The organism is Streptomyces sp. NPDC060028 (assembly GCF_042736725.1).
In the GTDB taxonomy this organism is placed as follows: Bacteria; Actinomycetota; Actinomycetes; order Streptomycetales; family Streptomycetaceae; genus Streptomyces.
On sequence record NZ_JBHWVJ010000024.1, the window covers coordinates 1 to 57,215 of the forward strand.

The following is a 57,215-nucleotide window of genomic DNA, read 5'->3' on the forward strand; positions in this document are numbered from 1 at the left end:
GCCCTGGACATCCAGGGCGCGGGCCTTCGTACGTACGGGGTGGGGGCGCCGGCTCTAGCCGAGCGGGTGCATCCAGCCGTGGGTGTCGGGGGTGTGGCCGGTCTGGAGGTCCAGCAGCGCCTTGCGCAGCTTCATGGTGACCTCGCCGGGCTCGCCGTTGCCCTGGGTCCAGTTGGCGCGCTCGGACTTGACGGAGCCGACCGGGGTGATCACGGCGGCGGTGCCGCAGGCGAACACCTCGGTGAGGGTGCCGTTCTCGTTGTCGCGCTTCCAGTCCTCGGTGGTGATGCGGCCCTCCTCGGCGGTGTAGCCGAGGTCGCGGGCGATGGTGAGGAGGGAGTCGCGGGTGATGCCCGGGAGGAGCGAGCCGGTGAGCTCGGGGGTGACGATGCGGTCGCCGTACACGAAGTACAGGTTCATTCCGCCCATCTCCTCGATCCAGCGGTGCTCGACGGCGTCGAGCCAGACCACCTGGTCGCAGCCGTGCGAGGCGGCCTGGGCCTGCGCGACGAGGGAGGCCGCGTAGTTGCCGCCGGTCTTGGCCGCACCGGTACCGCCCTTGACGGCGCGCACGTACTCCTCGGAGAGCCAGACGGAGACGGGCTTGACCCCACCGGGGAAGTACGCGCCGGCGGGCGAGGCGATGACCATGAACAGGAACTCGTTGGCCGGGCGGACGCCCAGGCCCACCTCGGACGCGAACATGAACGGGCGCAGGTACAGCGAGGCCTCGCCGGAGTCCGGCACCCATGCGCGGTCCTGCTGGATCAGCGCGTCGCAGGCGGCGATGAACAGCTCGGTGGGCAGCTCCGGCATCGCCATGCGGCGGGCGGAGGCCTGGAAGCGCTCGGCGTTGGCCTGCGGGCGGAAGGTGGCCACCGTGCCGTCGGGCTGCTTGTACGCCTTCAGACCTTCGAAGATCGTCTGCGCGTAGTGCAGGGTCATGTTGGCCGGGTCGATCGACAGCGGCGCGTACGGGACCAGCTCGGCGTCGTGCCAGCCGCGGCCCTCGGTCCACTTGACCGTCACCATGTGGTCGGTGAAGTGGCGGCCGAAGCCGGGGCTGGCCAGGATCGCCTCGCGCTCCGCGTCGGACAGCGGGTTCGAGGAGGGCTTGAGCTCGATCGTGGGCGTCGTCATGAGTGCTTGTCCTTCACCGTTGTGTATGGCGGACCGCGCTCATGCGTACCAGGACGTCCGAGCTTCCCCGTTTTCCGCGGCCTCGCGTTCGATTATCGCGCGCGAGGGGGCAACGGAGAAACGGGGTGATTGCGGCCCAGGGGAGATGGTGGCACCCGGGGCCGCACAGGAAAAGCCGCCGGGTCCGATGATCGTGACCCGGCGGCTTCCCTGAGGTGGAGCTGCCGGGTCAGCCGGCTACTCGTGCGGCGAGGGCGTCGCCGATGGCATCGGTGGAGCGGAACGTGCCGTCGCGCTCGGCGAGGTCGGCGGTGACGGCTTCCTCGATGCGGACGGCCTGGGCCTCGTGGCCGAGGTGGCGCAGCAGGAGCGCGACCGAGAGGATCGTCGCGGTCGGGTCCGCCTTGCCGGTGCCGGCGATGTCCGGGGCCGAGCCGTGGACGGGCTCGAACATGGACGGGAAGGCGCCGGTCGGGTTGATGTTCCCGGAGGCGGCCAGGCCGATTCCGCCGGTCACGGCGGCGGCCAGGTCGGTGAGGATGTCACCGAAGAGGTTGTCCGTGACGATGACGTCGAAGCGCTCGGGCTGGGTGACGAAGAAGATCGTCGCGGCGTCGACGTGCAGGTAGTCCGTGGTGACCTCGGGGTACTCCTGGCCGACCTTGTCGAAGATGTTCTTCCACATGTGGCCCGCGTACACGAGGACGTTGTTCTTGTGGACCAGCGTCAGCTTCTTGCGCGGACGGGCGTTGGCGCGCTCGTACGCGTCACGCACGACGCGCTCGACGCCGTACGCGGTGTTGATGCTGACCTCGGTGGCCACCTCGGCGGGGGTCCCGGTGCGCAGGCTGCCGCCGTTGCCGGTGTACGGGCCCTCGGTGCCCTCGCGGACCACGACGAAGTCGATCTCCGGACGGCCGGCGAGCGGGGTGGCCGTGTTGGGGAAGAGCTTCGACGGGCGCAGGTTGATGTAGTGGTCGAAGGCGAAGCGGAGCTTCAGCAGCAGACCGCGCTCCAGCACGCCGGACGGGACCGAAGGGTCGCCGATGGCGCCCAGCAGGATCGCGTCGTGGTGCTTGAGGGATTCGAGCTCCGCGTCCGGGAGGGTCTCACCGGTGCGGTGCCAGCGCTGGGCGCCGAGGTCGTATTCCCTGGTCTCCAGCTTCACGTCCTGGGGCAGGACCGCGGTAAGGACCTTGAGGCCCTGAGCCACGACTTCCTGGCCGATGCCATCACCGGGGATCACTGCGAGATTGATGCTGGTCGACATGGTGGAACCGTACTCCTTGTCCATCCCTCAGACATATCGCGTCCACGATGTGGACCGTGCGGATCACGTGGACGCGACGCGCCTGCGGGCGTTCAGTGCCCGGTCGAGCCGCCGTTGTCGCGGCGGTCGAGGGCGCGCTGGAGGGCGGCGGCGGCGTTCTTGCGGTCGGCGTCGGCGCCGGAGGAGTGGCGGACGCGGCGGGGGGCGGTGGTGGGCGTCATGGTGATCGACTCCTTGAGATCACGGCGTGGCGGGGCCACGGATGAGGGGTTCCTTCAAGGCGCCGGAAGAGGCGGGGAGCGGTGCGCCGCAGGGGTTGCCTGCCAAAGGGCGCGCGCTCTCGACCGCCATTCGCCGGATCAGCGAGACGTTCGGCTCTTACAAAGCTAGGACAGGTTCCGCTGTCTGTCTCCGCAATTACTCGGACTTCCTACTATCTGAGACGCGCAACCGCCCGGAAGGGCCTGTGCGGCGCCTCCGTTTCAGACCTCTGTCGAGCGGAGTTCCCTGATCAGAGCCCTTACGGCGAGGGTCGATGCAGCTTCCGGTGTGGTGACGTATCCCACCCGTCTCACCGGTCGCCCGGGCCCCAGATCGGTGATCTCCACCGCATCACCGGCCTCGCGGAGCGAGAGCTCGGGCAGGATCGCCATGCCGAGCCCCCGGCCGACCATGGTGAGCACCATGCCGTCGTCCTCCGCCTTGACGGTGGCCGAGGGGATCCAGTCCTGGGCCCGCCACCAGTCGCGGGTGTACGAGCCGCAGTTCTCGTCCCAGTCCAGCAGCGGCAGCGCCTTGGGATCCGGGTGCCCGACCGGGTGGACCAGCGCGTACGCCTCTTCCGCCAGGACCCCGGTCAGCAGGCCGGGCGCCGCGCCGTCCGCCGAGCCGTCCGCCGAGCCCAGGGTGGCGACGCCCAGGTCGGCGCGGCCGGCGGCCACCTCCCCGGCGGCGCCGGCGCCGAGCTCGCGCACCACCCGGACCTCGGGGCGGATGCCGGGGTGGCGGGCGGTGAGCCGCTCCAGGGCGGGCGGCAGCAGGTGCAGTGCCGCACTGCGGAACGCGGCGATGCGCAGGACCCCCTCCACCGTGCCGCGCCCGGCGCCGCGGGCCTCCGCGACGAGGACCTCGTACAGGCGCAGGATCCGGCGGGCGTGGCCGACGGCCCGCTCCCCCGCCGGGGTGGGCCGGGCGCCGGACCTGCCCCGATCGAAGAGGACCGCCCCGATCTTGGCCTCGCTGCCGCGGACCGCGTGCGATACGGCCGACTGGGTGATTCCGAGGGCCGCGCCCGCGGCGGAGAAGCCGCCGTACTCGGCGACGGCCACCAGGATGCGCAATTCCTGCGGAGCGAGTTCGGTCACGGTGGCCCCCACCTGCTTCTATGAACGGCATTCATGGATCTGCGGCTTCCATGAACCCAACCCCCTGCCCGGCCCGGTGATTCCTTCCTACTGTCGCCGCCATGACCACGCAGACCGGCCACGCCGTCCACCAGATCGCCCGCCCGACCGGCTTCCCCGCCGCCACCGACTTCGCCTACGTCGAGACCCCCGTCCCCTCCCCCGCCCCCGGCACCGCCCTTGTGGAGAACCTCCTGCTGTCGGTGGACCCGTACCACCGCGGATTGATGGACGGCGGCGAAGGCGGCTTCGAGCTGAACACCCCGCTGGAGGGCCGTTCGGTGGGCCGGGTGCTCGCCTCCCGCGACCCGGGACTCGCGGAGGGCGACCTCGTCTTCCACCGCGCCGGGTGGCGCACGCACGCGCTGGTCACCCTCGGCGTGGACGGCGCCCGCAAGCTGAAGGGGTACGAGGGCGTCCCGCTGGAGGCGTACCTCTCGATCCTCGGCGGCACCGGCCTGACCGCGTACGCCGCCCTGACCCGGACGGCGGCGCTGCGCGAGGGCGAGGACCTGTTCGTGTCCGCCGCCGCGGGCGGGGTCGGCACGGCGACCGGCCACATCGCCCGGCTGCTCGGCGCCCGCCGGATCATCGGCAGCGCGGGCTCGGCCGCGAAGGTCCGCCGGCTCACCGAGCGGCTCGGCTTCGACGCGGCCTTCGACTATCACGACGGGCCGGTGGGCGAGCAGCTCGCGAAGGCGGCCCCGGAGGGCATCGACGTCTACGTGGACAACGTCGGCGGCGACCACCTGGAGGGCGCGATCGACGTGCTGCGCGAGTACGGGCGGATCGCCTGGGTCGGCGGGATCTCGATGTACAACGGGGACCGGTCCCCGGCCGCGCCCCGCAACCTCTTCGAGGTCGTACACAAGTCGCTGCGCCTGGAAGGGGTATTGGTTCGAAATCACACCAATCTGCAGGACGAGCTGGAGGACTTCCTCGTCCCCCACCTGCGCAGTGGCCGGATCGGCACCGACACCACCGTTGTACAGGGATTCGATCACACCGTGGAGGCATTCCAGGGGGTGCTCCGCGGGGACAATCTGGGCAAGATGCTCGTCCGCGTCGGCAGCTGAATCCAGCCACCCGGAAGTTCACCGAACTCTTACCGCACGGATGTAGACCTTTGGCGGCCGTCCCGCCACTCTTGCCGTCAATGTGCCAGCGGGGCACTTGAGTTGGAGGCGAGTAGCCAGTGACACCGATCAGCCGCAGGGGTTTCGTGGGTATCGGCGCCGGACTGGTGGCGGGGGCGGCCCTGCCCGGGATCGCACCGTCGACGGCGGCCGCGGCGGCCGCGACCGGCACGATCACCGATGTGAAGCACGTGGTGATCCTGATGCAGGAGAACCGCAGCTTCGACCACTACTTCGGCAGGCTCAAGGGTGTCCGCGGCTTCGGCGACCGCGCCGCCGGCAACATCCCCGGCGGCTGGGGCATGTTCAACCAGCCGAACTGGGGCGGCCGCCAGTACCCCTGGAAGCTGAGCGCCACCCCGCCCGCGGGCGGGGTGGACGGCGAGACCCTCGCCCAGTGCAACGGCGACCTCCCGCACAGCTGGACCTCGCAGCACGCCGCCTGGAACAAGGGCCGGATGGACAACTTCGTCACCGGCGTCGGCAACACCCGCACCCTCGGCTACCTGGACCGGGGAGACATCCCCTTCCACTACGGCCTCGCCGACAACTACACGGTCTGCGACGCGTACTTCTGCTCCACGCTGAGCGCGACCGGCCCGAACCGCACCTTCCTGTGGAGCGGCAAGGTCGACGCCGGGAGCAAGGACGGCGGCGACGAGTCCGGGCTGACCTGGGAGGCGTACGCGGAGGCCCTCCAGCGGGCCGGCATGACCTGGAAGGTCTACCAGAACGCCCAGGACAACTACGGCGACAACGGTCTGGCCTATTTCAAGAAGTTCACGGACGCCGCCCCCGGCAACCCGCTGTGGGACCGGGGCATGAGCTCCGTCCCCAAGGTCACCGGCTCCACCCCGGACGACATCGCGGCCGCCATCCGGGCGGACGTGGTCGCCGGGACCCTCCCGCAGGTCTCCTGGGTCGTGGCGAACGAGGCCTTCTCCGAGCACCCGTACGCCCCGCCCGGCGACGGCGCGCACTTCGTGGACCTGGTCTACCGGGCGCTCGCCGCGAACCCGGAGGTCTTCGACTCCACCGTGCTCTTCCTCAACTACGACGAGAACGACGGCTTCTTCGACCACGTCCCGCCGCCCGTCGCCCCGCCCGGCACGCCCGGCGAGTACATCGACGGCGTCCCGATCGGCCTCGGCTTCCGTGTCCCGATGATCGTGATGTCCCCCTGGACGCGCGGCGGCTGGGTGAGCTCGGAGGTCTTCGACCACACCTCGGTCCTGCGGTTCATGGAGACGTGGACGGCCGCCCTCGGCAGCCCCGCCACCTGTCCGAACATCAGCGTCTGGCGCCGCAAGGTGGTCGGCGACCTGACCGGCGTCTTCGACTTCGGGCACCCGGTGTACGGGGTCCCCGCGGGCCTGCCGTCCACCGCGAAGGTCATCGGCCAGTCGACCTGCGGCCCGCTGCCCAACCCGGCGCCGCAGGACAACGCGCTCCCGGCCCAGGAGCCCGGCACGCGGCCGGCGCGAGCCCTTCCGTACCAGGTGAACGGCAACCTGGACCGCTTCGAGTTCGGGGCGGCCGGCAAGATCCTGGCCTGGTTCTCGATGACCAACCAGGGGGCGCAGGCCAAGCAGGCCGCGCACTTCTCGATCCACCCGCACCAGTACCGGGACACGGCCGCCTGGCAGTACACGGTCGACCCGAACAGCACCTCGACGGACTACTTCAACATCGGCCTGGGCTCCGGCTCCGGGAAGTACGACATCTCGATGTACGGCCCGAACCGCTTCCTGCGGCGCTTCCTCGGCGACGCCACGAAGGCGGGCAAGAACCTGGAGGTGGCGGCCCGCTTCGCGGTGGAGCCGGGCACCGGCAAGACGGCGGTCTACTTCAAGATGACCAACTCGTCCGCCGCGCCGGTCACCTTCACGATCCGCTCCAACGCCTACCGCACGGACGGCCCGTGGACCTACACGGTCCCGGCGAACTCCTCGCGGGAGGACTACTTCAACGCGGTGGCGTACAGCAACGGCTGGTACGACTTCACGGTCCTGACCGACGCCGACGGCACCTGGTCGCGCCGCTACACGGGCCACATCGAGTCGGGCGCGCCCAGCATCTCCGGCTGACGGGGCTACAGTACGTCCCCGTCGCGCCAGTCGAAGTCCAGCCGCCCGGCGGGGTCCGGAAGGGCCCCGCCGGGCGGAACCCACAGGTAGGTGCTGCCCTCCTCCTCGGGGAGCCGCTCGGGCCCCCGCGGCCCGAGCACCCCGATCGGCCCGCCCCACACCGTCCACCCCCGGCCCTCGTACAACGCGGCTCCGGCCCTGGACGCCGAGAGCGCGCCGAGCACGTAGGCCCGCGCGATGACCTCCTCCAGCGCGGCCATCGCGACCCCGCCGATCCCCCGCCGCCGGTGGTCCGCCCGTACGGCCACGGCCTCGACGTACCCGACGCGCAGGGCCCTGCCCCGGTGCACGGCCCGCCGCTGCACCACGCTCCCGTGCCCGACCAGCTCACCGCCCTCGTGGATCAGCGCGTGCATCCCGCCGAGCCCGTGCTCGAAGTCCTCGTCGGAGAACTGCCCCTCGAACGCTCCGTCGAGCAGGGCCCGGATCTCCTCCAGCGCGCCGGGGCCCAACTGCGAGGTGTGGGCGAGGTGTGTCCGTGTATCGGTCATGGAACCAGTGTCCCCCGGCCACCAATCGGCCTGCACGTTCCTGGCCGTCTCCCGGGCCGCCCCGGCACACTCGCCTCATGTCGCCCGATACCCAGCAATGGACCCCTGCCCACGGCGAGCCGTACCGCCCCGTCGCCTACCGGCCGCAGCGGATGCCCGGCCCGGAATCCCTCGCCCGTGCCGCCGAGTTGCGGGCCCGGATGGACGAGCGGCGCACGGTACGCCACTTCTCCGCGGACCCCGTGCCCGAGCAGGTCGTCCGGGACGCCGTCGCCTGCGCCGCGACCGCGCCGTCCGGGGCGCACCAGCAGCCGTGGACGTTCGTCCTGGTCAAGGACCCGTCCGTGCGGCAGCAGATCCGCGCCGCCGCCGAGCAGGAGGAGCAGCTGTCCTACGACGGCCGGCTCGGCGACGAGTGGCTCGCCGCGCTGCGGCCCATCGGCACGGACGCCGTGAAGACCCACCTCACGGACGCCCCGGCCCTGGTCGTGGTCTTCCAGCAGCGGCACTGGCTCGGCCCGGACGGTACGAAGCGCAAGCACTACTACGTCGACGAGTCGGTGGGCATCGCGGTGGGCATGCTGCTGTCCGCGCTCCACCTGTCCGGGCTCGCGGCCCTGATCCACACCCCGAGCCCGATGCGCTTCCTCTCCCACGTCCTGAACCGTCCGGCGAACGAGAAGGCCTTCGCGGTCATCCCGATCGGCTACCCGGCGGACGACTGCGAGGTCCCGGACCTGCTCCGCAAGTCCCTCGCCCAGGTCATGGTCGAGGTCTAGTGCTGTGACCGGAACGGTTCACCGCGTCGCGGCGCCCGGCACGGCAACCCTTTCCGGCCACAGCACTAGCCGCCGCCGTCGGGCGCGGCGGGCTCCTCGGCCGCCCGCCCGCCGAGCGCCCCGGCCAGCCGCATCCCGATCCGCACCCGGTCCTCCGGGGAGCACGCCTCCATGGCGGCCCGCACCTGCCGCAGGATGAGCCAGTCCCGCACCACTTTGGCCACCCCGAGCACGGCCGCCGTCACGCACGCCGCGGTCAGCACGGGACCCGCTCCGCGCAGGGTCCGCGCCGTACGGTGAGGGAGGCGCCGTCCAGCGAGATCCGTCCCGGGGGATCCGCCCGGCCGTCGGCCTCCGAGGCGGTGCCGGGCGACGGTGCGGCGAGCCCGCTGCGGCGCAGCCGGTCCTCCATCTCCGGGGCGCCGACCGCGCAGCACCATTCGATGACCAGGCTCCGACGACCGTGGTGATAGGTGTTGGCCCAGCCGTGCGCCGTACCGGCCGCGTTGACGAGCAGGGGCCGTCGCAGGACACGGCTCAGCAGCCGGCCGCACGTCTCGGCGCCCCCGCCCTCCGAGCCCCAGCGGCGCACCTCGGCCGCCTCCGCCGGGTGCACGCCGCGCCGGTGGCTGCGCCACAGTTGCGTCAGCCCGTCCCCGTGGTCGGGGAGCCGTGGAACCCAGTCCGCCCGCGGGTGCACGAGGCGGACGAGCGCCTCGCCCCCGACACGGGTGAGCGCCCATTCCCCGCCCTGCGGGCTCAGCCGCAGGCCGGGCACGCCCCGCAGACCGCCGTAGCGCTCGTCGAACCTCGGCACCACCGCGGCCAGTACCGCGTCGGCCGTCGCCGGGTGCAGGCCGAGCACCAGGCCGGACCGGCTGGGCCGGGCATGGGTGAAACCGAGTACAGCTCCGTCCACCTGCTCGTGGCGCAGCCGGTCGGCGAGTTCGAGTACGAGCTGCGACTCGAAGGCCCGCTGCTCCGCGCCGGCGGCATCGGGCACCGGCTGCCGCCGGGTGATCAGCCCGGCCGCGGCCCACTTCAGGCAGGTGTGGTGCGCGAGGCCCGTGGCCTCGCGGCAGAGGGTCGCCACACGGTGGCGGTTGTCTGTACGCCTGGACATACGTCTCCCCGGGCGCCGTCCCGGTACGGGCGCGTAGAGGTGTCGTATCGCCTGGCCGTGCCCACCCCGTACGGGAACTCGCTAGAGCCCTCAGCTCCCTCGGGTTGCCGGGCCCGAGTGCGTGGAGCGTGTCGCCGTACACGACAACTCCCTTCAGGCTAGCAGGAGTCGAGCACCCCGGGAACTGGAACCGCCCCCGCTCCGGACTTGGGGGTACCGGAGCGGGGGCGGGGCTTTGCGGGGCCGGGAGGTCAGCCCATGTGGGGGTACGGGTAGTCCGTCGGCGCGACCAGGGTCTCCTTGATGGAGCGGGTCGAGGTCCAGCGCTGCAGGTTCGTCGCGGCGCCCGCCTTGTCGTTCGTACCCGAGGCGCGGCCGCCGCCGAAGGGCTGCTGGCCGACCACGGCGCCGGTCGACTTGTCGTTGATGTAGAAGTTGCCCGCCGCGAAGCGGAGCTTCTCCATCGCGTCCGCGGCCGCGTACCGGTCCCCGGCGATGATCGAGCCGGTCAGGGCGTACGCCGAGACGGACTCCATCTGCGCGAGCATCGCGTCGAAGGCGGCGTCCTCGTAGACGTGCACGGCGAGGATCGGGCCGAAGTACTCGGTCGTGAAGACCTCGTTCTCGGGGTCGGTGCACGCGATGACGGTCGGGCGCACGAAGTAGCCCTCCGAGTCGTCGTACGTGCCGCCCGCGACGATCTCGCAGGTCGGGTCGGCGATGGCGCGGTCGATCGCGGCCTTGTTCTTGGCGAACGAGCGCTCGTCGATGACGGCGCCGATGAAGTTCGTCAGGTCGCGGACGTCACCCATGGCGATGCCGTCGACCTCGGCCGCGAAGGCCTCCTTGAAGCCGTCGTTCCAGATCGAGGCCGGGACGTAGGCGCGCGAGGACGCCGAGCACTTCTGGCCCTGGAACTCGAAGGAGCCGCGGGTCAGCGCGGTCTTCAGGACGGCGCGGTCCGCGGACGGGTGCGCGACGACGAAGTCCTTGCCGCCGGTCTCGCCGACCAGGCGCGGGTAGGACTTGTACTTCTCGATGTTGTTGCCGACCGTCTTCCACAGGTACTGGAAGGTCTTGGTCGAGCCCGTGAAGTGGATGCCGGCGAGCTCCGGGTGCTCCAGGGCCACCTCGGAGACGGCGATGCCGTCGCCCGTCACCAGGTTGATGACGCCCTTCGGCAGGCCGGCCTCCTCCAGCAGCTCCATCAGGAGGACGGCGGAGTGGGTCTGCGTCGGGGACGGCTTCCACACGACCACGTTGCCCATCAGGGCGGGGGCGGTCGGCAGGTTGCCCGCGATGGCCGTGAAGTTGAACGGGGTGATCGCGTACACGAAGCCCTCGAGCGGGCGGTGGTCGCTGCGGTTCCACACGCCGGCGGAGTTCGCGCCCGGCTGCTCGGCCAGGATCTGGCGGGCGAAGTGGACGTTGAAGCGCCAGAAGTCGACGAGCTCGCACGGGGTGTCGATCTCGGCCTGCTGCGCGGTCTTGGACTGGCCCAGCATGGTGGATGCGGCCAGCTTCTCGCGCCACGGGCCGGAGAGCAGCTCGGCGGCGCGCAGGATGATCGCGGCGCGGTCGTCGAAGGACATCGAGCGCCAGGCCGGGGCGGCGGCGAGGGCGGCGTCGACGGCCTCCTGCGCGTCGGCCTGGGTGGCGTTGGCGTAGGTGCCGAGGACCGACTTGTGGTCGTGCGGCTGCACCACGTCGAAGCGCTCGCCGGCGCCCATCCGCTTGACGCCGTTGATCGTCATCGGGAGGTCGATCGGGTTCTCGGACAGCTGCTTGAGCTGCACTTCGAGGCGTGCGCGCTCCGGGGTGCCGGGGGCGTACGAGTGGACCGGCTCGTTGACCGGAGCGGGGACCTGGGTCACAGCGTCCATGAGTAGATAACTCCTTGACCTAGTTCTTGGTGATCATCGAGCGGAGGAAGAAGAGCAGGTTGGCCGGCTTCTCCGCGAGGCGGCGCATGAAGTAGCCGTACCAGTCCGTCCCGTACGCGGTGTAGACGCGCATCCGGTGTCCTTCGGCGGCCAGGCGCAGGTGCTCCTCGCTGCGGATGCCGTACAGCATCTGGAACTCGTACTCGTCCAGCTTGCGCCCGGCGGTGCGGGCGAGCTCCTGGCCGATGGCGATCAGGCGCGGGTCGTGCGACCCGATCATCGGGTAGCCGTCGCCCTCCATCAGGACCTTCAGGATGCGGACGTACGCCTTGTCGATCTCCGCCTTGTCCTGGTACGCGACCTCGGCGGGCTCCTTGTAGGCGCCCTTCACGATCCGGACGCGGCTGCCGGCGGCGGCCAGGCGGCGGGCGTCGGCCTCGGTGCGGAAGAGGTAGGCCTGGATCACGCAGCCGGTCTGCGGGAAGTCCCGGCGCAGCTCCTCGTGGATGGCGAACATCGAGTCGAGGGTGGTGTGGTCCTCGGCGTCCAAGGTGACGGTGGTGCCGATGGCCGCGGCGGCCTCGACGACCGGGCGGACGTTGGCGAGCGCGAGCTCGTGCCCGCCCTCCAGCGCCTGGCCGAACATCGACAGCTTGACCGACATCTCGACCGTCTCGCCGAGGCCCAGGACGCTCAGGCGGTCGATCAGCTCCAGGTAGGCGTCGCGGGCGGCGTGCGACTGCTCCACCGTGGTGATGTCCTCGCCGACGACGTCGAGGGTGACCTCCAGCCCGTTGCTCGTGAGCTCCTCGACGATCGGGATGACCTGGTCGACCGTCTCACCGGGGATGAACCGGTTCACCACGGGCTTGGTCACCGGGGCGGCAGAGACGATTCGGCGCAGCTTGTCGCTGCGCGAGGCGGCGAGGATCGCGGGACCCAGCACGGGGCACCTCCAACGGGTGGCAGAAGCGGACATACGGCCATCACCGGTGCGGCGGCGACCACAAGGAAAACGCAAGTGAAACCACCGTGAAACCTATGGATCTCCACGATCCTCTGCCATCGACAGCTGTCACGCATCCGTGTCCCGGATCTCATACATCTGTCTGAAGACCGGGTGCGGCAGTGCGAGAATGGCCGGGTGAAGGGCGATTACCAGGACCTGGTGGACGAGATCTCGGGGCTGCTCGGCGCCCCGGCGACGCTGGAGAACCGGGACTTCCGCCTCATCGCCTTCGGCGCCCACGACAGCGACGACGACCTCGCCATGGACCCGGTCCGCACCCGCTCGATCCTCACCCGGCAGTCCACGGCCGCCGTGCGCGCCTGGTTCGAGGCCTACGGCATCGCGCGCGCCACCGGGCCGGTACGGATCCCGGCGGCCCCGGACGCGGGGGTCTTCCGGGGGCGGCTCTGCCTGCCGGTGCGCTACCGCGGGATCGTGCAGGGGTACGTGTGGCTGCTGGACCAGGAGTCCGGCCCCGGCCCGGCGCACGGCGCGGGACCGGGCCCGGCGGCTCTGGACGCGGCGATGGAGGTGGCCCAGCGGATCGGGGTCCTGCTCGCGGAGGAGGCCCGGGCGGGCGCCGACCTCTCGCGGGAGTTCCGCGCGGTGCTCACCGCCGGGCGGGGCTGGCAGCGGGACATGGCGGTGGCCGCGCTGCGGGTGGCGCTGGGGCCGGGGGCCGACGGACTGCACGCGGCGGTCTGCGTGGCCCCGTGGACCGGGGAGACCCCGTCGTCGGTACCGGGCGCGGCCGCGGTGTGCGTCGTACCGAAGCCGGGCGGCGGGTCGGGCGACGGATCCGGGGACGGATCCGGGGACGCGTCCGGGTCCGGGTCCGGGCAAGCCCCCGGCGGGCAGGCGCTGGCGGTGCTGGTGCGGCTGCGCTCCGCGGACGCGCTGGCTCCGGCGCTGACGGCGGTGTCCCGGCTGCTGCCTCGGGCGGCGGGGGGACCGGGCGCGGCAGCGGCCGGGGTGTCCGACCTGGTGCGGGCCCTGGCGGAACTGCCCGCCGCCTGGCAGCAGGCCGTGGCCGCGGCGCGGGCGGGGGCGGCGCAGCCGCGGTTCGGCCCGGTCGCGCAGTGGTCGCTGATCGGCCCGTACCGGATGCTGACGGCCATCGCCGCGGACCCGGTGGACGACCCGGCGACGCGGACGCTGCTCGGGCCGGGCAACCGGGAACTCGCCCGCACCGCCGAGGTGTTCCTCGACTGCGCCGGCCAGGCGGGCCGCGCGGCGGCGGCCCTGGGCATCCACCGGCAGACCCTGTACTACCGCCTCTCGCGGGTGGAGCAGCTGACCGGGCTCGACCTCGACGAGGGCGAGGACCGGCTGCTGCTCCACATGGCCCTCAAGGCGGCCCGGCTCGCCTAGGCCGCGGGCCCGGACGCGGGATCGGAAACGGGCTCGGAAACGGACGCGGGCTCGGAAGCGGGCCCGGCCACCGGGGCCTTCGCCATCGCCTCCACCGCCCGCCGCATCCCCTCGGTCAGTTCCGCCGGGGTCGCGGCCGACGCCGGGTCGAAGAGCCACTGGAGCATGAAGCCGTTGAGCAGCGCCTGGTAGAACGCGCCCGTCGTGCGCATGTCCTCCTCGCCCACCTGCTCCTCCGGCACCCCGGTGAACATCGAGACCATGCCCTTGCGGCCCTCCCCCTGCGAGGCGGCGAGCAGTTCACGCAGCTCCGGCAGCCGCTCGCGGGTGAGCGCGACCTCCATGCTGGCCGCCCAGATCGGGCCCGACGCCTCGTGCCCGGCGTGCACCCCGTCCCACACCGAGCGGAACCGCTCCAGCGAGCCACCCTCCCCCTCGATACCGGCGGTGAACTTGTTGCCCCAGTCCTCGATGAGGGCGATGAACGCCTGCGTCAGCAGCGCGTCCTTGGAGCCGTAGTGGTACCCGATGGATGCCAGGTTCGCGCCCGAGGCCTTGACGATGTCCCGCGCGGTGGTCCGTACGAAACCCTTCTCGACCAGGCACTTCTTGGCGCCCTCCAGCAGATCTTCGCGATGTCCCATGGCTTCACCGTAGCAAGACACCCGTCCTAGACAGAAGTTCTATACGATCGTTCTAGACACACGTTTATGACGCTTGTACATTGCTCCTCATGACGAACTCCGCAGCACGCCTCGCCGGCCGGCGGGAATGGATCGCCTTCACCGTTCTCCTCCTGCCGCTGCTCCTGGTCTCGATGGACGTCTCCGTCCTCTACTTCGCCATCCCGGCCATCACCCGGGAGCTCGACCCGAGCGCCACCCAGCAGCTGTGGATCTTCGACAGCTACGCCTTCGCCCTCTCCGGCCTGCTGATCACGATGGGCTCCCTCGGGGACCGGATCGGCCGCCGCAAGCTGCTGCTGATCGGCGCCGCCGCCTTCGGGCTCGCCTCCGTCGGCGCCGGCTACGCCACCAGCGCCGAGATGCTGATCGCCTGCCGCGTACTGCTCGGCATCGGCGGCGCGACCCTGATGCCGTCCACGCTGGCCCTCGTACGGAACCTGTTCACGGACGCCGGACAGCGCGGCAAGGCCATCGCCATCTGGTCCGGCGCCATGACCGGCGGCATCGCCCTCGGATCGGTCATGAGCGGTGTGATGCTGAACCACTTCTGGTGGGGCTCGGTCTTCCTGATCAACGTCCCCGCGATGCTGCTCCTGCTGGTCCTGGTCCCGGTGCTGGTACCGGAGTTCAAGGACCCGGCGCCCGGCCGCTTCGACCTGGTGAGCGTCCCGCTGTCGACGGCCGCCGTCCTGCCGGTCGTCTACGGCCTCAAGGAGATCGCCGCCGAGGGCTTCACCCCGCTCCACGCGGCCTGCGTCGCCGTCGGCCTGGCCTTCGGGTACGCCTTCCTGCGCCGTCAGCGCACCCGTGACGACGCGATGATCAGCCGGGCCCTGTTCCAGGGCCGCGGCTTCGGAGCCGGCATCGCCCTGAACACGATCTCCGCCTTCGCCATGATGGGCTCGGCCTACTTCACCACCCAGTACCTCCAGTCGGTGCTCGGCATGGGCACCCTGGAAGCCGCCCTGTGGAGCCTCGCCCCGTCGGTCGTCATCGGCGCCGCCGCCCCCGTCTCCGCCTCCCTGGCCCAGAAGCTCGACCGGGCGTACGTCATCGCCGGAGGGTTCTGCCTCGCCGCGGCCGGGTTCGCGCTGATCGGCCTGGTCGGCGCCGACTCCCTGTGGCTGCTGCTCACCGGCGCCGGGGTGCTGGCCTCGGGCATCGTGACCGTGATGTCCCTGGTCTCCGACATGGCGCTGGGCGCGGCTCCCGCCGAGAAGGCCGGTTCGGCCGCCTCCCTGCTGGAGACGGGCCAGGAGTTCGGCGGGGCCCTGGGCATGGCGGTCCTGGGCAGCCTCGGCACCGCGGTCTACCGGAGCGACCTCTCCGGTCAGGAGCCCGCCGTGCGCGAAACCCTCGGCGGAGCGGTCGCCACCGCCCGGCAGCTCGGCGGCGAGGCGGGCGGGCAGGTGCTGACCCCGGCCCGCGAGGCCTTCGTGCACGGCATGCACTACGCCGCCTGGGGCGGTACGGCCCTCCTGCTCGGGGCGGCGGTGCTCGCCGTGGCCCTGCTCCGCGGGATCCCCGCCCCGGCCGGCGGCCCGGCGCAGCGGGTCGAGGAGGCCGAAGCCCTCGCGAGCTGACCGGCGTACAAGAAAGGGCCCGGGGTCGTCCCCGGGCCCTTCTTGACGTGACTGCGACCGTCAGTCGAGGCTGACCGTGCGCGCCGAGACGGCGCCGATCTCGGCGGAGATGTCCGCGAGGACGTTCACCGGAACCTCGGCGTCGACCGTGAGGACCACGAGCGCCTCGCCGCCCTCCTCGGCGCGGGCGACCTGCATGCCCGCGATGTTCAGGCCGGCCTCGCCGAGGATGCGGCCCACGGTGCCGACCACGCCCGGGCGGTCGGTGTAGCGCAGGACGACCATGAAGTCGGCGAGGGCCAGGTCCACGTCGTACTCGCCGACACCGACGATCTTCTGCAGGTGCTTCGGGCCCGCGAGCGTGCCGGAGACCGATACCTCCGAGCCGTCCGACAGGGTGCCGCGTACGGTCACCACGTTGCGGTGGTCCGGGGACTCCGAACTGGTCGTCAGGCGCACCTCGACACCGCGCTCCTGAGCGAACAGCGGGGCGTTGACGTAGGAGACCGTCTCGTCGACGACGTCCTCGAAGACACCCTTGAGCGCGGAGAGTTCGAGCACCTTCACATCGTGCTGGGTGATCTCGCCGCAGACCTCGACGTCGAGACGGACCGCGACCTCGCCCGCCAGCGCGGTGAAGATGCGGCCGAGCTTCTCGGCGAGCGGCAGGCCGGGACGGACGTCCTCGGCGATGACGCCGCCCTGGACGTTGACCGCGTCCGGCACGAGCTCACCGGCGAGCGCGAGGCGCACCGACTTGGCGACCGAGACACCGGCCTTCTCCTGGGCCTCGTCCGTGGACGCGCCGAGGTGCGGGGTGCAGACGACCTGGTCGAGCTCGAAGAGCGGGGAGTCCGTGCAGGGCTCCTTCGCGTACACGTCGAGGCCGGCGCCGGCGACGCGGCCCTCCTTGATGGCCGAGTACAGCGCGGCCTCGTCCACGATCCCGCCGCGAGCGGCGTTGACGATGCGGACGGACGGCTTCACCTTGTGCAGGGCCTCGTCCCCGATGAGACCGAGGGTCTCGGGGGTCTTGGGCAGGTGCACGGTGATGAAGTCGGCGACCTCGAGGAGTTCGTCCAGCGTCAGCATCTTGACGCCCATCTGGGCGGCGCGCGCGGGCTGTACGTACGGGTCGTAGGCGACGACCTTCATGCCGAAGGCCGACATGCGCTGCGCGACCAGGACGCCGATGCGGCCGAGGCCGACGACGCCGAGGGTCTTCTCGCTGAGCTCGACGCCCGTGTACTTGTTCCGCTTCCACTCGCCGTTCTTCAGGGCGGTGTTGGCCTGCGGAATGTTGCGGGCCGTGGCGACGAGCAGGCCGCAGGCGAGCTCGGCGGCGGTCACGATGTTGGAGGTCGGGGCGTTGACGACCATCACGCCGGCCTTGGTGGCGGCGGACACGTCGACGTTGTCCAGACCGACGCCGGCGCGGGCGACGACCTTCAGCTTCTTGGCGGCGGCGATGGCCTCGGCGTCGACCTTGGTGGCGGAGCGGACCAGGATCGCGTCGACGTCGACGATCGCGGGCAGCAGCTCCGCGCGGTCGGCTCCGTTGACGTGCCGGATCTCGAAGTCCGGCCCGAGCGCGTCCACGGTGGCGGGCGACAGCTCTTCGGCGATGAGTACGACAGGTTTCGAGCTCACGTGGGTCCTCACAAGTCCAGTGCGGACGGCCGTCCCGACGGCCGCAGGCGGTGGAGGGGGGTAGCCGCGTGGAAGACGCACGACACTGTGGGCCTGACGCGTTGTGTTGTGCAGTGTAGTGGCGGATCCCGAGCAGAATTCCGCCTGTACGGAAGGATCACCCGTCCGTGGTTGGCCGGGGTGGACAAGCCACGCCATCGGAGGTCCATATTCCGATACGGCGCGGGGGCCGGGACGCTGTGTCCCGGCCCCCGCCACGTGAGAGATCAGCTCTCGTCGTTGTCGACCCAGCTCATGAGCTTGCGCAGCTTCTTGCCGGTCGTCTCGAGGAGGTGCGCCTCGTCGGCCTTCTTGTACTCGTTGTACTTCGGCAGGCCGGCCTTGTACTCGGCCATCCAGGTGTTGGCGAACTCGCCGCTCTGGATCTCGGCCAGGACCTGCTTCATCTCGGCCTTGGTGGCGTCCGTGATGATGCGGGGGCCGGTGATGTAGTCGCCCCACTCGGCGGTCTCGGAGACCGACCAGCGCATCTTCTCCAGGCCGCCCTCGTACATGAGGTCCACGATGAGCTTCAGCTCGTGCAGGCACTCGAAGTACGCGATCTCCGGCTGGTAGCCGGCCTCGGTCAGGGTCTCGAAACCGGCCTTGACCAGAGCGGAGGCGCCACCACAGAGAACGGCCTGCTCACCGAACAGGTCGGTCTCGGTCTCCTCGGTGAAGGTGGTCTTGATGACGCCGGCGCGGGTGCCGCCGATGCCGGCCGCGTACGAGAGCGCCAGCGCGAAGGCGCTGCCGGTGAAGTCCTGCTCGACGGCGGCGATGCAGGGCACGCCGCGGCCTTCCTCGTACTGGCGGCGGACCAGGTGGCCCGGGCCCTTGGGAGCGACGAGGGCGACGTCCACGTTGGCCGGGGGCTTGATGAAGCCGTAGCGGACGTTGAAGCCGTGGCCGAAGAAGAGCGCGTCGCCCTCCTCGAGGTGCTCCTTGACGGACTCCTCGTAGATCTCGGCCTGCAGCGGGTCCGGCGTCAGGATCATGATGACGTTCGCCCAGGCCGCGGCCTCGGACACGGAGACGACCTTGAGACCCTGCTCCTCGGCCTTGGCCTTGGACTTCGAGCCCTCCTTCAGACCGACGACGACGTCGACGCCGGAGTCACGGAGCGACAGCGCGTGGGCGTGGCCCTGGCTGCCGTAACCGATGACCGCGACCTTGCGGCCCTGGATGATGGACAGGTCGGCGTCGTTCTCGTAGAACAGCTCGGCCACTGGGATATCTCCTTGGTGCGCTGGTGTTGCTCCCACCGTACGGCGGGGAACGGAATAAGAGGTTCTTGGTCTCGCTATACGAGCGGACCGGCTTCGATCAGGCGCTGCGGTCGAGCGCGCGCAGGCTGCGGTCCGTGATGGACCGGCCGCCGCGCCCTATGGCGATCGTGCCGGACTGCACGAGTTCCTTGATGCCGAAGGGCTCCAGCATCTTCAGCATCGCGCCGAGCTTGTCGGCGCCGCCGGTGGCCTCGATGGTGACGGCCTCCGGGGAGACGTCGACGGTCTTGGCGCGGAACAGCTGGACGATCTCGACGATCTGCGAGCGGGTCTCGTTGTCGGCGCGGACCTTCACCAGAACGAGTTCACGCTCGATGGCGTTGTGCTGCTCCAGCTCGACGATCTTGAGCACGTTGACCAGCTTGTTGAGCTGCTTGGTCACCTGCTCCAGCGGGAGGTCCTCGACGTTCACGACGATGGTGATGCGCGAGATGTCGGGGTGCTCGGTGACACCGACCGCGAGGGAGTCGATGTTGAACCCGCGGCGGGAGAACAGCGCGGCGATCCGGGCGAGGATGCCGGGCGTGTTCTCGACCAGGACGGAGAGCGTGTGCTTGGACATGTGAGGCGTTCTCTCTCTCGGCTCTCTCGGCTCAGTCGTCTTCGTTGTCGCCGAAGTCGGGACGGACGCCCCGGGCTGCCATGACCTCGTCGTTGGAGGTTCCGGCGGCGACCATCGGCCACACCATGGCGTCCTCGTGGACGATGAAGTCGATCACGACCGGGCGGTCGTTGATCGCGTTGGCTTCGGCGATGACCTTGTCCAGGTCGGCCGGGTCCTCGCAGCGCAGGGCCACGCAGCCCATGGCCTCGGACAGCTTGACGAAGTCCGGGACGCGGGTGCCCTTGCGGGGGGCGGTGGACTCGCCGAGCTGGGAGCCGACGGTGCCGTGGCCCGTCTCGTCGGCGTGCAGCACGGTGTTGGAGTACCGCTGGTTGTAGAACAGGGTCTGCCACTGGCGGACCATGCCCAGCGCACCGTTGTTGATGATCGCGACCTTGATCGGGATGTTGTTCAGCGCACAGGTGACCAGTTCCTGATTGGTCATCTGGAAGCAGCCGTCGCCGTCGATCGCCCAGACCGTGCGCTCGGGCATGCCGACCTTGGCGCCCATCGCGGCGGGGACCGCGTAGCCCATGGTTCCGGCGCCGCCGGAGTTGAGCCAGGTGCGCGGCTCCTCGTACTTGACGAAGTGCGAGGCCCACATCTGGTGCTGGCCGACGCCGGCCGCGTAGACGGTGCCCTTCGGCGCGAGCGCGCCGATCCGCTCGATGACCTGCTGGGGCGACAGCATGCCGTCCTCGGGCAGGTCGTAGCCCAGCGGGTACGTGTCGCGCCAGCGGCTGAGGTCCTTCCACCAGGCGGTGTAGTCCCCGGCGTTGCCCTCGGTGTGCTCCGCCTGGACGGCCTGGATCAGGTCGGCGATGACCTCGCGGGCGTCACCGACGATCGGGACGTCGACCGCGCGGTTCTTGCCGATCTCGGCCGGGTCGATGTCCGCGTGGATGATCTTGGCGAAGGGGGCGAAGCTGTCCAGCTTGCCCGTGACGCGGTCGTCGAAGCGGGTGCCGAGCGCGATCAGCAGGTCCGACTTCTGCAGGGCGGTGACCGCGGTGACCGCACCGTGCATGCCCGGCATGCCGACGTGCAGCGGGTGGCTGTCGGGGAAGGAGCCCAGCGCCATCAGCGTGGTGGTGACCGGGACGCCCGTCAGCTCGGCCAGGACCTTCAGCTCGGCGGTCGCGCCGGACTTCATGACGCCGCCGCCGACGTACAGGACCGGGCGCTTGGCCTGGCAGATGAGCTTGGCGGCCTCGCGGATCTGCTTGGCGTGCGGCTTGGTGACCGGCCGGTAGCCGGGGAGGTCCATCGTGGGCGGCCACGAGAAGGTGGTCTTCGCCTGGAGGGCGTCCTTGGCGATGTCGACCAGGACCGGGCCCGGGCGGCCGGTCGAGGCGATGTGGAAGGCCTGGGCGATCGTCCGCGGGATGTCCTCGGCCCTGGTCACCAGGAAGTTGTGCTTGGTGATCGGCATCGTGATGCCGACGATGTCCGCCTCCTGGAAGGCGTCGGTGCCGATCGCCTTGGAGGAGACCTGGCCGGTGATCGCGACGAGCGGGACGGAGTCCATGTGCGCGTCGGCGATCGGGGTGACCAGGTTGGTCGCGCCCGGGCCCGAGGTCGCCATACAGACGCCGACCTTGCCCGTGGCCTGCGCGTAGCCGGTGGCGGCGTGGCCGGCCCCCTGCTCGTGGCGGACCAGGATGTGACGGACCTTCGTGGAATCCATCATCGGGTCGTACGCGGGGAGGATGGCGCCGCCCGGAATGCCGAAGACCGTGTCGCACCCCACCTCTTCGAGAGAGCGGATGAGGGACTGCGCACCCGTGACGTGCTCAATGGCGGCGGACTGCTGTCCGCCGTTACGGGCCCGCGGCTGCGGATGGTGGGCCCCGGTGGCCTGCTCGGTCATCGGCATTCTCTTCTCGAAGCTGAGGGTTTTACGAGGAGGGTTTTACGAGATTCGACGTTGCCAGTGCAACAAAAAACCCCTCGTGCCGGGAGGCAAGCGAGGGGAGCGCGTCGGGTGCGTTGAGCGGGGACATGCTGGCCCCAGCTTCAGCCGACGCGCTTTCCAAGTACGAGAATTCGGGTGCGCATGGCATTGACCCTCCCTCCGGCGGGAGGTGGATGTCAAGTGGGTGGGACGGGCGTCTCATTATGTGAGCCTCTGTGGATGACCATCGAGCTCCCGGCGGAACCACCGGCCAAGGCGGGTTGCACCGCTCCGCCCGGTACTGGGAACGTACCGCGCACCAGCGCCCGCCGCAGCCTGTACTCGTCGAGGGGGCCGGAAAACGCCATCCCCTGGCCGTGCGTGCAGCCCATGGCCCGCAGGGCCATGACCTGCTCGGGCAGGTCCACCCCGTCGGCCACCGACTGCATGCCGAGGTCGTTTGCGATCCGCAACAGGCCTGCGGTGATCTTGTGCAGGCGGGCCGATTCGACCACGCCTTCGACCAGGCCCCGGTCCAGCTTGAGCACGTCCACCGGCAGCCGGCGCAGGGCGCCGATGGCCGCGTAACCGCTGCCGAAGCCGTCCAGGGCGATTCCGATACCGATCCGGTGCAGGGCTGTGAGCCGGCGCTCCAGGTCGTCGAAGGGCACTCTGGGGTCGGATACGGCGAGCTCCAGGACCAGCGCCCCGGAGTGCAGCCCGTGCCGGGTCAGCAGGGCCTCCACGGAGCCCAGCGGGACCGCGCGGTCGAGCAGCCGCTGGGCCGTCATCCGCACGGCCACCGGTACGTCGTGCCCGGCCCGGTGCCGCTCGGCGGCCTGCTCCACGGCCTCCTCCAGCAGCCATCGCCCCAGCTCGGCGGCGCGGGAGGCGTCCGGACCGGCCGAGTGCGCGCCTTCGCCGCACTCGGCGACCCGGAGGAACTCGGCCGGGGTGAACAAGATCCCCTGGGCGGACCGCCAGCGTGCCTGCGCGGCCACGGCCGACACCTCGCCGGTGGCCAGCGAGACCACGGGCTGGTGCAGCAGGGCGAACTCTCCCTCATGCAGCGCGGTGCGCAGCCGCCCCGCCAGCTCGGCCTTGCGCACGACCTCGGCCTGCATCTGGGGTGCGTACATCTCGACCCGGTCCTTGCCGGCCGCCTTGGCCCGGTACATCGCCAGATCCGCGTTGCGCATCAGGTCCGAAGGGGTGATGCCGGGGTCGGCGAAGGCCGCGCCGATGCTGGCGGCGACCCGGACCTCGCTGCCGGCGATCCGGTACGGCTGGGAGAGCGTGGTGCGCAGCCGGTCGGCGATCTCGCGCACCAGGTATTCGCGGGCACTGCGGTCCCGGCTGCCGTCGCCCACGATCAGCGCGGCGAACTCGTCCCCGCCGAGCCGGGCGGCGGTGTCCCCGGCGCGGACCGAGTCCTGGAGCCTGCGCGCGGCCTCGATGAGGAGCTCGTCGCCCGCCTGGTGGCCGATGGTGTCGTTGACCGCTTTGAAACCGTCGAGGTCGATGAAGAGCACGGCGGTGTTGTGGTCGCCCGCGCGCCGGCCGGCCAGCGCCTGGCGGACCCGGCGGGTGAACAGCGCCCGGTTGGGCAGGTCGGTCAGCGGATCGTGCTCGGCGCTGTGCTGGAGCTGCGCCTGGAGCCGGACGCGCTCGGTGACGTCCCGGCTGTTGAGGATCAGGCCGCCCTGGTGGCGGTTGACGGTGGACTCGACATTGAGCCATTCGCCGCCGCCGGACTTGAACCGGCACTCGATGCGGGTGGTGGGCTCCTCGGCGGGCGGGGCGGCGAGGAAGCGGCGTACCTCGTGGACGACCCGGCCGAGGTCGTCGGGATGGATGAGGGTGGCCAGCTCGGTGCCGACCAGCTCCTCCGCCTCGCGGCCGTAGACCCCGGCCGCGGCGGGGCTCACGTACCGCAGCATCCCGGTGGGCGCGGCGATCATGATCACGTCGCTGGAGCCCTGGACCAGGGAGCGGAAGTGGTTCTCCTTCTGGGCCAGCTCCTGGGTCAGGGCGATGTTGTCGAGGAGCATGATGCCCTGCCGGATGACAAGGGCGAGGACGACGGTGCAGCCGGTGACGACCACCACCTTGTCGACGCTGCGGCTCTCGATCACGTTGTACAGGATGCCGAGGGTGCAGACGGCCGCGGCGAGGTACGGGGTGAGCGCGGGCAGCGACCGCGCGATCGGGCGGCTGACCGGGCGCGGGCCGCGGACCGGATCCGCGAACTCCGGTGGGGAGCCGATCCGGCGGGCGCCCCAGGGCGCGTAGGCGAGCAGCAGGGACCCGGCGAACCAGCCGGCGTCGAGGAGCTCGCCGGAGCGGTAGCTCTCCTTCAGCAGCGGCGAGGTGAAGATGGCGTCGCAGAGCACGGTCAGCGCGAGCGCGGCGATGGCCGTGTTGACGGCGGACCGGTTGGTCGCCGACCTCCTGAAGTGGAGGACCAGGACCATGGAGACGAGCGCGATGTCCAACAGCGGGTAGGCCAGTTCGAGCGCGGCCCCCGGGACGCTGCCGGCGCTGTGCGATCGGGCGGCCTTGGCGAGGGCCAGGCTCCACGAGAGGGTGAGCAGGGATCCCGCGATCAGCCACGAGTCGAGGGCGAGGCAGACCCAGCCCGCCCGGGTGACGGGGCGCTTGGCGAGGACCAGGAGGCCCACGATCGCGGGCGGGGCGAAGCAGAGGAAGAAGAACTGGGCCGGAGACGGGTTCGGCATCTCCTTGTGGATCACGACCTCGTACCACCCCCAGACCGCGTTTCCACAGGCGGACATCAGCGAGGAGAGGGCGAAGAGCAGCCAGGCGAGCCGGTCGCGGTTCGCGTGGGTGCGCGCGTACCGGTAGCAGGATGCGGCGGCCAGCAGGGCGGCCGCGCTGAGGCCGAAGTCGCCCATGATGTCGGCGATCTCACTGCCGCCCCAGCCCATTCCCGCGCCGACCGCGTATACGCCCCACACCACGGCCAGGAGTGCCTGGACGGCGCCTCCCCGGCCTCCGCCAGGGACGGGCGCCCGGGTCAGGAGCGCCGCCCCCGGGGCACTCACCGGTCCCCCTCGCTGGCTGGTTTCGGTGCGGCCCAGTCCCGGCACCGGCGCCTCCGGCGGCCTTGCCGCGTCGGATCCTTCATCCATTGGCCGTGCATCGCCCGTCGCCCCCCAAAGTGTCCGATCACTCCCCAGCGCCAGACGTTCGTGGCGCAGCCCCTTGGTCCGGACGATACACCACTTTCGTTACTCTGGGACATAGTCTCTCTACGCTCCGTCACCAAGCGGGGAGTTGTGGGCACCGAACGCATCCGGTCAACTGCGGAGCGTGGGCGACAGGCGTCTCACTCGGTGATCAATACCGTGTTCTCCACGGGCTCCCCGGCGGCGAAGCGATTCAGCTGGCGCGCCACGAGGCGCTTCGCCCGCGGCTCGAACGCCGAGCTGCTGCCGCCGACATGAGGCGTGATCAGGACATGGGGCGCGTGCCAGAGCGGATGGCCGGAAGGCAGCGGTTCCGGATCGGTGACGTCCAGCGCGGCGCGCAGCCGCCCCGACTCCAGTTCCGCGAGAAGGGACTTGGTGTCGACGACGGGCCCGCGGGCCACGTTGACCAGCAGCGCGCCGTCCTTCATCCGGCCGAGGAACTCGGCGCCCGCCAGGCCCCGGGTCTGCTCGGTCAGCGGCGTGGAGAGGATGACCACGTCGGCCTGCGGAAGGAGTCGGGGCAATTCGGCCAGGGCGTGCACCGGCCCGCGCCCGCTGCTGCGCGCCGAGCGTGCGACCCGTGCGATCCGCCGGCACTCGAACGGCGCCAGCCGGTCCTCGATGGCCGCGCCGATGGATCCGTAGCCGATGATCAGGACGGACTTGTCGGCCAGGGCCTCGTAGAAGCCGCCGCGCCAGTCCTCGCGGTCCTGGCCGCGGACCATGCCCGGGATGCCCCGCAGCGAGGCGAGGACGAGGGTCAGCGCCAGCTCGGCGGTGCTCGCCTCGTGGACGCCGCGTGCGTTGCACAGGCGTACACCGGGACTCAGCGAGGCGAGGCCGCCGAGGACGTGGTCGATGCCGGCGGTCAGCGTCTGCACGACCCGCAGCCGCGGCATGGCCGCCAGCGGGCGCAGGGTGACTTCGGAGGACTTCATGTACGGGGTGACGTAGAAGACACAGTCCACGGGATCGGCCGGGAAGTCCTCCTCGCCGTCCCAGTGTCGGTAGCGGAAGGAGTCGGGCAGGCCCTCGAACTCCTCGGCGGGGAAGGGGAGCCAGACGTCCCCGGTCATAGCGGTCATGATCCCGAGGCTATGCGAAGGCATTCGGATCAAGACGTTAGTTTGTTTGCCGGACCGAAAGAGGGCGGGGGACGCACGGGTGGAGCGCAGGTCGATCGGGGCGGCAGCGCTGACGGTGGGCGCCGTCGGGCTCGGGTGCATGCCGATGAGCTGGGCCTACGGGCCTTCGCGCCGGCAGCGCGAGGACGCGGGGGCCCAGTCGCTGGCCGCGGTGCACACGGCGCTCGACCTGGGGGCCAATCTGCTGGACACCGCCGACCTGTACGGGCCCTACACCAACGAGCTGCTGCTCGGGCGGGTGCTGCGGGAGCGCCGCGCCGAGGCGTTCGTCTCGGCCAAGGTGGGGCTGCGGGCGGGCGAGCAGCACGTGGTGGCCGACGGGCGGCCGGGCTATCTGCGGCGGGCTTGTGACGCCTCGCTGCGGCGGCTGCGGACCGACGTCATAGACCTGTACCAGCTGCACCGGGTGGATCCGGACGTCCCGGTGGAGGAGACCTGGGGCGCGATGGCGGAGCTGGTGGGTGCGGGGAAGGTACGGGCCCTCGGGTTCTGCGCGCTGGGCGCCGCGGCCGGGCCGGGGGCGGGGCGGCGCGGGGACCGGGCGTACGGGGCGACGCTGCGTCACCTGGAGCGGGCTCAGCAGGTGTTCCCGGTGAGCGCGGTGCAGGCGGAGCTGTCGGTGTGGTCGCCGGAGGCGGCGTGGCAGCTGCTGCCGTGGTGCGCGGCGCGCGGGGTGGGGTTCCTCGCGGCGATGCCGCTGGGCAGCGGGTTCCTGACCGGGACGCTCACCCCGGGCGAGGGCTTCGAGTCGCAGGACGTACGGGCCCGGCATCCGCGGTTCACGGCGTACGCGATGGCGGCGAACCAGGTGCTGGTGGCGGGGCTGCGGGAGGTCGCGCGGCGGCACGGGCCCGAGGTCACGGCGGCGCAGGTGGCGCTGGCGTGGGTGCTGGCGCAGGGGCCGCAGGTGGTGCCGGTGCCGGGGGCCGAGCGGGCGTGCTGGGCGGCGGAGAACGCGCGCGCGGCGCAGGTGCGGCTGACGGCCGCCGATCTGGCGGACCTGGCGGCGCTCCCACCGGCGGTCGGGGCCTGGGACTGATCTCCACTACCACTCGATCGGGTGTACGAGCGGTGGAACTTCGGGGCCGGTCCGGGCTGTTGAGTCAGTTGTAAGGGCAGGATCGGTGGACCGGAGGGGAGCAGGACCATGCGATACGGACGCGATCACGGACAGTCGGCAGGGGGCGCGGGGGCAGCGGGGGCAGGGGTGGTGGCAGGTCCGGGGCGCGCGGGGACTCGCGCCCGACCCCGACCCCGACCCCGGGCGGTGGTGGCCCTGGCACTGGCCGGGTGCGGGGCGCTGCTGGCGGGTGGCTGCTCGCCGGAGGGCGGGCCAGGGGGGCAGGCCGACGGCTCGCCACCGGGCGCGGCCGCCACGGCGTCGGCGCCGGGCGCCTCGGGCGGACCATCGGCGTCCCCGCGGGTTTCGGGGCCGCCGGCCAAGGGTGCGGTGACGGTGACCGGCGAGGTCGCCAAGGGCCTGGAGTCGCCGTGGGGCGTGGCTCCGCTGCCCGACGGGAATCTCCTGGTCGCCTCCCGGGACAAGGGCACCATCAGCCGGGTGGATGTGGCCACGGGCGCGGTGACGCCGATCGGGAAGGTGCCCGGGGTGGCCCCGGGCGGCGAGGGAGGCCTGCTGGGGCTGGCCCTCTCCCCGTCCTTCGCCTCGGACCGCATGGTGTACGCCTACTTCACGACCGAGTCCGACAATCGGATCGCCCGGCTGCGTTATGACGAGCAGAGACCGGCCGGGCAGCAACTGGGCGCGCCCGACACGGTGTTCCGGGGCATCCCCAAGGGCCTGATCCACAATGGCGGGCGGATCGCCTTCGGCCCGGACAAGATGCTGTATGCCGGGACGGGCGAGACCGGGGACACCGGCCTGGCGCAGGACAAGAAGTCGCTGGGCGGCAAGATCCTGCGGATGACCCCGGACGGGGAGCCGGTGCACGGCAATCCCGAGGCCGATTCCGTCGTCTATTCGTACGGGCACCGCAATGTCCAGGGCCTGGCCTGGGACAAGGACAAGCGGCTGTGGGCGGCGGAGTTCGGCCAGAACACCTGGGACGAGCTGAATCTGATCGAGCCCGGCGGCAATTACGGCTGGCCGGAGGCGGAGGGCAAGGCCGGCAAGCCCGGCCTGCGTGACCCGGTGGCGGTGTGGAAGACCGACGAGGCCTCGCCGAGCGGGATCGCCTGGGCGGAGGGGTCGATCTGGATGGCCGGGCTGAAGGGCAACCGGCTGTGGCGCATCCCGCTGGCCGGGACGGGCCTGGTGGCGGATCCGGAGGCCTTCCTGGAGGGTGAGTACGGACGGCTGCGCACGGTGGTGGCCCTCGGCGGCGACAGATTGCTGCTGGTCACGAGCGAGACGGACGGGCGCGGATCGCCGCAAGCGGGCGACGACAGGATTCTGACACTGACGGTGCGATGACCGGCATGGTCCCGGCGCGGGACGAAAGGTGCGGTGTACACGGTGTTCAACATGATCGAGGAGCTGTTCAGCCCCGGGCGGGGGCACACGGACGACGAGAGGAAGAGGCTGGAGCTGTCCCGGGTCGACACCAGTGACGGCGACCCGGGACGGGGCCCGATAGACCTCGGCTCCGGCAAGGTGCTCATACGCGTGGCCGACCCGGAGGAGCCTGCGCCCTGATCGGGCCGGAGGTCACCGGGCGGCCGGTGTCACAGGGGTGAAGAGCCTCAGCCGGTGGGCGAGGGCGGCCGCCTCGCCACGGCCGGAGACGCCCAGCTTCGCCAGGATGTTCGAGACGTGCACGCTGGCCGTCTTCGGGGAGATGAAGAGCTCCTCGGCGATCTGGCGGTTGGTGTGCCCCGCCGCGACCAGTCTTAGTACGTCCTTCTCGCGGCTGGTCAGGCCCAGGGACTCGGCCGGGTCGGTGTCCGGCGCCGGGAGGGCCCGGGGGGTGTCCACGACGGTGAGCGGGAGCCTGGCGCGCTGCGCGAGCAGGGCCAGGTCCTCGCGGAGCCGGCGGGCCCCGAGCCGCTCGGCGGTGGCGTAGGCGTCGCGGAGCAGTTGCGCCGCGGGGTCCCGGTCGCCGCACACCAGAAGGGATTCGGCGAGCCGGTGGCGGGCCCGGGCCAGCAGGTACGGGCGCTCCAGCGGGCGGATGCCCGACTCCACGGCCGCCCAGTCGGCGGCGGTGTCCCGGGCCTCGGCGCGCAGTAGCTCGGCCCGCAGGTACTCGGCGTGGGCGGCCCACACCGGGGCCGGGGTGGCGAGGCCCCGGGCGGCGTTGCGCAGCACGGCCAGGGCCGCGTCCCGGCCGGCGTCGGCGACCGGGAGGCCGCGGGCGTCTGCCTCGGCGGAGGCGGAGGCGAGGAGCAGGGGCCAGGCGTAGCGGTGGTGGCCGAGCGGGAAGCCGTAGTCGATGGCCGCGGCCGTCTCGGTGCGGACCTCCGCCATGCGGCCTTCCCCCGCGGCCACACCGATGGCGAGGCGGTAGAGCGGCAGCCGGTGCTGGGGCTGGGCGTCGTGGGTGCCGAAGTAGGTGTGGGCCGTGGCGAGCCGGGCGGCTGCTTCGGTGAACTCGCCGCGGGCCAGGGCCAGATAGGCCAGCCGGGCGGAGGCCGAGGCGCGCGGCGCGGCGCTGGAGCCGACGTGCAGGGTACGCCGGGCCTCCTCGGCGGCTTCTTCCCAGCGTCCGAGGCTGTACAGGCTCTCCGCCATGTTTCCCCGGACCCAGGCCTCGGTGTCCAGCAACTGCGATTTGTGAACGAGTTCGGCTCCCTGCAGGGCCAGTTCCACGGCCTCACGGGAGCGTCCCAGCCCTTCCAGCTGAGAGGTGAGATTGATATGAGCACGTCCCGCCAGCATGACGAGCCCGAGTTCGGTGGCCCGCTCCTTGACCTCGTGCATCTCGGCGAGGCCGCCCTCGGGGTCGCCGGCGTCGGTGAGCAGGCTGCCGATCGTGATCCGGGCGTTGAGTTCGGTGTCCTCGGCGCCGACCATCCGCGCGTACTCCACGGCGCGTTCGGCGGCCGCGAGGTTCTCGGGGCCCGGGTTGTGGAGCATGCCCCAGCTCGCGGCCCGGACCAGGACGTCGGCGTGTACCTGGGACGGGGGCAGCCCCCGGACGAGCTCCTGCGCCTTGGCCAGCTCGTCCCAGCCGTCGCCGCGGGCCAGGCCGGCGACCAGCCGGGAGCGCTCGGTCCAGAACCAGGCGGCGCGCAGCGGGTCCCGGCCGTCGTCCAGCAGCCGCAGGGCGGTCTTGGTGAACTTCAGGGCGCGTTCGCGCTCGCCGCCGAAGCGGGCCGCGACGGTCGCCTCGGCCAGCAGGTCGAGCCGTTGGAGCGGGGTGGTCGCCGGATCGCAGCCGCAGGGCGGGTAGACCTCGGTGTAGTCCGCCGGGCGCAGTTGCTCGCGTACCTCCTGCGGGGCGCTCTCCCACAGCTCCATGGCCCGTTCCAGCAGCCGCAGCTGCTCGGAGTAGGCGTGGCGGCGGCGGGCGGCCACCGAGGCGGCGAGCACGGCGGGCAGCGCCTTGGCGGTGTCGTTCGCCCAGTACCAGTAGCTCGCGAGCCGGATGACCCGCTCTTCGGCGCGGACCAGCGAGCCGTCGGCCTCCATCGCCTCGGCGTAGCGGCGGTTGACGCGGGCGCGCTCGCCGGGCAGCAGGTCGTCGCTGACGGCCTCGCGGACCAGCGAGTGGCGGAAGCGGTATCCGTCGCCGTCGGGGGTGGCGAGCAGGATGTTGGCGCCGACGGCGGCGCGCAGGGCCTCGATCAGCTCGTCCTCGGTGAGCCGGGTGACGGCGCGCAGCAGGGGGTACTCGACGGCGGAGCCGCCCTCGGCGACGACGCGGACCACGCGCTGGGCGCCGTCCGGGAGCACCTCGACGCGGACGAGGAGGAGGTCGCGCAGGGATTCGGTGAGCCCGGTGCGGCAGCCGCTCTCCTTGGAGGCGACGAGTTCCTCGACGAAGAAGGCGTTGCCGTCGGAGCGTTCGAAGACGGAGTCGACGAAGTCCTCGGCGGGCTGCGAGGCGAGGATGCCGGCGAGCTGGCGGCGCACCTCGGCCCGGTTGAAGCGGGACAGTTCGATGCGGTGGACGGTGCGCAGGCGGTCCAGTTCCGCGAGGAGCGGGCGCAGCGGGTGGCGACGGTGGACGTCGTCGGCGCGGTAGGTGGCGACGACGACGAGGCGGCCGCTGTTCAGGGTGCGGAAGAGGTAGGCGAGCAGGTGCCGGGTGGAGGTGTCCGCCCAGTGGAGGTCCTCCAGGACGAGGACGACGGTGCGATCGGCGGCGAGCCGCTCCAGCATCCGGGCCGTCAGCTCGAAGAGCCGGGCCGTGCTCTCCTCGTCGTGCGGGCCGCGCGGGGTCTCGCCGAGTTCCGGGAGGATCCGGGCGAGTTCGTCCTCCTGGCCCGCGGCCGCGGCGGACAGTTCGTCGGGCAGCCGGCGGTGCAGGGCGCGCAGGGCCGTCGAAAACGGGGCGAAGGGAAGGCCCTCCGCCCCGATCTCCACACAGCCTCCGACGGCGACCACCGCTCCGCGGCGGGTCGCCTCGCCCAGGAACTCCTCGGTGAGGCGGGTCTTGCCGACTCCCGCCTCGCCCCCGACGAGCAGCGCCTGCGGCTCCTGGCCGGCGGCTCGCGTCAGGGCGTCGGTGAGTATGGCCAGTTCGTCGGCTCGGCCGACGAACACCGGGCTGACAGATCTGGTCTCCACGCCGCCGAGCATGGCACAGGGGCCCTGCTCAGCGGCACTCGGTATTCGTGCGCTTCTCGTCACGTGCCGGCTCACTCACGTCGCGACGCGGGTTACGCGGCGCGGCCGAAACGGCTGCGGTGTGCCCTCACCGACCCCTCCGGTTCCTGGCTTCGCGAGGAGCGGCGGGCGCGCTTGGCGTCCCTGACGAGGCGGTACGCGTCGGCCTCGCGGATCAGGTCGGCACGGCGGGCGTTGGCGATCTCGTACTCGAACATCTCGTACTCCCTGTTTGCGTTTCTCGGGCACCTCGTTCGGTGTGATCCAAGAATCGCTTCCCAGGGGGTGGCGCCACATCGGGCGCATGCCGCATCTGTACGGCCCGGGGGGCCTTAGGCCGGGGCCGAAGACCCCTGAGGGGGACTAAGGCAGTGCCTAGTGCCGTGGCCGCACTAGGACGCGGCGGCCGGAGCGGTGGGGAGGGGGACGAGGATGTCGAAGTACATGAGGCCGAAGAGCAGGACGCCGATCGCGCCCAGGGCCACGGCGGCCCAGGAGACGGCGCGGACCCAGGTCGGGAGGGTGCGGCCGGGGGCGCCGAAGGCGGGGCGGGCCAGCACGAAGACGGCGACGAGCAGCGCCAGGGTGGACAGGACACCGTTGACGAGGGCGGTGAGGTGCCACGCGTTGCCGTACAGGGCCTCGATCTTGGCCTCGGTGGTGGTGGCGTTGGCCGACTCGATCTGGCCGATGAGCGTCTGGCGCTCGGCTATGACGCGGGAGACCCAGCTGCCGCTGAGGGCGACGAGGCCGAGGCCGGCGGCGACGACGGCGGAGGCGGCGGCGGCGACGCCGCTGGGCTGCTCGGCGGTCTCGTCGTCCTCGTCGAGCTCGTCCGTCTGCGCGAGTTCGTCATCGAGGACCTCGGCGGTCGCGGCGGCGTCGGTGGCCTCGGTGGTGGCGGCCTCGGTGGTGGCGGCCGGCTCGGCGGCGTCGGCCTTCTTGAGGTCGGCCGGGGTGTTCGTACCGGCCTCGGCCGCTTCCACGGCGGCCTTGGGCTCGGCGGAGTCCGCCTCGGGAGCGGTCGGGGCGGGGGTCTTCGTGGTGTCCATGCGGGGCACGGTAGGCGGCTTGTCTGAGAGGTTTCTTAGAATCCGCCGATTCCCGGGACGCCGCCGGGCCGGGCCGGCCGCGGGCCCTCTCGGGGACCCGGGGCCGGAGCCGTGGCGCGCGGTCTCAGGCGGGGCTGACCGGGGGCCACTCGTGGGCGAGGACCGACCAGACCTCGGTGTCCTGGCGGACGCCGTGGTGGAGGTCGTTCTGCCGCATGACGCCGTCGCGGGTCATGCCGAGCCGCGCGGCGACGGCGAGGCTCTTCTTGTTCTCGGAGGCGGCGTGCCACTCCACGCGGTGCATGCCGCGCTCCCGGAAGGCCCAGTCGATCAGGATCCGGCAGGCCGTGGTCACCAGGCCGCGGCCGGCCATGGTCGGCTCCAGCCAGCAGCCGGCCTCACAGGTGCCGGAGGCGACGTCGAAGGTCCGGAAGAGGACTCCGCCGACGAGGGTGCCGTCCACGCGGATGCCGTAGAGGCGCCCGGTGTCGGTGGCGGCCTTGCGGGCGTAGTTGGTGAGGTAGGCCCGCGTCGAGTCGAGGTCGGCGGTGACGTCGGGGAGGGCGACGTACCGGCCGATGTACTCCCGGCCGCGGTCCATGTGCGCCAGGAACTCCTTGGCGTGCCGAACCTCCAGCGGGAAGAGCTGGGCGTCGTCGGCCAGGTCTGTCGAGAACATGCGGGGTCTTCCTTGGGTCTGGTCCGGCCGGCGGCCGGGTCACCGGGATGCGGTCGCGGCCTCGGCGCCGTGCTCGCTTGTGGCGTCGTCCGCGCCGGGCCGCTGCGCGGGAAGTGTCGCATGCGGGCGCCGCTCCGGGGGCTCGATGCTGATCTTGGGCAGCCGGCGGTCGAGCCAGGCGGGCAGCCACCAGTTGGCGCCGCCGAGCATGTGCATCAGGGCCGGGACCAGGAGGGTGCGCAGCACGAAGGCGTCGAGGGCAACGGCCGCGGCCAGCGCGATGCCGAACATCGCGATGAGCCGGTCGCCGCTGAGCACGAAGGCCAGGAAGACGGAGATCATGATGACGGCCGCCGAGTTGATGACCCGGCTGGTCTCGGCGAGGCCGACGCGGACGGCCCGCCGGTTGTCGCCGGTCTCCAGCCACTCCTCGTACATCCGGCTGACGAGGAAGACCTGGTAGTCCATGGACAGTCCGAAGAGGACCGAGACCATGATCACCGGCAGGAAGGGTTCGATCGGGCCGGCGCTGCCCAGGCCCATCAGCTCGCTGCCCCAGCCCCATTGGAAGATCGCGACCACGACTCCGAAGGAGGAGGCGACGGCGGCGACGTTCATGGCCGCCGCCTTGACCGGGATGCCTATGGAGCGGAAGGCCAGGAGCAGGAGGACGCAGCCGAGGGCGATGACCACGCCGACGAAGAGCGGCAGTTTGCCGATGATGACCTCGGCGAAGTCGTCGTAGCCTGCCGTCACTCCGCCGACGTGGACGTCCATGGAGCTGCCGTGGCCGGCGCGCGGGATGACGTCCGTGCGCAGCGTGTCGACCAGGTCGCTCGTGGCCCGGGACTGCGGGGCGAAGTCCGGTACGACGTTCAGTACCGCGGTGTCGCCGCTCCGGTTGAAGACGGCCGGTCCGGCGGAGGCGACGCCTTCGGTCGTACGGAGCGACTCGGCCAGCCGCTCGACGGCGAGCCGGTCGCCGGCGCCGTCGAGGCGGGCGACCACGGTCAGCGGGCCGTTCATGCCGGGGCCGAAGCCCTCCGCGAGCAGGTCATACGCCTTGCGCGTGGTGAAGCCGGCCGGGTTGTTGCCCTGGTCGGACGTGCCCAGGTGGAGCGAGAGCGTGGGCAGCGCCAGCACCACCATGACCAGGGCGGCGATGGTCCCCAGCAGCTTGGGGTGGCGCTCCACGAAGGCCGACCAGCGGACGGCGAAGCCGGTGACCGATTCGGGTCGCGGGCCCTCGGCGGCGAGCGTGCGGCGCTCGCGGCGCGAGAGGGCGCGCGGACCGATGTACGAGAGGAGGGCGGGCAGCAGCGTCACCGATGCGGCGACGGTCAGGACCACGGTGAGGGAAGCGGCCATCGCCACGCCGTTGAGGAAGCCCAGCCGCAGCACGAGCATGCCGAGAAGCGCGATGCAGACGGTGGCCCCGGCGAAGACGACGGCCCGGCCGGTGGTGGCGACGGCGCGCTCGGCCGCCTCCTCCACCGGGAGGCCGCGGCCCAGGCCCTTGCGGTGCCGGGTGACGATGAAGAGCGCGTAGTCGATGCCGACGCCGAGGCCGACGAGGGTTCCGAGCATCGGGGCGAAGTCGGCGACCCCCATGGCGTGTCCGAGCAGGGTGATGCCGAAATACGCGGTGCCCACGCTGACCAGTGCGGTCGCGATGGGCAGCAGGCTCGCGGCGAGCGAGCCGAAGGCGAGGAAGAGGACCAGGGCGGCGATGGCGACGCCGATGACCTCGGCGAGGTGCGCGCCGGGGGCTTCGGTGAGGCCGATGGCGCGGCCGCCGAGCTCGACTTGGAGCCCGTCGGCCTCGGTGGCCGGGTTCTTCGCGGCGGCGACGACGGCCTTGGCCTGGGACTTGGGCACCGAGTCGGCCTGCTCGTCGAAAGTGATCACGGCGTAGGCGGTGCGGCCGTCCGGGCTGATCCGGGTGGCGTTCTCGGGACCGGAGCCGTAGGGGCCGGCGACCGAGCCGACGCCGGGGAGCTCGGCGATGGTGTCGAGCGCCCGCGCCATGCGCTGCTCGACTTCGGGAGTCGTCACGCGCTGATGCTCCGGGGCCCGCCACACGATGGTGTCGGTGTCACCGCCCTGGCCGTGGAAGCCTTCGCGCAGCAGGGCGTGGGCCTTGCTGGACTCGGTGCCGGGGACCTCGTAATCGTTGGAGAAGGCGCTACCCGCGGTGGCCGCGCCCGCGGCGGCGCCGCCGAGTGCGAACAGCCAGAGCAGGACGACGACGAGCCGGTGCCGCATGCACCACCGCGCGATTGCTGCCAACGGAAGGAGCTCCCCTGGGGGTTCGGATCTTTACCGGGGAACGGCCCGTCGCAAAGAACTCTTGAACACTGAACGCTTGTGATCGTGAAGGTCCGGCCGATGTCCGGGGGATCGCCCCAGAGGTATGGCCCAGGTTGGCCTACTCCTCCACGATCGCAGCGATTGGTGATCGTTGGCCCGATTCGTGGGCATCGTCACAGGGCGTTCGGGAAGGTGCGGGACGGTGCGGGACCTAGGGCCCCGGGGGCGGTTGGGCCCGGTAGCCCGGGACGGAGGGCCAGCGGACGGTGAGCACCACCGTGTCCTCCTCCGCGTACCAGGAGTGGTCGACGCCGCGTCCCCAGACGACGTAGTCGCCCTGTTCGGCGAGGACGACGCTGCGCCCGGGGAACTCCAGCCGGAACCGCCCGCTGATCAGCACCTGGAGGGCGGTGCGGGACTCGCCCGTGACCCACTGCGCCCGCTCGTCACCCTTGGGGTGGACGCCCCACTTGATCTCCACGTCCTCGCTGTGGCGGGGATCGCCCGGCTCCTTGAAGTGGCCGAGGAGCCAGCCGCGGTCGGCGGCCGCGTCGGGGGTGGCCTTGCCGGTGTAGACGGCGAGGGGCGGGGTGTGGTGATCGTTCACGGGGCGAGGCTAATGCACTTGTGTCCGTGGGGTGGTGGCTGGTGAGCTGGTGCGATGGCCATGGATCTCGAAGAGCTGGTGAAGGTACGCGCCCGATACGACGCCGAGATGCGGCGCGACGCCCGGCCCGATGCGGCCGAGGCGTGCGTGGAGCGGGTGGGCGGGGTGGTACGGCAGAGCGTGCGCGGCCCCGGTTGGAACGGCGTGCTCTGGTCGGACCTCGACGAGGAGACGGCGGACGCGGCGATCGCGGAGCAGGTGGCGTTCTTCGGGGGCGAAGCGGCGGAGTTCGAGTGGAAGCTGTACGGCCACGACCGCCCGGCGGACCTCGGGGAGCGGCTGCGGGCGGCGGGCTTCGTGCCGGAGCCTGCGGAGACGCTGATGGCGTGCCGGGTGGCGGACCTCGCGGCGCTGCGGGTGGCTCCGCCGGAGGGGATCACGCTGCGGGTGGTGACGGACGAGGCGGGGGTGGACCTGATGATGGCGGTCCACCGGCAGGCCTTCGGCGCCGACCGGCCGGACATCCGGCAGCAGATGCTCAGCATGCTGCGCAACGAGCCCGAGCGCATCGAGGCGGTCCTCGCGATGGCGGGCGACACCCCCGTCAGCGCGGCCAGGATGGAGATGCTCCCGGGCGGCTCCTTCGCCGGCCTCTGGGGCGGCGGCACCGTGGCCGAATGGCGCGGCCGCGGCATCTACCGCCTCCTGGTGGCCCACCGGGCGCGGCTGGCGGCGGCACGCGGCATCCCCTACCTCCAGGTCGACGCCTCGGACGACAGCCGCCCCATCCTCGAACGCCTCGGCTTCACTCCCCTGGGCACCACCACCCCCTGGCTCCGACAACCGACCTCTTAGCCGCCAGGCCGCCGGGCGGGCCCCCGCTGGGCCGCCAGGCCAGGTCGCAGGCCGCAAGCCGGGGCGGGTCGCAGGCCGCAGCCCAGGTCGCGCCGCCAGGCCGGGCGGGGCCGAAGGCCAGGTCGGGCCGGGCCGGGCCGGGCCGAAGGTCAGTCGGGCCGCACGGGGCCGAAGGCCGTGGTGGTGGTCGTCATGGGCAGCGGACCGCCGACGGCGCCGGAGCGCAGGTACGGCGGCGTGCAGCCTGGGGCCCCCGGCGGGGAGCCGGAGGCCGTGCCGACGGTGGCGCCGCCCGAGCCTCCGTGCCCCCGTGGTGGTGGTCGCCACGATCCTGCCCGGCATCAGGAGCAGCATGGCCGCGCCGATCCGGGGCGACGGGACCCCGCGGCCGGACGGAACCGCCGCGCCCGGGGATGTTCATGAACGGCTTCCGCCACCGGGACCGGCGGGGCAGGATCGACCCCATGACCACGGATCGCATTGGACCTCCCCTGACCGGCGGCGAGCGCGAGACCCTGCGCGCGTACCTCGACTACCACCGGACCACCCTCGCCTGGAAGTGCGAGGGCCTCGGCGACGAGGAGCTGCGCCGCGCCTCGATGCCGCCGTCCACGCTGTCCCTGCTGGGCCTGGTGCGTCACATGGCGGAGGTCGAACGCCACTGGTTCCGCCGGACCATCGGCGGCGCGGACGTCCCTCACCTGTGGTCGGACACGCACGACTTCCAGGCCGCGTACGACGCCTCCGACTCGACCCGCGCCGAGGCCTTCGCCGCGTGGGAGGCCGAGGTCGCGCACTCCCGGGAGGTGGAGGCGGCCGCCGAGTCCCTGGAGGTGACGGCGCACGTCGCGAAGTGGGAGGAGGACGCCTCGCTCCGCCTCGTCATGCTGCACATGATCCACGAGTACGCCCGCCACAACGGCCACGCGGACTTCCTCCGCGAGGCCATAGACGGCGCCGTCGGCGCCTGACTGCGCCTGACCTGCGCCCGACCTGAGCACGACTGACCTGCGCCCGCCCCCGAGCAGCCGGGCTCACACCCCTCCCCCTATAGTTAGGCTAGCCTTACCTAAACATTCCTGGGGAAGAGTGTGAGCCTTGTGAGCAACGCGGACGTCTATGAGCTCTACCGGGACGCATGGGGCATCCCCCATCTCCGCGCCCCCGACGCGCTCCACCTCTCCTACGCCCAGGGCCGCACCACCGCCCTGGACCGTGCCTGGCAGCTGGAAGTCGAGCGCCGCCGCGCCCAGGGCGCCAGCGCCGCCCTCCTCGGCCCCGAGTCCGTCGCCTGGGACCGGTTCGCCCGCCAGAGCCGGCTCGACGACACCGCCCGCCGCTGCTGGGAGGCCCTGGAGAGCGGCGAACCGGAAACGGCCGCCTGGGTCCGCGCCTACGTCGACGGGGTCAACGACGGCCTCGCCGAAGGCGCCCGCCGCGACGGCCGCCTCACGCAGACCCCCGCCCCCTGGGACCCCTGGGTCCCGCTCGCCGTCTGGATCGCCACCCACATCCTCTTCGCCGGCTTCGCCACCAAGCTGTGGCGCGAGCGCGTGGCCCGCGCCCTCGGCGACGACGCCGTCACCCTGTTCGCCACCGACGGCCCCGGCACCGCCGGCAGCAACGGCTGGCTCGTCCCGGGCGACCGCACCTCCACCGGCGCGGCGATCATCGCGGGCGACCCGCACCGGTTCATCGAGGACCCGGGCGTCTACCAGCAGATACGTCTGGCGTGTCCCGAGTACGACGTCCTCGGCCTCGCCGTCCCCGGCATCCCCGGCCTCGCCCACTTCGGCCACACCGGAACCGCCGCCTGGGCCATCACCAACGCCATGGCCGACTACCAGGACCTGTACGTCGAGCAGTTGCGGCGAGCGGAAGGCGGCGCCACGGAGGCACTGGGCCCCGACGGCGCCTGGGAACCCGTACACCGCCACACCGAGACCATCACCGTCGCCGGCGGCGCCGACGTCGAGGTGGAGGTGCTGGAGACCCCCCGCGGCCCGGTGATCACCCACGAGGCGGCCGACGGCACCGCCCGCACCCTCTCGCTGCGCTACCCGCCCCGCGTCCGCCGCGACCTCGGCTTCGCCGCCCTCCCCGCCCTGCTGCGCGCCCGTACCGTCGCCGACATCGACGCCGCCCTCGACGGCTGGGCCGAGCCCGTCAACGTCGTGCACGCGGCCGACAGCCTGGGCGGCCTGCTGCACCGCGTCGCCGGGGCCGTCCCGCTGCGCCACCCCGCCAACCGACTGCACCCGGTGCCCGCCTGGGACCGGCAGTACGCCTGGCAGGGCTGGGCCGACACCCCCGCCGAGCCCGTGCAGGGCTTCGCCGTCATGGCCAACGCCCGCGGGATCGCCTCGCCGCTGGGCGTGGAGTTCGCACCCCCGCACCGCGCCAACCGCATCCGCGAGCTGCTCTCCGGCTCCGCGGACTGGTCCCCGAAGGCGATGGCCGACGTACACCGGGACACGCACCTGGCCTCGGCCGCGCCGCTCCTCGCCCTGCTGCCCGAGCCGCAGGACCTCACCCCGGCCGCCCGCGCGCTGCGCGCCCGGCTGCTCGCCTGGGACCGGCACATGGACGCCGGCAGCACCGACGCCACCGTCTTCTCGGCCTTGCGGACCGCGACCGTACGCCGCTTCGCCGCCGACCCGGTCTTCGCGGAGCTGGTCGGCGCCCCGGCCGGCCCGGAGGTGTTCCACCCCTGGCTGTACCTGGTCCCGCGCATCGGCTACGCCCTGGAGGGCCTGCTCACCACCGCCCTGCTGCCCGGCCTGGACCGCGCGGCGCACGTCCGCGCAGCCCTGGAGGAGACGGCCGCGGCGCAGGCCCCCGACACGCCCTGGTCCGAGGTCCACCGCCTGACCCCGTGGCAGGCGGTGCCCGACCCGGACGCCACCTGGCCGGGGCTGGGCGGCGACCACGACTGCGTGAACGCCACCTCCTCCGTACCCGGCTTCACCGACCTCACCGCCCGCGCATCGGCGGCCCGTTACGTCTGGGACCTCGCCCGCCGCGAGGACAGCCTCTGGGCGGTCCCGCTCGGCGCGGACGGCGTCACCGGCGCGCCCCACCACCGCGACCAGCTCCCGCTCTGGGCGCGCTGCGAACTCGTCCCCGTCGTCACCGACTGGTCCCGCCTCACCAAGGAATCCGCATGATCCCGACCCGCCGGCCCGTGTCCAGCAACCTCGTCGAGGGGTTCGGCACGGTCACCATCACCCCCGTCGACCCCGCCGCGGACTCCGCCCTGATCCACAGCTGGGTCACCGAGGAGCGGGCCCGTTTCTGGGGCATGGGCGGGGCCAGCCGCGAACTGGTCCAGGAGATCTACGAGGACGTCGACCGTCGCTCCACCCACCACGCGTTCATGATCGGCCGCGACGGCGAGCGGGTGGCGCTCTTCCAGACGTACGACTGCGCCGAGGACCGGGTCGGCGAGTGCTACGAGGTACGGCCCGGGGACGTCGGCGTGCACCTGCTGCTCGCCCCGAGCACGGGCGCCGCCGAGCACGGTTTCACGGCGAGCCTGGTCCGGGCCTTCCTCGCGTACCTGATCCACGACCACGGCGCCCGCCGGATCGTCGCCGAGCCGGACGCCCGCAACACCAAGGCCATCGCCCGGCTGGAGCGCAGCGGCTTCGCCCTCGGCCCGGAGGTCGAACTTCCCGAGATCGACCTGCCCGAGGTCTACCTCCCGGCGAAGCGGGCCCGGCTCCTCTTCCTCACCGCGCCGGAGCCGCTGCCAGAAACTCCGTGACCAGCGCGGCCCATTCGGCCGGGCGCTCGGCGAAGGGGAGGTGCCCGGTGGGCAGTTCCGCCAGCCGTGCGCCCGGCAGGGCGTCGGCCAGTTCCCGCTGGAGGGCGAGCGGGACGAGCTGGTCCTCGGTGGTCGCCACGACGAGGGCCGGTACGTCGATCCGTGCGAGTTCCGCGCGCAGATCAGCCCCCTTGAGCAGGTCGACGTGGTCCCCGGATCCGGGCGGAATCGATCCGGCGGTCTCCCACACCACCTGCTCGACCTGCTCCGGGGTGAGGCCCTCCAGCGCCGCCGGGCTGAAGGCGAGCGGCACCAGCAGCCGGGCCAGCAGCTCGCTCTCGCCGCGCTCGGCGAGCCCCGACCACAGGTCGGCGACCAGCTTCAGCCGGTTCCCGGCCCGGGCGAAGGTGGCGGTGAGCACGAGCGCGGTGACCCGCTCCGGGTACCGCGCGGCGATCCGTACGGCGACGTTCCCGCCGAGCGAGTACCCGAGGACGGCGAACCGTTCCAGCCCCTCGGCGTCGGCCGCGGCGACCAACTGGTCCGCCAGCGCGTCCAGTTCCAGCGGCTTCTCGGCACGCGGGGTGCCGCCGGTGCCGGGGTAGTCGACGCCGACGACGCTGTACTCGGCGGCGAGCGCGTCCAGGACCGTCCCGAAGTTCGTCTCGACGGACCCGCCTCCGCCGTGCGCGAGCAGCAGCCCGGGGCCGCCGCTCTCGGTGCGGACGGTGCGGGCGTAGGTGGCAGTCATGGGGTCCCTTCTGAATTGCGTAGCGATCGATACAGAAAGAACCGTACCCGATTAAACTAATGCTCGCTACAGAACCCTCACTTGTACGGGTGCCGTACGGGTCGACGGCGCGTCAGCGGCTACGCCCCGGGGGATGTGATCGGCATGACGCACCCAAACAAGCCCCTCAGGAACGCCTCTTGGGTGGTAATCGGCGCCCTCGCCGCCCATTTCCGCAAGCAGAGCGAGTACACCCAGGTGAGGCTGGCCGAGCTCCTGCACACCGATCCGGAGACGATCGCCTCGATGGAACAGGGCCGTCGCCTGCTCCAGCCGAGGATGGCGGCGACCCTCGACGAACTGTTCGACACCAAGGGCGCGCTGAGTGCCACCCTGGCCAAGGTGCCGAAGCGGGAGCGGTACCCCGCCTTCGCGATCGACTTCTTCACCCATGAACGGGACGCGGTGAGCCTGTTCTCGTATCAGAACCAGGTCGTCCCGGGACTGCTCCAGACCCCCGAGTACGCAGCGGCGGTCTTCGGCTGCCTCTACCCGCCCTTCACACCAGAAGAGGCCGAGAACCAGCTCGCCATCCGCCTCGCCCGCCAGGCCATCCTCCAACGCAAACCATGGCCGCCGATGATGCATTACATCGTGGAACAGTCCGTTCTCGAACGCCCCCTCGGTGGGAAGGAGATCCTCCGGGAGCAACTGCGCTGCCTGCGCGAGGTGGCCGAACTACCCTTCCTGGGACTCCAGATCATGCCCAAGGGCCAGGAGACCCACGCTGCGCTCTCAGGCCCGATGGTCCTGCTGGAGACCGGCGATCACGACCAGCTCGTCTATCTCGAGGGCCACCTCGTCAGCTTCCTCCTGGACGACCCCGCGGAGGTCCATCCGGTGAGTCTTAAATATGGGATGCTGCGAAACCAGGCCCTGTCCTTCGAGGACAGCAAGGGTCTGCTTGACGACCTGCTAGGAGAGTCATGACCCACGAGCTGACCTGGTTCAAGTCGAGCTACAGCACCGAAGAAGGTGGCGACTGCCTCGAAGTCGCCTACCACTGGCGGAAGTCGAGCCGCAGCAGTGACGTCGGCGGCGACTGCGTCGAGGTCGCCACCCACCCCGCCGCCGTGCACGTCCGGGACTCCAAGGTCGCCGACGGGCCGGTGGTCACCGTCTCGCCCGCGACCTGGGCCGCCTTCCTGACCGCCGCAAACTGAGCGTTTCGATTGACCGCGTGATTCCGGTAGCGTCAGACTGACCCCCACTCAAAACAGCGGCGCTGGGGGGAAATTGACCAGCCAGAATCTGCACATCGGGCCGGACGCGGCCGCGGACCGCTACCGGTTGCTCCGGTCCATCGGGCGCGGCGGGGAGGCCGTGCTCTACCTCGCGGAGATCCAACTCGCCGGCGGGTCCGAGCCAGTGGTCGTCAAGGTGCTCGACTCCAAGACGACCATCACGCCCGACGTCTTCGACCGGATCAGCCAGAAGTGGAACGAGCAGGCGGAGTTGCTCCGCTTCGTCCACCGGCCCGGTGTCGTGGGCGTACGGGAGCATTTCGAGGGGCCGCCGATCCACCGGCCCGGGGAGTCGGCGACCTTGACCGGGCGGGCGCTCGTCCTGGTCATGAACCACGTCGACGGGCTGGACCTGCGGGACTGGCGGGCCGAACGGACGCTCGCCACGGCTGCCGAGCGCCGCGAGGTGATGCGCACCCTGGAGCAACTGGCCGACGTCCTGGACTGGCTGCACTCGGGCAAGGCCACGCCGTCGGGGCGCCAGGTGATCCACGGCGACCTGTCCCCCGGCAACGTCATGGTCGACGCCCACGGCCAGGCCACGCTGGTGGACTTCGGGCTCAGCAAGCTGACCGCCGACCACCAGACGGCGGAGGTGTGGTTCACCCCCGGTTACGCGGCGCCCGAGGTCTTCGACGGCAAGCGGACCCCGGGTACGGACCGGTACGCCTTCGGGGCCATCGCGTACTTCCTGCTGAGCGGGCAGTCGCCGCCCGCGACGCCCGAGCAGTTGGCGCACGCCCTGGCCGGGCTGCCGCAGATCGCCGCGCTGGACGCGGAGCAGCGCGCCCGGATCACCGCCATCTACGCCGCGGACCCGGGGAAGCGGCCGGTGAACCTGGCGGGCTGGATGAAGGACCTTCGCCGCGCGGTGGTGTCCACCACGACCTCGACCTCCCAGCGGGTGGTCCAGGACGCGGTCCCGGCGAAGCCCGCGGTGGCTCCGTACGTGCCGCCGCCGCCCGCGCACGCCCCGGTGCCCCCGGCGCCCGCGCTGCCCGTACCGCAGACCGCGCCAGAGACCGTGCCGGAGCCACTGCCGGCGACGGTGCCCACGGGGTACGGGCCGGCGTACGACCCGGCCCCGGCCCCGGCGCCCGGGCCGCCCCGCCCGAGGAAGCGGCGGACGGGGCTGGTCCTCGGCAGCATCGCCGCGGTACTGGCCATCGCCACGCTCGCGGTCATCGGGGTGCAGCTGCTGCAGAACAAGGACGACAAGGGAAGGGACCAGGCCGCGGGCAGCCGGGCGAGCAGCGCCGCCTCCGACGGGGCCACGTCCGAGGAGTCCCCGACGCCCACCGTGTCGGAGAGTGAAAGTACGGATGCGACGGCCGAGCCCACCGCCTCCGGGACCAAGCCGGCGGGCGTCGCGCCGAACATCAAGGCCGCCGACCTGACCGTCATGAGCCCCGTGGACGGCCTGGGCGAGTTCACGGTCGGAGCGGCGAAGATCAACACCCAGCAGTACGGCGCGGCGTTCATCGCCGACCTGGGCTGCAACGGCGACGCGATCGCCGAGTTCGATCTCAACCGGGAGTGGAAGTACCTGGACTTCACGGCCGGGATCGATGACGGCTCCACCCACGAGAAGGGCCGGGTCAGCGTCTCGCTCGACGGCCAGCCGGCCGCCTTCTCCGAACTCGTCGCGCTCGGCAAGCCGATCACCAAGAGGGTGGAAGTGAACGGCGCCCTGCGTCTGCGCGTCAAGGTGGACGCGGGCTGCGACATGGGCAAGGTGGTCATCGCCGCCCCCCAGCTCACCCGCTGAACGGCGGACGGCCCCGCACCGGAAATCCGGTGCGGGGCCGTCATCGCGCAGGCGGGGCTTTACTCGGAGACGCCCAGACGCTCCAGGATGAGCTCCTTGACGCGCGCCGCGTCGGCCTGGCCGCGGGTGGTCTTCATGACCGCGCCGACCAGGGCGCCGACGGCCGCGACCTTGCCGCCGCGGATCTTGTCCGCGATGGCCGCGTTGCCCGCGATGGCCTCGTCGACGGCCGCGCCGAGCGCACCCTCGTCCGAGACGACCTTCAGGCCGCGCTTCTCGACGACCTCGTCCGGGCTGCCCTCGCCGGCGAGGACGCCTTCGAGGACCTTGCGGGCCAGCTTGTCGTTGAGCGAGCCGTCGGCGACCAGCGCCGCCACCCGGGCCACCTGGGCCGGGGTGATCGGCAGCTCGTCGACGACGACGCCCTGCTCGTTGGCGTTGCGGGCCAGCTCGCCCATCCACCACTTGCGGGCGGCGGTCGAGTCGGCGCCGGCCTCGATGGTGGCGACGATGGAGTCCACCGCGCCCGCGTTGAGGATCGACTGCATGTCGTGCTCGCTGACGCCCCAGTCCTCGCGGAGGCGGTTGCGGCGCACGCGCGGCATCTCGGGCAGACCGCCGCGCAGCTCCTCGACCCAGTCGCGGGCCGGGGCCACGGGGACCAGGTCGGGCTCCGGGAAGTACCGGTAGTCCTCGGCGTTGTCCTTGATGCGGCCGGCCGTGGTGGAGCCGTCCTCCTCGTGGAAGTGCCGGGTCTCCTGCACGATCGAGCCGCCCGACGAGAGCACCGCCGCGTGGCGCTGGATCTCGAAGCGGGCCGCGCGCTCGACGGAGCGCAGCGAGTTGACGTTCTTCGTCTCGCTGCGGGTGCCGAACTCGGACTCGGGGGTCGGGCGCAGCGACAGGTTCACGTCGCAGCGCATCTGGCCCTTGTCCATGCGGGCCTCGGAGACGCCGAGCGCCTTGATGACCTCGCGCAGCTCGGCGACGTACGCCTTGGCGACCTCGGGGGCCCGCACGCCCGCGCCCTCGATCGGCTTGGTGACGATCTCGATGAGGGGGATGCCGGCACGGTTGTAGTCCAGCAGGGAGTGGGACGCGCCGTGGATACGGCCGGTGGCGCCGCCGACGTGCAGCGACTTGCCGGTGTCCTCCTCCATGTGGGCGCGCTCGATCTCCACGCGGAAGATCTCGCCGTCCTCCAGCTGTACGTCGAGGAAGCCGTTGAAGGCGATCGGCTCGTCGTACTGGGACGTCTGGAAGTTCTTCGGCATGTCCGGATAGAAGTAGTTCTTCCGGGCGAAGCGGCACCAGTCGGCGATCTCGCAGTTCAGCGCGAGGCCGATCTTGATGGCGGACTCGATGCCGATCGCGTTGACGACCGGGAGCGCGCCGGGCAGGCCCAGGCAGACCGGGCAGGTCTGCGAATTGGGCTCGGCGCCCAGCTCGGTGGAACAGCCGCAGAACATCTTGGTCTTGGTGCCGAGCTCGACATGGACCTCAAGGCCCATGACGGGGTCGAACGAGGCGAGAGCGTCCTCGTACGACATCAGTTCGGTGTAGGTGCTCACGGTGAAACTTTCCCTCTCAGCCCAGCAGGACGTCGTCGTCGCCCAGGCGCTTCAGCTCGCGGTACAGGATCGCGAGGCCGGTGACGATGGCGGCGGCGGACACGACGGCGTCGACCAGCTTCAGCGTGTCGTGCTCGGTGCGGGCCTTCTTGGCCTGCTTCATCACGCTGAGGGCGCCGAAGGCGGTGGTGCCGATCGACAGGTAGGTGCCGGTCTTGGACTTCTTGAAGCCCTTGGCCTTGGACAGTGCACTGGTGCTCACAGCGACGGTGCCTCCTCAAGCAGCGGGTGACCCCAGCGCTCGACGAAGGCGGCCTCGACGGCCGCGCCGACCTTGTAGAGCCGGTCGTCCTTCATCGCCGGGGCAATGATCTGCAGTCCGACCGGGAGACCGTCCTCCGGAGCCAGGCCGCAGGGCAGCGACATGGCGGAGTTGCCGGCCAGGTTGGTCGGGATGGTGCACAGGTCCGCGAGGTACATGGCGAGCGGGTCGTCGGTACGCTCGCCGATCGCGAAGGCGGTGGTCGGGGTCGTCGGAGAGACGATCACGTCGACCTGCTCGAAGGACTTCTCGAAGTCCTGCGTGATGAGCGTGCGGACCTTCTGGGCGGATCCGTAGTACGCGTCGTAGTAGCCGGAGCTGAGCGCGTACGTGCCGAGGATGATGCGGCGCTTGACCTCGTCGCCGAAGCCGGCTTCGCGGGTCAGGGCGGTGACGTCCTCGGCGGACTTGGTGCCGTCGTCGCCGACGCGCAGGCCGTAGCGCATGGCGTCGAAGCGGGCCAGGTTCGAGGAGCACTCGGACGGCGCGATCAGGTAGTACGCGGCCATCGCGAGGTCGAAGGACGGGCAGTCCAGCTCGACGATCTCGGCGCCCAGCTCCTTGAGGAGCTCGACGGACTCGTTGAAGCGCTGGACGACGCCGGCCTGGTAGCCCTCGCCGGCGAACTGCTTGACCACGCCGACGCGCATGCCGGCGACGGAGCCGTTGCGGGCCGCCTCGACGACCGGCGGGACCGGGGCGTCGATGGAGGTGGAGTCCATCGGGTCGTGGCCCGCGATGACCTCGTGGAGGAGGGCCGCGTCCAGGACCGTACGGGCGCAGGGCCCGCCCTGGTCGAGGGAGGAGGAGAAGGCGACCATGCCGTAGCGGGAGACGCCGCCGTACGTGGGCTTCACGCCGACCGTGCCGGTGACGGCGGCGGGCTGGCGGATGGAGCCGCCGGTGTCCGTGCCGATCGCGAGCGGGGCCTGGAAGGCGGCGAGTGCGGCCGCGGAGCCGCCGCCGGAGCCGCCGGGGATGCGGGTGAGGTCCCAGGGGTTGCCGGTGGGGCCGTACGCGCTGTTCTCGGTGGAGGACCCCATGGCGAACTCGTCCATGTTGGTCTTGCCGAGGATGACGACGTCGGCTTCCTTCAGCTTGCGCGTCAGGGTGGCGTCGTAGGGCGGGATCCAGCCCTCCAGGATCTTCGAACCGACGGTGGTCGGGACCCCGACGGTGGTGAAGATGTCCTTGAGGGCGAGCGGGACGCCGGCCAGCGGGCCGAGCTTCTCGCCGCGCTCGCGCTTGGCGTCGACGGCTGCCGCCTGGGCGAGGGCGCCTGCGCGGTCGACGTGCAGGAAGGCGTGGACCTTCTCGTCGGTCGCGTCGATGCGGGCCAGGTGGGCTTCGGTGACCTCGACGGCCGTGAGCTCGCCGGAGGCGATCTTCTCGGCGGTCTGGGCGGCCGTGAGCTTGATGATCTCGGTCATGTTGTTAGTCCTCCCCCAGGATCTGCGGCACCTTGAAACGCTGCTGCTCCTGGGCGGGAGCGCCGGAAAGCGCCTGCTCGGGGGTGAGCGACGGACGGACCTCGTCCGCTCGCATGACGTTCGTCAGCGGCAGCGGGTGGGAGGTCGGCGGGACGTCTTGGTCGGCGACCTCGGAAACGCGGGCGACCGCGCCGATGATGTCGTCGAGCTGTCCAGCGAAGTGGTCGAGCTCTTCGCTCTTCAGCTCCAGACGTGCCAGCCGAGCGAGGTGGGCAACCTCCTCGCGCGTGATGCCAGGCATGCAGCGATCCTCTGGGGGTGGTGAGTGTGTAGGTTTCGGGCCCAATCCTATGGGGCTGGCCCCCCGACCCACTAAACGGTTTGCCGGGCGGCGCCCGAACCCCCCGGGGCTCCGCCCCGGACCCCGCGCCTCAAACGCCGGCGGGGCTTGATTGTGGCTGATGCCGCCTTTGGCGAGCGGGATCGCCCGGCGGCAAACGGGTCACGGCTGCGCCGGGGTCTCCGCGGCGGCCGCCAGTTCCGCCGTGATGTCCGCCGGGCGGCGCCAGCCGCGCTCGCCGCGGGCCAGCAGCCAGGCCGTCGCCTCCTGCGGAGGCATCGCGGCGGCCACCAGCCAGCCCTGGACGGCGTCGCAGCCCAGGTCCCGCAGGCGTTCCCACGTCTCGTCGTCCTCGACGCCCTCCGCGACGACGAGCAGGCCCAGCGAGTGCGCGAGGTCCACGGTGCAACGGACGATCTCCGCGTCCTGGGCGTCGACGGCGAGTCGCGCCACGAACGAACGGTCGATCTTCAGCTCGCTGACCGGGAGCCGCCGCAGGTGCACGAGCGAGGAGTAGCCCGTACCGAAGTCGTCCAGGGACATCTTCACGCCGTGGCCCGTCAGGCCGGCCATGGTGTCGGCGGCCCGCTGCGGGTCTTCGAGGAGCACGTGTTCCGTTATCTCCAGCTGGAGACCGCTCGCCGGGACCCCGTGGCGGGCCAGCCGCGCGGCGACCGCCCCCGCGAAGCCCGGGGTGTGGACGTCGCGCGGCGAGACGTTGACGGCGACCGGCACCTTCAGGCCCTGGGCCCGCCAGCGCGCCACCTGGGCGAGCGCCGTCTCCAGTACGTACTCGGTCAGGTGCGGCATCAGCCCCGAGGTCTCGGCGATGGCGATGAACTCGTCCGGCGAGACGCGCCCCCGCTCGGGATGCACCCACCGTACGAGGGCCTCCAGCCCGGCCACCTGGCCGTCGAACCGCACCTTCGGCTGGTAGTGGAGCTCCACGTCGCCCGCGTCCAGCGCCCGGCGCAGGTCCCCGAGCAGGCCCAGCCGGTCGGGGGTGTTGCTGTCGCGCTTCGACTCGTAGACCTCGACGCCCGTGCGGTCCCGCTTGGCCTGGTACATCGCGACGTCGGCCCGGCGCAGCAGCCCCTCCGCGTCGAGCGCGTGGTCGGGAAAGACGGCGAGCCCGGCGCTGGCCTCCAGGACCAGGGTCAGGCCGTCCAGGTCCAGCGGTGAGCTCAGCTCCGCCACCAGGTTGCGGGCGACGCGCTGGGCGCTGGTGGTGGAGTCGGCGAGGGGCAGCAGTACGGCGAACTCGTCGCCGCCGAGGCGGGCCGCTTCCGCGTCCTCGGGCAGCGCGGCGCGCAGCCGGTCCGCGATCTGGAGCAGCAGCCGGTCCCCGGCGAGGTGGCCGAGGGTGTCGTTGACGGCCCGGAAGCGGTCCAGGTCGATCAGCACAAGAGCTGACCGGGTGCCCAAACGTTCAGCCTGGTCGAGCGCGGTCCAGGCGCGTTCCAGCAGCCACTGCCGGTTCGGCAGCCCGGTGAGCGGATCCCGCAGCTGCTCCTCGGCGCGCGCCCGGGCGATCCACAGGGTGGAGTCGAGGGCGATCAGCGGTACGGCGAACAGCGGCAGCAGCACCGGCTGCGCGACGGCGACGACGCAGATCAGCGGCGCGATCCCGAGCAGGGCGACGGCCACCAGGGCCTGGCGGACCAGCGCGGTGCGGGCGACGGTGGGCAGCCCGCCACCGCGCGGGGCCAGCGCCATCCACAGCAGCACGCGGGTGACGAGCAGGTAGGCGAGGGCGACGAGGATGACCTCGGGCACCGCGTCCAGCCCCCAGGTGGCGGGCTCCCACGGGGTCTCGACGCTCGGCGCCTCGCCGAAGGCGGCGAGGACCAGGGCCCCCGCGGCGATGCCGAGGATGTCGGTGGAGCCGTGCAGCAGGCCCTGGCGCCAGCGGTGCCGGCGCGCGGCGCCGACCAGGGTGACCACCGCGAGGGAGACGAGCCCGGCGGGGATCCATCCGTAGAGGACGAGGACGCCGAGGGTGAGCGCGGCGCCCGATCCGGTGCCGCCCCACCAGCGGTCGCGGCCGAGGGCGACGAGGTGGCCGACGATGATGCCGGTGAGGAGGGCGAGCGCCCAGCCCACCGTGCCGCCGGGGAACAGGGCGTGACGGTTGCTCAGCGCCGTGACGACGCCGATGGCGAGCACCACGGCGGACAGGCCCACGACGGCGATGGGCAGCACGGTGCGCTGACCCGCTGCGCCCGCGCACACCGTGGTGTCGAGCGGTCGGGTGCCCGGTGTCCTGGAGCCCAGGAGACCGAGCCGGCCCGTCCGCAGGGACGGGAGGTCCCCGCCGAAATCTGGTGACGGGTCGGCGCTTTCGGTGGGTTTCATGCCCGTCCCTCTCACAGCCGGCGATGCCGATGCCACGCGACGGCACCGATGTCATGCCATCACGGCCGGAATCGCGTCCCGCAGCCGTGCACGACAGGCGCACCCCTCAACAGTAGGACGCGGGAGGCTCCCAAGGGCAGCGGTCGGCGGTGGTTGCCCGAATGCGACCCAGCCATCCTCATCAGTACGGTATCCGCCGAACAGGTGAGTTTGGACCAACACCCGCCGGTCACCCTTCCGATGATCCGACAGGTCACCGCCCTGCGAACAGCCTCGTACCGGCCGTTTACCACCGCAGGTCGCGCCTGGCGTGCGCCCGCCCGTACGGCCGCACGCCACGCATCCGTTCGCCTTCGCTACTCCCCCGGGGCGACTCCTCTACCGGTATTACTCCGCCGCGGCGTCGCCGTCCACCGGGAGCGCGGCCTCGCGGGCCGCGTCCGGGCCCTGTTCGAGCAGGATCGCGAAGCCCGCGTCATCGAGGATGGAGAGCTTCAACTGCACGGCCTTGTCGTACTTGGAGCCGGGGTTGTCGCCGACCACGACGAAGGAGGTCTTCTTCGAGACGGATCCGGTCACCTTGGCGCCGCGGCTCTGCAGGGCGTCCTTCGCGCCGTCCCGGGTGTGGCTCTGCAAAGTGCCGGTGACGACGACGGTCAGGCCTTCCAGCGGGCGCGGGCCCTCTTCCTTGCCGGAACCTTCCTCCTCCATCCGGACACCGGCCGCGCGCCACTTGCGCAGGATCTCCTGGTGCCAGTCGACGGCGAACCACTCCTTGAGGGAGGCCGCGATGATCGCGCCGACCCCGTCGGTGGCGGCGAGCTCCTCCTCGGTGGCCTGCTCGATCCGCTCGATCGACCGGAACTCGCGGGCGAGCGCCTCGGCGGCGACCGGGCCGACATGGCGGATCGACAGGCCGTTGATGATGCGGGCGAGCGGGCGGTCCTTGGCCGCCGCGATGTTCTCCAGCATCGACAGGGCGTTCTTCTTCGGCTCGCCCTTCTGGTTGGCGAAGACCGTGACGATCTTCTCCTCGCCCGTCTTCGGGTCCCGCTTGGGCAGTCCGCTGTCCTGGTCGCGGACGTACGCCTTGATCGGCAGCAGTTGCTCGATGGTCAGGTCGAAGAGGTCGCCCTCGTCCCGCAGGGGCGGCTCGGCCGGCTCCAGCGGGTTGGTCAGGGCGGCCGCGGCCACCGCGCCGAAGTTCTCGATGTCCAGACACTGGCGGCCGCCGAGGTAGAAGAGCCGCTCGCGCAACTGGGCGGGACACGTCTGCCCGTTGGGGCAGCGCAGGTCGATGTCGCCCTCCTTCATCGGCCGCAGGGCGGTCCCGCACTCGGGGCACTCGGCCGGCATCACGAACTCCCGCTCGCTGCCGTCCCGCAGGTCGGCGACCGGGCCGAGGATCTCGGGGATGACGTCGCCCGCCTTGCGCAGCACGACCGTGTCCCCGATGAGCACGCCCTTGGCCTTGACGACCTCCTGGTTGTGCAGGGTCGCGAACTCGACCTCGGAGCCCGCCACCGTCACCGGCTCCACCTGCGCGTACGGGGTCACGCGCCCGGTACGGCCGACGCCCACCTTGATGTCGATCAGCTTGGTGTTGACCTCCTCGGGGGCGTACTTCCAGGCGATGGCCCAGCGGGGGGCGCGCGCCGTGGAGCCGAGCCGGCCCTGGAGGGGGATCTCGTCGAGCTTGACGACGACGCCGTCGATCTCGTGCTCGACGGAATGCCGGTTCTCGCCGAAGTACCCGATGAACTCCCGGACTTCGGCGAGCGAGGACACCGTCTTGTTGTGCTTGGCGGTGGGCAGGCCCCACTCGCGCAGCAGCTCGTACGCGTGGCTGAGCTTGTCGATCTCGAAGCCCTCGCGGGCGCCGACGCCGTGCACCACCATGTGCAGCGGGCGGGTGGCGGTGACCTTGGGGTCCTTCTGGCGCAGCGAACCGGCCGCCGCGTTGCGCGGGTTGGCGAAGGGCTTGTCGCCGGCTTCGACCAGGCGGGCGTTGAGCTCCTCGAACTTCTCCATGGGGAAGAAGACCTCGCCGCGGATCTCGACCACGGCCGGGATCCGGTCGCCCTTGAGGCGGTCCGGGATCTCGGCGATGGTGCGGACGTTGGGCGTGATGTCCTCACCGGTGCGGCCGTCGCCGCGGGTGGCGGCGCGGGTCAGGCGGCCGTTCTCGTAGGTGAGGTTGACGGCGAGGCCGTCCACCTTCAGCTCGCAGAGGTAGTGGTAGTCCGAGGTGTTGGCGTCCCGGGCCACGCGCTCGGCCCAGGCGGACAGCTCCTCGTCGTCGAAGGCGTTGTCGAGGGAGAGCATCCGCTCGCGGTGCTCCACGGAGGCGAAGTCCGTCGCGTACGCCCCGGCCACCTTCTGGGTGGGCGAGTCGGGCGTGCGCAGCTCGGGGTACTCCTCCTCCAGCGCCTCCAGCGAGCGCAGCAGCTTGTCGAAATCGGCGTCGCTGACGACCGGCTGGTCGTTCACGTAGTACCGGAAGCGGTGCTCCTCGATCTGCTCGGCGAGCAGAGCGTGCTGCTCACGCATCGCCGCCGGTACCGCCGTCTCCTGCTGTTCGGCTGCCATGCCGTGTCCTCCCGTGACCCGTCTCGACCATCACTCAGGGTTGTCGGCGAGCGACCTCGCCGCCCTGACGCAGTGCGCCTGCACCTCGCGGGCATAGGCGGGCGAAGCGCCCGCCAGACCGCACGACGGGGTGACCACGACGGACTCCGCCAGAGTCCCCGGGGCCAGCCCCAGCCTGCGCCAAAGCTTCCTGACACCCATGACGCTACCGGCAGGGTCTGACAACGGGCCGTCGGTGGCGGGCACCACTCCGGCGAAGAGTTTCACCCCGTCCTCGACGGCTTCCCCGACGGCGTCGTCCTCGCGCTCGGTGAGCAAGGAGAAATCGAACGACACGCCCGTGGCGCCGGCCCGCCTCAGCAGTCCGATGGGCACCTCGGGGGCGCAGGAGTGGACGATGACCTCCCCGTCGTGGACGGCGAACAGCTCGCGCAGGGTGCCCTCGACGACCTGCCGGTCCACGGCGCGGTACGTGCGGTACCCGCTCGCGGAGCGCACCCGGCCGAGCAGTACGGCCGTGAGCGAGGGCTCGTCGAACTGGAGCACGACCTCGGCGCCGGGGATGCGCTTGCGTACGTCGGCGAGGTGCTCGCGCAGGCCTTCGGCGAGCGAGCCGGCCAGGTCCCGGCAGGCGCCCGCGTCCTGCAGCATGGCCTCGCCGCCGTGCAGCTCCAGGGCGGCGGCCAAGGTCCAAGGCCCGACGGCTTGGACCTTCAGCTTCCCCGTGTAGCCCTGGGTGAACTCCTCCAGCGCGTCGAGGTCCTCACCGAGCCAGGAGCGGGCCCGCCGGGTGTCCCGGCCCGGCCGGTCGCTGATGCGCCAGCCGCTGGGCTCGACGTGGGCGTACATCTCCACGAGCAGCCCCAGCGAGCGGCCGATCATGTCCGCGCCGGGTCCGCGGGCGGGCAGCTCGGCGAGGTACGGGAACTCCTCGAAGGACCCGGTGACGGTCTTGGCCGCCTCGCGGGCGTCGCCGCCGGGGAGCGAGCCGACGCCGGTCGCGCTCGCGGTCATCGGCCGGGCCTGACGGACAGGTCGTTGACCTCGGCGTCGCGGGGCAGGTCGACGGCCATGACGATGGTCGTCGCGACGGACTCGGGGTCGATCCACGCGGCGGGGTCGTACTCCTTGCCCTCCTGGGAGTGGACCTTGGCCTGCATGGGGCTGGCGGTGCGGCCGGGGTAGACGGAGGTGACGCGGATCCCGTTGGGCTTCTCCTCTTCGCGCAGGGAGTCGGCGAGGGCCCGCAGCCCGTGCTTGGAGGCGGCGTAGGCGCTCCAGTCGGCGTGGGCGTTCAGGCCGGCGCCGGAGTTCACGAAGACGACGGTCGCGCGCGAGGCCCTCAGGGTGGGCAGCAGCAGGCGGGTCACCTCGGCGGGGGCGATGAGGTTGACGTTGAGCTGCTGGTGCCAGGTCTTGGGGCGCAGCTCGCCGACGGGGCCGAGGTCGACGATCCCGGCGATGTGCAGGAGCGAGTCGATCCGCTCCGGAACGGCCTGCTTGGAGAAGGCCCACGAGAGCCGGTCCGGGTCGGCGAGGTCCCCGACGAACGCGCGGGCCCCGGGGTACCGCTCGACGAGCTGCTTGCCGCGGGCGGCGTCGCGGGCGAGCAGGACGAGGTCGTCGCCGCGGGCGTGCAGCCGGGCCGCGACGGCGGCGCCGATGCCGGATCCGGCACCGGTGATCAGGTGAGTAGCCATACCGCCCATGCTCGCACCCGTCAGCCGCCGGCCGCCCCACGGTAGGCCGCCTCGATCACGGCCCGGCCGACGGCGGCCCGTGCCGCCGTGACGCCCGGGGCGAAGCCGTCGCCGACCAGGAGGCGGGGATGCGCGGCGACCATCGCGGCCCGCGCGTCCCCCCGCGGCCCCGCCCACCGCCGCAGCGCCCCGTCCCGTACGCCGGCCAGCGCGGCGGCGCGGTCCGGCGCGGGCGGCTCGAAGCGTCCGCCGCAGGCCCGCCGGTGCTCCGACCAGCGGTCCTCCCAGAACTCCACGGTCCAGCCGGGCCAGCGCGCGGCGAGGTTGCCCCCGCGGGCGCGGGCGGTGTTTCAGCCGCCAGCCGACCCGGCGCCGCCGCGGGTCCACGTGGATCCCGGCGCCGGCCGGCAGCCGGAAGCTTCCGTGGTCCGGTGCGTCGCGGAGCCGGTCGAGGAGGGCGGGTCCCTCCTCGACCGGATGGTCCGCGATGTCGGCGAGCACGTGGCAGCGGTCGGGCCCGACGGTGACCACGGCCACCATCGGGTCCGGGTCGCCGAACTCCTCGTCCCCGGGTTCCAGGGCCGGGCCGGGGTACACGGCGCCGGCGCCGCTCTCCTCCTGCGTGTCGAGGCCGAGGTGGGCGCGCAGGCCGCTCTGTCCGTCGTAGAGCCAGCGCACCTCCCAGCCGGCCCAGGCGCGCCCCAGAAGTTCCAGGGCGGCGGCCCTGGTCCGCGTCGAGGCGGTGAACCCTTCCCACGCGAAGACCTCCGGCCCGGCCAGGAGGTCGAGGTCCAGGCCCACCGCACCGTAGGAGGAGCGGTGGCGGACGGGCCCGTCGGGGCCGAGGACCACGAAGGCGGCCCGGTTGCCCACGGTCAGAGACCCGCGGACTCGCGGAGGCCGGTGGCCGTCTTCGAGGCGTCGTAGTCCGGCGGGACTCCGTCGACCAGGATGACCTCGCCCGCGATGTGGTCCGTGCGCAGCGGGAGGATGGCCTGGTAGGCGGGCGAGTCGTACCAGGCGCGGGCCCGCTCGATGTCCGGGAAGCCGATCATGACGACCGTGCCGGGCCAGGGGCCCTCCTTGACCTCCACCTCGCGGCCGTGGACGAGGAAGCGGCCCTCGAAGGGGTCCATGGTGTCCTGGATCTCCTCGATGTAGCGGAGGATGTCCTCGTTCATCGTCTCGGGCCGTATGTGGGCGATGGCGTACGCGGTCATCGTCTGCTCCCTCGTCCTGGTCAACCTGCCGGGCGGCTGCGGCTGTTGAGTGAATACTCGCAACCAGCGGCCGGCAAGGCGATTACCCCGGGGGTCATGCCGGGTCGGACGTGGCGTGCGGCTGGAAGGTGCGCCGGTAGGCGATCGGGGAGACGCCGAGGGCCGTCCTCATGTGCTGGCGCAGCGAGTTGGCGGAGCCGAAGCCCGCCCGGTGGGCGACCAGGTCGACGGGGAGGTCGCTGGACTCCAGCAAGTGGCGGGCGATCTCCAGGCGTTGGACGGTGAGCCACTGCACCGGGGTCATGCCGACCTCGTCGCGGAAGCGCCGGGTGAAGGTGCGCAGGCTCATCCGGGCGTGGGCGGCCAGCTCGGCGAGCGTGACCGGCTCCGCGAGGCGCTCCAGGGCCCAGGCGCGGGTCGCGGTGGTGGTGGCGACGGTGGGTTCGGGGACGGGCCGGTCGATGTACTGGGCCTGCCCGCCGTCCCGCCACGGCGGTACGACGCACAGCCGCGCGGCGCGGTTGGCGACGGCGCTGCCGTGGTCTTGGCGGATCAGGTAGAGGCAGAGGTCGACGCCGGCCGCCACTCCCGCCGAGGTGAGGACGTCGCCGTCGTCGACGAAGAGCACCTCCTCGTCGAGCCGCACGAGCGGGAAGGCGCGCTGGAACTCCGGCGCGTGCAGCCAGTGCGTGGTCGCGGGCCGGCCGTCGAGCAGCCCGGCCGCGGCCAGGACGTAGGAGCCGGTGCAGAGGGAGACCAGCCGGGTGCCGGGCCTGATCGCGGCGAGGGCGCCGGTCAGCTCCGGCGGCAGGGGCGCGCCGTGTGCGAGCTCGTCCATGGCGTGGGTGGGCGTGATGATCACGGTGTCGGCGGCGGCGAGCGCCTCCGGACCGGCGCCGACCCCGACGGTGAAGCCCGCGTCACTGGTCACGGGCTGCCCGTCGGCGGTGCAGACGGTCAGCTCGTAGAGCGGCGCGCCGGCGTCGTCGAGGGCGTTGCCGAAGACCCGGGAGGGGATTCCGAGCTCGAACG

Annotated in this window: 48 protein-coding genes (1 of these 48 running past the window's edge); 15 read left to right on the forward strand and 33 right to left on the reverse strand. The window is 71.9% G+C overall.

Features of this window, described 5'->3' with window-relative positions:
• Nucleotides 1-54: 54 nt before the first annotated feature.
• The 4 genes from ACFWBF_RS14445 to ACFWBF_RS14460 all read right to left on the reverse strand — a co-directional run bounded on the left by ACFWBF_RS14445 (nt 55) and on the right by ACFWBF_RS14460 (nt 3,774).
• Entirely contained in the window at nt 55-1,140 is a 1,086-nt protein-coding gene (locus tag ACFWBF_RS14445) for a branched-chain amino acid aminotransferase (RefSeq protein WP_385600420.1), read from the reverse strand.
• Between the two features lie 229 nt (nt 1,141-1,369).
• Nucleotides 1,370-2,410 carry a 3-isopropylmalate dehydrogenase gene (locus tag ACFWBF_RS14450; RefSeq protein WP_385600423.1) on the reverse strand — a complete coding sequence of 347 codons (1,041 nt, stop codon included), beginning with the start codon at nt 2,408-2,410 and terminating at the stop codon, nt 1,370-1,372.
• Nucleotides 2,411-2,502: 92 nt separating this feature from the next.
• Nucleotides 2,503-2,631, reverse strand: a complete 129-nt coding sequence (locus tag ACFWBF_RS14455) for a hypothetical protein (protein WP_385600427.1) — start codon at nt 2,629-2,631, stop codon at nt 2,503-2,505.
• Nucleotides 2,632-2,892: 261 nt separating this feature from the next.
• Nucleotides 2,893-3,774: a LysR family transcriptional regulator gene (locus ACFWBF_RS14460; protein WP_385600430.1), complete on the reverse strand. Its 882-nt coding sequence runs from the start codon at nt 3,772-3,774 to the stop codon at nt 2,893-2,895.
• Between the two features lie 101 nt (nt 3,775-3,875).
• On the opposite strand from ACFWBF_RS14460, the gene ACFWBF_RS14465 reads away from it, so the two are divergent.
• Nucleotides 3,876-4,889: an NADP-dependent oxidoreductase gene (locus ACFWBF_RS14465; protein WP_385600434.1), complete on the forward strand. Its 1,014-nt coding sequence runs from the start codon at nt 3,876-3,878 to the stop codon at nt 4,887-4,889.
• 119 nt (nt 4,890-5,008) lie between these two features.
• Complete coding sequence (locus ACFWBF_RS14470; protein WP_385600437.1) at nt 5,009-7,036, forward strand: phosphocholine-specific phospholipase C; 2,028 nt, start codon at nt 5,009-5,011, stop codon at nt 7,034-7,036.
• 5 nt (nt 7,037-7,041) lie between these two features.
• Here the strand turns inward: ACFWBF_RS14470 and ACFWBF_RS14475 are convergent, their stop codons facing one another.
• Nucleotides 7,042-7,587: a GNAT family N-acetyltransferase gene (locus ACFWBF_RS14475; RefSeq protein ID WP_385600440.1), complete on the reverse strand. Its 546-nt coding sequence runs from the start codon at nt 7,585-7,587 to the stop codon at nt 7,042-7,044.
• Nucleotides 7,588-7,664: 77 nt separating this feature from the next.
• On the opposite strand from ACFWBF_RS14475, the gene ACFWBF_RS14480 reads away from it, so the two are divergent.
• Nucleotides 7,665-8,366: a nitroreductase family protein gene (locus ACFWBF_RS14480; RefSeq protein WP_385600443.1), complete on the forward strand. Its 702-nt coding sequence runs from the start codon at nt 7,665-7,667 to the stop codon at nt 8,364-8,366.
• A 65-nt stretch (nt 8,367-8,431) separates the two neighbouring features.
• Here the strand turns inward: ACFWBF_RS14480 and ACFWBF_RS14485 are convergent, their stop codons facing one another.
• From ACFWBF_RS14485 to ACFWBF_RS14500, 4 genes are all read right to left on the reverse strand, one after another.
• Nucleotides 8,432-8,629 (reverse strand): hypothetical protein, encoded by a 198-nt coding sequence (locus ACFWBF_RS14485; RefSeq protein ID WP_385600445.1) that lies wholly within the window; start codon nt 8,627-8,629, stop codon nt 8,432-8,434.
• Entirely contained in the window at nt 8,623-9,489 is an 867-nt protein-coding gene (locus ACFWBF_RS14490) for a hypothetical protein (RefSeq protein WP_385600448.1), read from the reverse strand. The genes ACFWBF_RS14485 and ACFWBF_RS14490 overlap by 7 nt, the downstream gene beginning before the upstream one ends.
• A gap of 251 nt (nt 9,490-9,740) precedes the next feature.
• Complete coding sequence (pruA, locus tag ACFWBF_RS14495; protein WP_385600450.1) at nt 9,741-11,372, reverse strand: L-glutamate gamma-semialdehyde dehydrogenase; 1,632 nt, start codon at nt 11,370-11,372, stop codon at nt 9,741-9,743.
• Between the two features lie 19 nt (nt 11,373-11,391).
• Nucleotides 11,392-12,318: a proline dehydrogenase family protein gene (locus tag ACFWBF_RS14500; protein WP_385600452.1), complete on the reverse strand. Its 927-nt coding sequence runs from the start codon at nt 12,316-12,318 to the stop codon at nt 11,392-11,394.
• Nucleotides 12,319-12,516: 198 nt separating this feature from the next.
• On the opposite strand from ACFWBF_RS14500, the gene ACFWBF_RS14505 reads away from it, so the two are divergent.
• Nucleotides 12,517-13,752: a PucR family transcriptional regulator gene (locus ACFWBF_RS14505; protein WP_385600455.1), complete on the forward strand. Its 1,236-nt coding sequence runs from the start codon at nt 12,517-12,519 to the stop codon at nt 13,750-13,752.
• Here the strand turns inward: ACFWBF_RS14505 and ACFWBF_RS14510 are convergent.
• Nucleotides 13,749-14,396 (reverse strand): TetR/AcrR family transcriptional regulator, encoded by a 648-nt coding sequence (locus ACFWBF_RS14510; RefSeq protein WP_385600457.1) that lies wholly within the window; start codon nt 14,394-14,396, stop codon nt 13,749-13,751. The genes ACFWBF_RS14505 and ACFWBF_RS14510 overlap by 4 nt on opposite strands.
• Nucleotides 14,397-14,485: 89 nt before the next feature.
• Here ACFWBF_RS14510 and ACFWBF_RS14515 point away from each other — a divergent pair, with 89 nt between their 5' ends.
• Nucleotides 14,486-16,021: an MFS transporter gene (locus ACFWBF_RS14515; protein WP_385600461.1), complete on the forward strand. Its 1,536-nt coding sequence runs from the start codon at nt 14,486-14,488 to the stop codon at nt 16,019-16,021.
• Nucleotides 16,022-16,081: 60 nt separating this feature from the next.
• Here ACFWBF_RS14515 and serA read toward each other — a convergent pair whose 3' ends face one another.
• From serA to ACFWBF_RS14545, 6 genes are all read right to left on the reverse strand, one after another.
• A complete protein-coding gene (gene serA, locus ACFWBF_RS14520; RefSeq protein WP_385600463.1) occupies nt 16,082-17,671 on the reverse strand; it encodes a phosphoglycerate dehydrogenase in 1,590 nt (529 codons plus the stop codon).
• A 266-nt stretch (nt 17,672-17,937) separates the two neighbouring features.
• Nucleotides 17,938-18,939 carry a ketol-acid reductoisomerase gene (gene ilvC, locus ACFWBF_RS14525; RefSeq protein ID WP_385600466.1) on the reverse strand — a complete coding sequence of 334 codons (1,002 nt, stop codon included), beginning with the start codon at nt 18,937-18,939 and terminating at the stop codon, nt 17,938-17,940.
• 97 nt (nt 18,940-19,036) lie between these two features.
• Complete coding sequence (ilvN, locus tag ACFWBF_RS14530; protein WP_385223978.1) at nt 19,037-19,561, reverse strand: acetolactate synthase small subunit; 525 nt, start codon at nt 19,559-19,561, stop codon at nt 19,037-19,039.
• 31 nt (nt 19,562-19,592) lie between these two features.
• Nucleotides 19,593-21,479, reverse strand: coding sequence for an acetolactate synthase large subunit (locus tag ACFWBF_RS14535; protein ID WP_385600468.1), 1,887 nt, complete (start codon nt 21,477-21,479; stop codon nt 19,593-19,595).
• 215 nt (nt 21,480-21,694) lie between these two features.
• A complete protein-coding gene (locus ACFWBF_RS14540) occupies nt 21,695-24,562 on the reverse strand; it encodes a putative bifunctional diguanylate cyclase/phosphodiesterase (RefSeq protein WP_385600471.1) in 2,868 nt (955 codons plus the stop codon).
• Nucleotides 24,563-24,846: 284 nt separating this feature from the next.
• A complete protein-coding gene (locus ACFWBF_RS14545) occupies nt 24,847-25,794 on the reverse strand; it encodes a 2-hydroxyacid dehydrogenase (RefSeq protein ID WP_385600474.1) in 948 nt (315 codons plus the stop codon).
• 79 nt (nt 25,795-25,873) lie between these two features.
• Between ACFWBF_RS14545 and ACFWBF_RS14550 the strand changes: the two genes are divergently transcribed.
• The 3 genes from ACFWBF_RS14550 to ACFWBF_RS14560 all read left to right on the forward strand — a co-directional run bounded on the left by ACFWBF_RS14550 (nt 25,874) and on the right by ACFWBF_RS14560 (nt 28,510).
• Nucleotides 25,874-26,893 carry an aldo/keto reductase gene (locus tag ACFWBF_RS14550; protein ID WP_385600477.1) on the forward strand — a complete coding sequence of 340 codons (1,020 nt, stop codon included), beginning with the start codon at nt 25,874-25,876 and terminating at the stop codon, nt 26,891-26,893.
• A gap of 108 nt (nt 26,894-27,001) precedes the next feature.
• The gene (locus tag ACFWBF_RS14555; RefSeq protein WP_385600480.1) at nt 27,002-28,288 is read left to right on the forward strand and encodes a PQQ-dependent sugar dehydrogenase; all 1,287 of its coding nucleotides are present in this window, start codon (nt 27,002-27,004) and stop codon (nt 28,286-28,288) included.
• Nucleotides 28,289-28,330: 42 nt separating this feature from the next.
• On the forward strand, nt 28,331-28,510 hold the full coding sequence (locus ACFWBF_RS14560; protein ID WP_385600630.1) for a DUF6191 domain-containing protein: 180 nt from the start codon (nt 28,331-28,333) through the stop codon (nt 28,508-28,510).
• 12 nt (nt 28,511-28,522) lie between these two features.
• Here the strand turns inward: ACFWBF_RS14560 and ACFWBF_RS14565 are convergent, their stop codons facing one another.
• The 6 genes from ACFWBF_RS14565 to ACFWBF_RS14590 form a co-directional block, all read right to left on the reverse strand.
• Nucleotides 28,523-31,558, reverse strand: a complete 3,036-nt coding sequence (locus ACFWBF_RS14565; protein WP_385600482.1) for an AAA family ATPase — start codon at nt 31,556-31,558, stop codon at nt 28,523-28,525.
• An 80-nt stretch (nt 31,559-31,638) separates the two neighbouring features.
• Nucleotides 31,639-31,803, reverse strand: a complete 165-nt coding sequence (locus ACFWBF_RS14570; RefSeq protein ID WP_385600484.1) for a hypothetical protein — start codon at nt 31,801-31,803, stop codon at nt 31,639-31,641.
• Nucleotides 31,804-31,977: 174 nt separating this feature from the next.
• On the reverse strand, nt 31,978-32,637 hold the full coding sequence (locus ACFWBF_RS14575) for a hypothetical protein (protein ID WP_385600487.1): 660 nt from the start codon (nt 32,635-32,637) through the stop codon (nt 31,978-31,980).
• 124 nt (nt 32,638-32,761) lie between these two features.
• Entirely contained in the window at nt 32,762-33,316 is a 555-nt protein-coding gene (locus tag ACFWBF_RS14580) for a GNAT family N-acetyltransferase (RefSeq protein WP_385600489.1), read from the reverse strand.
• Nucleotides 33,317-33,355: 39 nt separating this feature from the next.
• Nucleotides 33,356-35,605: an MMPL family transporter gene (locus ACFWBF_RS14585; protein ID WP_385600492.1), complete on the reverse strand. Its 2,250-nt coding sequence runs from the start codon at nt 35,603-35,605 to the stop codon at nt 33,356-33,358.
• Between the two features lie 232 nt (nt 35,606-35,837).
• Nucleotides 35,838-36,233, reverse strand: a complete 396-nt coding sequence (locus ACFWBF_RS14590) for a signal peptidase I (RefSeq protein ID WP_385600495.1) — start codon at nt 36,231-36,233, stop codon at nt 35,838-35,840.
• A 60-nt stretch (nt 36,234-36,293) separates the two neighbouring features.
• On the opposite strand from ACFWBF_RS14590, the gene ACFWBF_RS14595 reads away from it, so the two are divergent.
• The 4 genes from ACFWBF_RS14595 (at nt 36,294) to ACFWBF_RS14610 (ending at nt 40,854) form a co-directional block, all read left to right on the forward strand.
• On the forward strand, nt 36,294-37,088 hold the full coding sequence (locus tag ACFWBF_RS14595) for a GNAT family N-acetyltransferase (protein WP_385600498.1): 795 nt from the start codon (nt 36,294-36,296) through the stop codon (nt 37,086-37,088).
• A gap of 464 nt (nt 37,089-37,552) precedes the next feature.
• A complete protein-coding gene (locus ACFWBF_RS14600; protein ID WP_385600500.1) occupies nt 37,553-38,059 on the forward strand; it encodes a DinB family protein in 507 nt (168 codons plus the stop codon).
• A 120-nt stretch (nt 38,060-38,179) separates the two neighbouring features.
• A complete protein-coding gene (locus tag ACFWBF_RS14605) occupies nt 38,180-40,255 on the forward strand; it encodes a penicillin acylase family protein (RefSeq protein WP_385600503.1) in 2,076 nt (691 codons plus the stop codon).
• Nucleotides 40,252-40,854: a GNAT family N-acetyltransferase gene (locus ACFWBF_RS14610; RefSeq protein ID WP_385600506.1), complete on the forward strand. Its 603-nt coding sequence runs from the start codon at nt 40,252-40,254 to the stop codon at nt 40,852-40,854. The genes ACFWBF_RS14605 and ACFWBF_RS14610 overlap by 4 nt, the downstream gene beginning before the upstream one ends.
• On the opposite strand, the gene ACFWBF_RS14615 is transcribed toward ACFWBF_RS14610, so the two are convergent.
• Complete coding sequence (locus ACFWBF_RS14615; protein WP_385600509.1) at nt 40,820-41,605, reverse strand: alpha/beta fold hydrolase; 786 nt, start codon at nt 41,603-41,605, stop codon at nt 40,820-40,822. The two genes, ACFWBF_RS14610 and ACFWBF_RS14615, sit on opposite strands and share 35 nt — an antisense overlap.
• A gap of 183 nt (nt 41,606-41,788) precedes the next feature.
• On the opposite strand from ACFWBF_RS14615, the gene ACFWBF_RS14620 reads away from it, so the two are divergent.
• The 3 genes from ACFWBF_RS14620 (at nt 41,789) to ACFWBF_RS14630 (ending at nt 44,656) form a co-directional block, all read left to right on the forward strand.
• Nucleotides 41,789-42,574, forward strand: a complete 786-nt coding sequence (locus ACFWBF_RS14620) for a helix-turn-helix domain-containing protein (RefSeq protein WP_385600512.1) — start codon at nt 41,789-41,791, stop codon at nt 42,572-42,574.
• The gene (locus ACFWBF_RS14625) at nt 42,571-42,807 is read left to right on the forward strand and encodes a DUF397 domain-containing protein (RefSeq protein ID WP_385600515.1); all 237 of its coding nucleotides are present in this window, start codon (nt 42,571-42,573) and stop codon (nt 42,805-42,807) included. Before ACFWBF_RS14620 ends, ACFWBF_RS14625 begins: the two co-directional genes overlap by 4 nt.
• A gap of 73 nt (nt 42,808-42,880) precedes the next feature.
• The gene (locus ACFWBF_RS14630; RefSeq protein ID WP_385600518.1) at nt 42,881-44,656 is read left to right on the forward strand and encodes a protein kinase; all 1,776 of its coding nucleotides are present in this window, start codon (nt 42,881-42,883) and stop codon (nt 44,654-44,656) included.
• Nucleotides 44,657-44,715: 59 nt separating this feature from the next.
• Here the strand turns inward: ACFWBF_RS14630 and gatB are convergent, their stop codons facing one another.
• The 10 genes from gatB to ACFWBF_RS14680 form a co-directional block, all read right to left on the reverse strand.
• Nucleotides 44,716-46,206, reverse strand: a complete 1,491-nt coding sequence (gatB, locus tag ACFWBF_RS14635) for an Asp-tRNA(Asn)/Glu-tRNA(Gln) amidotransferase subunit GatB (RefSeq protein ID WP_385600633.1) — start codon at nt 46,204-46,206, stop codon at nt 44,716-44,718.
• A gap of 37 nt (nt 46,207-46,243) precedes the next feature.
• On the reverse strand, nt 46,244-46,489 hold the full coding sequence (locus ACFWBF_RS14640; protein WP_385223936.1) for a hypothetical protein: 246 nt from the start codon (nt 46,487-46,489) through the stop codon (nt 46,244-46,246).
• On the reverse strand, nt 46,486-47,979 hold the full coding sequence (gene gatA / locus ACFWBF_RS14645; RefSeq protein ID WP_385600521.1) for an Asp-tRNA(Asn)/Glu-tRNA(Gln) amidotransferase subunit GatA: 1,494 nt from the start codon (nt 47,977-47,979) through the stop codon (nt 46,486-46,488). The genes ACFWBF_RS14640 and gatA overlap by 4 nt, the downstream gene beginning before the upstream one ends.
• A 4-nt stretch (nt 47,980-47,983) precedes the next feature.
• A complete protein-coding gene (gene gatC / locus ACFWBF_RS14650) occupies nt 47,984-48,280 on the reverse strand; it encodes an Asp-tRNA(Asn)/Glu-tRNA(Gln) amidotransferase subunit GatC (RefSeq protein ID WP_007266718.1) in 297 nt (98 codons plus the stop codon).
• A 201-nt stretch (nt 48,281-48,481) separates the two neighbouring features.
• Nucleotides 48,482-50,674: a putative bifunctional diguanylate cyclase/phosphodiesterase gene (locus tag ACFWBF_RS14655; RefSeq protein WP_385600524.1), complete on the reverse strand. Its 2,193-nt coding sequence runs from the start codon at nt 50,672-50,674 to the stop codon at nt 48,482-48,484.
• A 387-nt stretch (nt 50,675-51,061) separates the two neighbouring features.
• A complete protein-coding gene (gene ligA / locus ACFWBF_RS14660; RefSeq protein ID WP_385600527.1) occupies nt 51,062-53,263 on the reverse strand; it encodes an NAD-dependent DNA ligase LigA in 2,202 nt (733 codons plus the stop codon).
• Nucleotides 53,264-53,293: 30 nt separating this feature from the next.
• Nucleotides 53,294-54,277: a methionine synthase gene (locus ACFWBF_RS14665; RefSeq protein WP_385600531.1), complete on the reverse strand. Its 984-nt coding sequence runs from the start codon at nt 54,275-54,277 to the stop codon at nt 53,294-53,296.
• On the reverse strand, nt 54,274-54,963 hold the full coding sequence (locus ACFWBF_RS14670; protein WP_385600636.1) for an SDR family oxidoreductase: 690 nt from the start codon (nt 54,961-54,963) through the stop codon (nt 54,274-54,276). The genes ACFWBF_RS14665 and ACFWBF_RS14670 overlap by 4 nt, the downstream gene beginning before the upstream one ends.
• 875 nt (nt 54,964-55,838) lie before the next feature.
• Nucleotides 55,839-56,183, reverse strand: a complete 345-nt coding sequence (locus tag ACFWBF_RS14675) for a DUF1330 domain-containing protein (RefSeq protein WP_385600534.1) — start codon at nt 56,181-56,183, stop codon at nt 55,839-55,841.
• 94 nt (nt 56,184-56,277) lie between these two features.
• Nucleotides 56,278-57,215, reverse strand: the 3' portion of a protein-coding gene (locus ACFWBF_RS14680; protein WP_385600536.1) for a GlxA family transcriptional regulator. 40 nt of this gene lie beyond the right edge of the window; only the last 938 of its 978 coding nucleotides appear in the window; its start codon lies off the right edge, out of view — the gene reads right to left on this strand; its stop codon occupies nt 56,278-56,280.

What these genes read in the sequence shown, in the direction of transcription:
- ACFWBF_RS14445 (WP_385600420.1), bottom strand. Translation starts at nt 1,140, where the DNA reads ATGACGACGCCCACGATCGAGCTCAAGCCCTCCTCGAACCCGCTGTCC.
- ACFWBF_RS14450 (WP_385600423.1), bottom strand. Translation starts at nt 2,410, where the DNA reads ATGTCGACCAGCATCAATCTCGCAGTGATCCCCGGTGATGGCATCGGC.
- ACFWBF_RS14455 (WP_385600427.1), bottom strand. Translation starts at nt 2,631, where the DNA reads ATGACGCCCACCACCGCCCCCCGCCGCGTCCGCCACTCCTCCGGCGCC.
- ACFWBF_RS14465 (WP_385600434.1), top strand. Translation starts at nt 3,876, where the DNA reads ATGACCACGCAGACCGGCCACGCCGTCCACCAGATCGCCCGCCCGACC.
- ACFWBF_RS14475 (WP_385600440.1), bottom strand. Translation starts at nt 7,587, where the DNA reads ATGACCGATACACGGACACACCTCGCCCACACCTCGCAGTTGGGCCCC.
- ACFWBF_RS14480 (WP_385600443.1), top strand. Translation starts at nt 7,665, where the DNA reads ATGTCGCCCGATACCCAGCAATGGACCCCTGCCCACGGCGAGCCGTAC.
- ACFWBF_RS14490 (WP_385600448.1), bottom strand. Translation starts at nt 9,489, where the DNA reads ATGTCCAGGCGTACAGACAACCGCCACCGTGTGGCGACCCTCTGCCGC.
- pruA (WP_385600450.1), bottom strand. Translation starts at nt 11,372, where the DNA reads ATGGACGCTGTGACCCAGGTCCCCGCTCCGGTCAACGAGCCGGTCCAC.
- ACFWBF_RS14510 (WP_385600457.1), bottom strand. Translation starts at nt 14,396, where the DNA reads ATGGGACATCGCGAAGATCTGCTGGAGGGCGCCAAGAAGTGCCTGGTC.
- ACFWBF_RS14515 (WP_385600461.1), top strand. Translation starts at nt 14,486, where the DNA reads ATGACGAACTCCGCAGCACGCCTCGCCGGCCGGCGGGAATGGATCGCC.
- ilvN (WP_385223978.1), bottom strand. Translation starts at nt 19,561, where the DNA reads ATGTCCAAGCACACGCTCTCCGTCCTGGTCGAGAACACGCCCGGCATC.
- ACFWBF_RS14535 (WP_385600468.1), bottom strand. Translation starts at nt 21,479, where the DNA reads ATGCCGATGACCGAGCAGGCCACCGGGGCCCACCATCCGCAGCCGCGG.
- ACFWBF_RS14545 (WP_385600474.1), bottom strand. Translation starts at nt 25,794, where the DNA reads ATGACCGCTATGACCGGGGACGTCTGGCTCCCCTTCCCCGCCGAGGAG.
- ACFWBF_RS14555 (WP_385600480.1), top strand. Translation starts at nt 27,002, where the DNA reads ATGCGATACGGACGCGATCACGGACAGTCGGCAGGGGGCGCGGGGGCA.
- ACFWBF_RS14565 (WP_385600482.1), bottom strand. Translation starts at nt 31,558, where the DNA reads ATGCTCGGCGGCGTGGAGACCAGATCTGTCAGCCCGGTGTTCGTCGGC.
- ACFWBF_RS14570 (WP_385600484.1), bottom strand. Translation starts at nt 31,803, where the DNA reads ATGTTCGAGTACGAGATCGCCAACGCCCGCCGTGCCGACCTGATCCGC.
- ACFWBF_RS14575 (WP_385600487.1), bottom strand. Translation starts at nt 32,637, where the DNA reads ATGGACACCACGAAGACCCCCGCCCCGACCGCTCCCGAGGCGGACTCC.
- ACFWBF_RS14580 (WP_385600489.1), bottom strand. Translation starts at nt 33,316, where the DNA reads ATGTTCTCGACAGACCTGGCCGACGACGCCCAGCTCTTCCCGCTGGAG.
- ACFWBF_RS14595 (WP_385600498.1), top strand. Translation starts at nt 36,294, where the DNA reads ATGGATCTCGAAGAGCTGGTGAAGGTACGCGCCCGATACGACGCCGAG.
- ACFWBF_RS14600 (WP_385600500.1), top strand. Translation starts at nt 37,553, where the DNA reads ATGACCACGGATCGCATTGGACCTCCCCTGACCGGCGGCGAGCGCGAG.
- ACFWBF_RS14610 (WP_385600506.1), top strand. Translation starts at nt 40,252, where the DNA reads ATGATCCCGACCCGCCGGCCCGTGTCCAGCAACCTCGTCGAGGGGTTC.
- ACFWBF_RS14615 (WP_385600509.1), bottom strand. Translation starts at nt 41,605, where the DNA reads ATGACTGCCACCTACGCCCGCACCGTCCGCACCGAGAGCGGCGGCCCC.
- ACFWBF_RS14625 (WP_385600515.1), top strand. Translation starts at nt 42,571, where the DNA reads ATGACCCACGAGCTGACCTGGTTCAAGTCGAGCTACAGCACCGAAGAA.
- gatB (WP_385600633.1), bottom strand. Translation starts at nt 46,206, where the DNA reads ATGTCGTACGAGGACGCTCTCGCCTCGTTCGACCCCGTCATGGGCCTT.
- gatA (WP_385600521.1), bottom strand. Translation starts at nt 47,979, where the DNA reads ATGACCGAGATCATCAAGCTCACGGCCGCCCAGACCGCCGAGAAGATC.
- gatC (WP_007266718.1), bottom strand. Translation starts at nt 48,280, where the DNA reads ATGCCTGGCATCACGCGCGAGGAGGTTGCCCACCTCGCTCGGCTGGCA.
- ACFWBF_RS14655 (WP_385600524.1), bottom strand. Translation starts at nt 50,674, where the DNA reads ATGAAACCCACCGAAAGCGCCGACCCGTCACCAGATTTCGGCGGGGAC.
- ligA (WP_385600527.1), bottom strand. Translation starts at nt 53,263, where the DNA reads ATGGCAGCCGAACAGCAGGAGACGGCGGTACCGGCGGCGATGCGTGAG.
- ACFWBF_RS14665 (WP_385600531.1), bottom strand. Translation starts at nt 54,277, where the DNA reads ATGACCGCGAGCGCGACCGGCGTCGGCTCGCTCCCCGGCGGCGACGCC.
- ACFWBF_RS14670 (WP_385600636.1), bottom strand. Translation starts at nt 54,963, where the DNA reads ATGGCTACTCACCTGATCACCGGTGCCGGATCCGGCATCGGCGCCGCC.
- ACFWBF_RS14675 (WP_385600534.1), bottom strand. Translation starts at nt 56,183, where the DNA reads ATGACCGCGTACGCCATCGCCCACATACGGCCCGAGACGATGAACGAG.